Source organism: Ectothiorhodospira shaposhnikovii (genome assembly GCF_016584105.1).
Lineage (GTDB): Bacteria > Pseudomonadota > Gammaproteobacteria > Ectothiorhodospirales > Ectothiorhodospiraceae > Ectothiorhodospira > Ectothiorhodospira shaposhnikovii.
This window is the reverse complement of record NZ_NRSM01000006.1, coordinates 57,672-113,125: the sequence shown is the minus strand read 5'-3', so window position 1 is coordinate 113,125 and position 55,454 is coordinate 57,672. Positions and strand designations below refer to the sequence as shown.

Genomic DNA, 55,454 nt, shown 5'->3' with positions numbered 1-55,454 from the left:
GGCTGATGATGCCAGCCTCCTGAACCACCCGGGTGAAGGACGGGGCGTCAATGCAGACGGTCTGGTTGCTGCCCGGGTTGCCGGCACCGGCAGTGGCCCTGACGGTGATCAGTTCCCGCTCACCCTGAACCATCTGCAGCTGGCCGGGATTGGTGGTGAGGCTGGGGCCGACGAAGACGAAGCCGATGGATGTGCTCAGGTTGGTGTCCGGTATCCGGGCGGTGACCACGGCGTTGCCGGCGAGCAGGCTCTGACTGCTGCCCAGGCTGGCGGTGACAGTGCCGGTTTCCGCGGTGACGGCGCCCCTGACGACCAGGTTATAGCCCTGGTTGCCGGGGCGTGATCCGTCCGGGTCCACGGTCATGGTCACCGGCACGCCGCCGAGCAGGAGGTTGCCGGCGTTTTTCACCTGAACGGTGATTTCGGCGGAATCCGAACCGTCCGCGTTCACCTGAACCTTGTCGGCGAAGATCTGGATGCTGGCCGGGGACTGGGTCCCATCGCCGGGGCCATCGCCGGAGAATCCGCCGCCGCCGCCGCCCCCACCGCAGGCGGACAGCATCAATGCCGCCGCCAGGATGGCGCCATATTTCACACCTGGGATACCTGACACTCTGTTGATCATGTTCTACCCTTGCCCAAGGAGGACTTCCCCCCTTGAAACGACAATATTGAGACTGACGGGTGCCCGTGAACGGGCGGCCCGTCGCCTGATGGTGCGGTCCAGCCCGCGATCTTTCAGCGATTCAAGACGGATTCCTCCACCACCTTCGGCGTCACGAAGACCAGCAGTTCCGCCTTGGTTTCGCTCATGTTGCGCTGCCTGAACAGCTGACCGATGATCGGCAGGTCGCCCAGCAGCGGTGTCTTGCGCAACTGTTCCAGACTGCTGATCTCATAGATGCCGCCCAGGACCACCGTTTCGCCGTTGCGCACGAAGACCTGGGTGTTCACCTCGCGGGTCTCGATGGACGGGGTTCCCCTGACCTCGCGGGTGCCGGCATTGTCCTTGTTGACCCTGATGTTGAGGATGATGTTGCCGTTGGGGGTGATCTGGGGTGTCACCTCGGTGGACAGCACGGCGTCAATGAACTGAATGGCGGTGGCGCCGGAGGAGGTGGCTTCCTCGTAGGGGATGCGTTCCCCCTGCTTGATGACGGCGGTCTGGCCGTTGGCGGTGATCACCCTCGGGGTGGAGACGATTTCACCCCGTCCTTCCACCTGCAGGGCCGTCAGCTCCAGGTCCAGCAGCACGTCCGGGCGCAGGATGGACAAGCCGATGCTGCCCGCGGGAGAGGTGACGGGCATGTTGACGTTGAGACGGTCGTCCAGGCTGGGGATGCCCACCGGGAAGGGCGAGCCGGTGCTGTTGAGGTTGTCGACGGCGTCGCGGATGATGCCGTCGGCGGCGGCCAGTCCGCCGCCGGTGCCGACGATGGTGTCGCCATGCTGGCGGACGCCGGTGACGCCGAAGCGCACGCCCAGGTCGCGGGCAAAGTCGTCGGTGGCCACCACGATGCGGGTTTCGATCAGGACCTGCTGGACCGGAATGTCCAGGGTAGTGACCAGCCGGCGGATTTCCTGCAGCTTGTCGGCGGTGTCCTGTACCAGCAGGGTGTTGGTGCGGGAATCCACGGTGATGCTGCCCCGCTCCGACAGAAAGCGGTTGTCATCGCCACTGATGATGCCGGCCACGTCGGCCGCCCGGGCATAGTTCACCTGGATGAATTCGGCCCGTACCGGGGCCAGTTCGGCCGCCTGACGCTGGGATTCCAGATCCAGGCGTTCGCGGGCGGCGATTTCTTCCGAGGGGGCAACGAAGAGGACATTGCCATTCTGGCGCATGGCCAGACCCTTGGTCTTGAGGATGATGTCCAGGGCCTGATCCCAGGGCACGTTGCGCAGGCGCAGGGTGATGTTGCCGGTGACGGTGTCACTGACCACCACGTTGAGGTCGGTGAAGTCGGCGATCAACTGCAGGACGGAACGGACCTCGATGTCCTGGAAATTGAGGGAAAGACGTTCGCCGGTGTAGGTGAAGCGTTCCCGTTCCAGGGCCTGGCGCTCCTCCGGAGTGAGGGGTTTGACCTCCAGGGTGTAGGTGTCCTCTGCCTGGTAGGACAGGACATCGTACAGTCCCGTGGTGCCGATGCTGATGCGTACCCGTTCGGATTCCATGATGGCGTCGATGGTCTGCACCGGGGTGGCGAAATCGGTGACATCCAGCCGACGTTCAAGCGGGTCCGGCAGATGGGCGCGGTGGAAGGAGAGTTCGATGCGACCGTCCTGTTCCCTCAGGTCCACCGGGGTGCGGGGGTCGGTGAGGGAGATGATCAACCGGCCTTCGCCTTCCGGGCCGCGCCGGAAGTCCACATTGGAGATGCTTCGTGCCCGGGGCGCCGGCGCCGCTGGTTGCCGGGTTGTGCCGGGCAGGCCGCTGACGGCGGCGGGGGTGGTGGTCTGGATGCCGGGGGACAGGGTGAGCACCAGGTCATTGCCGTCCAGGCGGGTGTCGTAGCCCATCATGCGCACCAGATTGAACACCACCCGGGTGCGGCCCGATGCCTCCACGGTGTTCACGGACTGGGTGAGGCCCATGTTGATGGTCTGGTTGCGCTGGGGCAGGGCATTGCGGGTATCGGGGAAGTCCAGGGCGATCCGGGCCGGATTGTCGATGGTGAAGCTCATGGGGTCCGGCGGCGGTTCGGAGAAGCGCATGATGACCTGTAGCTGGTCGCCGGAGAGGGTGTTATAGATGATCTGGTCAAGGGTGCGGGCCTGGGCGGCGCTCTGCCAGCACAGGGCCAGCAGGCACAGGATCAGGAAGGGAAGGGTTTGCCGGGGGGCGCGCAGGCCGTGTGCCGTCCCGGGCAGGTTGGGTCGCAGGGTTGCCGATGTCATGCGTTTGTTCCTCGTTGCCTATTCTGTGAGCGCAATGGAGCCGCTGCGCTCCATATAGCCGCCGAATCCGTCCGGCACGATTTCTGTGATCTCGATGCCGCCGGAACTGATCCGGTCGATGCGACCATGGTTCTGCCCCAGATAATTGCCCTCGGTCACCCGCTGGATGGTGCGTTCGGGAGTGCGGACCAGTGCCCACTCCATGCCGGACTGTTCCAAGGTGCCCACCATGCGCAGGGTGTCCAAGGGGAATCGCTCCAGGTATTCCGGGGTGCGGTCCGGATCAATGGTTACGCCGCTGGGTGAGCGGGCCGCGGTTTCCGCCATCCGGATGACGATTGCGGCGCTGTCGAAGGGGTCGCGCTCGTGGCCTGGGTAGACAAAGACTTCGTGGGGCACGATCTCCGGGATGGGTTCGATGCGTCCTCCGGGGCGCTGCTTGGTCTGCTCCACGTATCGCTGGAGATCGGAGAGGTCGCTGCCGCAGCCGGTGAGTCCCAGGGCGGTGATGGCCATGAGTCCGGCAAACAGTGTGGCAATGGGACCTTGGGGGTGCTTGGGATCAGCCATCGGAACCTTCCAGGTAGCGATATGTCTTGGCGGTGGCCTCAATGGTCAGCCTGCTGGAGCCCTGTTCGGGCCGCAGGTTGATGTCGTGCAGGGTGACGATCCGGGGCAGGGCGGCGACACCGCTGGTGAAGGTGGCCACCTGTTCATAGTTGCCCTTCATGCGCAGGCGGATGGGCTTTTCGGCGTAGAATCCCCGGCGGATCTCGTTTTCCGGCCGGAACAGGTCGATTTCCAGGCCGGAGGCGAGTCCGGTCTGGGAGACGTCAACCAGCAGGTTGGGGATTTCCGTCTGGCTGGGCAGCTGGCGCAGCATGGTGCCGAAGCTGCGGCGCATTTCTTCAAGCTGTTCCTTGTAGGCATCCAGGTTGGCGGCCCGGCGCTGCCGGGTCTCGAACTGCTGGCGCAGCTGGGTTTCCCTGGCCTCCGCCTGCCTGAGCAGTTCGATCTGCCCCTTGGTGTCAAACCAGTAGCCCGCACCGAGCAGGGCGGCGGCCATGACCGCCAGTACCAGGATGCGCGCCGGCAGGGGGGCCGATCCGATGGTCTTGAGGTCGATGTTGTTGAGATCGTTGAGATCGAAGCTGCCCTTTTTCATCGGGAGGCCTCCTCCGTGTTCTCGGCGCCGGGGCTGGTCTGGCGCACGGTGAGACGGAAATCGCTCAGGCGTACCCCCCGGTCTTCCCTTGTCTCGATGACCAGCAGCACCGGTTCGGAGAACCAGGGCGAGTCTTCCAGGTTGCGCATGTAGGCGGACACCCGCGCGTTGGATTCGGCCATGCCGGCGATTTCAAGGTTGGCGCCCCGCTGCGTGACGCTGGTGAGATAGGTGCCGCCGGGCAGGGTGGTGACCAGTTCGTCGAACAGGCGAACCACCACCGGCCGGCTGGTCTGGAGTTCCTGGATGATGGTCATGCGGTCCACCAGGGCGCGGCGGGTGGCTTCCAGTTCCTGGATTTCCGCGATCTGCCGGTCCAGGATGCGGATCTCGTTCTGCAGGAAGTTGTTGCGCTGCTGCTGCTGCTGGATGAGGCCGTTGACCTGAATGTGCGCCAGGAATATCCCCACCAAGCATCCCACCGCCACCAGCACGGCGATGACGGTGAATTCCTTTCGCTGTTCCTTGCGCCGTTGTTCCCGCCAGGGGAGCAGGTTGATGCGGGACATCAGTCGAAACTCCTCATTGCCAGGCCACAGGCGATCATGAGCGCCGGAGCATCACTGCCCAGGCGCCTCGGGTTGACGCGGGGGTGAAGGCTCATCTTGCTGAAGGCGTTGCCTACCCGGGTGAGGGTGCCCACCCGGGATTCGATCTGTTCGTCCACGCCGGGAATGGCGGCGCAGCCGCCGGCCAGGATGATCTGGTCCACCTGGGTGTGGGTGCTGGCGGCATAGAAGAACTGCAGCAGGCGGGCAACCTGCTGGGCCATGACGTCCTTGAAGGGCTCAAGCACTTCGGGCACATAGCTGTCGGGCAGGCCGCCTTCCTTCTTGTTGCGTCCCGCTTCATCGTAGGACAGGCCGAAGCGGCGCATGATGTCCTCGGTGAGCTGCTTGCCGCCGAAGGTCTGCTCGCGGGTGTAGATGAGGTTCTGCTTGTGAAGGATGTTGATGGCCGTCATGGTGGCGCCGACGTCGATCACGGCCACCAGGGCGTCGCGGTCCAGTTCCGTGGCCTGGTCGGCGAGCAGGGGGTAGGCATGTTCGATGGCGTAGGCTTCAACATCCATCACCTTGGTGTTGAGGCCCGCCATTTCCGCCGCCGCCACGCGCATCTCCACGTTCTCGCTGCGGGAGGCGGAAAGCAGGACTTCCACCAGGTCGGGATTCTTGGGGGCGGGGCCGATGATCTCGAAGTCCAGGTTGACTTCTTCCAGGGCAAAGGGGATGTACTGGTCGGCTTCAAGCTGGACCTGCCCTTCCATTTCATCCGGCTTGAGTCCGGCGGGCATGGTGATGACTTTGGTGATCACCGCCGAGGAAGGAACGGCCAGGGCGCAGAGCTTGTTGCTGGTACCCAGACGTTTGTGGGCCGACTTGATCGCCTGGCCCACGGCATCCACATCCTGGATGGTTTTTTCCTGAACGGCACTGCCGGGCAGGGGTTCGACGCTGTATCCTTCCACCCGGTAGCCGGTGCCGGTACGCGAGAGTTCCACCATCTTTACCGATGTGGAGCTGATATCGATCCCGATCAGCGTGGGGCGTTTGCGGGCGAGTCCTATCACGATGACCCCTTGCGATTCATTGCAGCGCTTGAGTGGAGTAGCTTATAGTTTTTTCCTGGGGAAACACTGAACAAGCCCCCCCTCCCGTCACTCCCGCATAAAACGGTGGCAAGGGTTTCAGCCTGTGACGGGATTCCCGCTGTCGCGGGAATGACTTATTCAGAACACCCCCAGATACTAGACCCAAGTTTTCGGAATTACTACCGCCAAGTCCAGCCCTTCTCTGCCTGAGGCGGTGGTATTTCCGAAGAGCGGTTGCCTTCTCCCGAATTGCGGGTCATGTCGTCCACCCTGCAGGCATATTTCATGCGTTTCCTGATCAAAATCCTTGTGTTTGCCCTGTCGGCCCTTTTTGGTGTTTTCACCCTGGGGGTGATCACCGTTGCGGCCGCCTATGTCTATCTGTCGCCGGAGATGCCGGCGGTGGAAACCCTGCGGGAGGTGCGGTTCCAGGTTCCCTTGAGGGTCTATAGCCAGGACGGCCGGCTGATGGCGGAATATGGCGAGCAGCGACGGGAGCCGATCGCCATCGGGGAGGTGCCCGAACTGATGCGTCTCGCCTTTCTGGCGGCCGAGGATGACCGTTTCGAAACCCATCCCGGGGTGGATCATGTGGGTCTCATTCGCGCCGCGCTGAATCTGCTGGCCACCGGGGAGAAGTCGCAGGGGGGGAGCACCATCACGATGCAGGTGGCCAGGAACTTTTTCCTGGATCGGGAGAAAACCTACACCCGCAAGCTGACCGAGATATTCCTGGCCATTCACATCGAGCGGGAATTGAGCAAGGATGAGATCCTGGAGCTGTACCTGAACAAGATCTTCCTGGGACATCGGGCCTACGGGGTGCGGGCGGCTTCCCAGGTGTATTACGGGGTGGACGTGCATGAGCTGACCCTGCCCCAGATCGCCACCATCGCCGGTTTGCCGCAGGCGCCTTCCCGCGCCAATCCCGTGACCAATCCCGCCCGCGCGGTGGCGCGGCGGAATTATGTGCTGGGGCGGATGCATGAGCTGGGGTTCATTGATACCCCGGCGTTCGAGGCGGCGCGGCAGGCGCCGGAGACGGCCCGGCTGCATCATCCCGTGGTGCAGGTGGATGCGGCCCATGTGGCCGAAATGGCGCGGATGGAGATGCTGGCCCGGTTCGGGGAGTCGGCCTATACCGAGGGCTACCGGGTGTATACCACGGTGCGGCCGACCATGCAGGAAGCGGCGACCCGGGCCCTGCGGGCGGGGTTGATGGAATATGACCTGCGCCATGGCTATCGCGGCCCGGAGGCGGAAATCGATCTGCGCCGGCATGATTCCGACCAGGCCCTGGACCGGGTGCTGTCGGGCTATCCCCGCGTGGCGGGCCAGTTGTGGCCGGGTGTGGTGCTGCAGGCGGACGCCGGCCAGGCGACGGTTTACATGGGACGGGGGCAGCGGGTGACGCTTGATCGTGCCGCCGTGGAATGGGCGAGACCCTATGTGGACGAGTCCACCCGGGGGCCTGTGCCGCGCACGGTGTCCGAGGTGCTGAAGCCGGGGCATGTGGTGCGCCTGCGGCGTGGCGCCGAAGACCGCTGGGTGCTCGGTCAGGTGCCCGCGGTGGAAGGGGCCCTGGTGGCGCTGGATGCCCGCGACGGGGCGGTGCTAGCCCTGGTGGGTGGCTATGATTTCTACGCCAGCAATTTCAACCGGGCCGTGCGGGCGGAGCGTCAGCCCGGTTCGGCCTTCAAGCCTTTCATCTATTCGGCGGCCATGGATCATGGTTATTCACCGGCCAGCGTGATCAATGATGCGCCCATCGTCATCGAGGATGTGTCCCTGCAGGGGGAGTGGCGGCCCCGGAATTACAGTGGCCGGTTCTACGGGCCCACCCGTTTGCGGGAGGGGCTGGCCCATTCCCGCAATCTGGTTTCCATCCGTCTGCTGGATGAGGTGGGTGTGAATCGGGTGCATGGCTATCTGGAGCGGTTCGGGCTGGCGCCCGACCGCCATCCGAGGTCGCTGTCCATGGCCCTGGGCAGTGGTTCGGTCACGCCGCTGGAGCTGACCCGTGCCTACGGGGTGTTTGCCAACGGCGGTTATCTGGTGGAACCCTGGTTCATCACCCGGGTGGAGCATGCCTCGGGCGAGGTGGTGTTCCGCACGGTACCCCGGCGGGTCTGCGAGTCGCCCTGTGTTGCGCCCGAGTTGCCGGATGACCGGGTGGCGCAGCCTGGGGCGGGTGGCCTGGAATGGCCGTCCGGGGAAGGTCCCGATTTTCTGGCGGCCCGGCGCACCATTCCCGCATCCAATGCCTATCAGATGTACAGCATGATGCGCGATGTGGTGCAGAGTGGTACCGGTGGCCGCGCCCGGGCGCTGGGCAGGGAGGACGTGGCCGGCAAGACGGGGACCACCAACGAGTTGCGTGATGGCTGGTTTGCCGGATTCGCTGGCGACATTGTCAGCAGCGTATGGGTGGGATTTGACCAGTACACTTCTTTGGGGCGGCGGGAAACCGGCGGCAGCACGGCCCTGCCCATCTGGGTGGATTTCATGGGTGATGCCCTCAAGGGGCAACCCGAGCGTCGCTGGCGCCAGCCTTCCGGGATGGTCAGTCTGCGGATCGATGCGGATACCGGCGGGCGGGTGACCGGTTCCACCCGTCGGGCCATCTTTGAGGTGTTCACGCCCGAGCAGTTGCCGCCCGAGGTTCCCCGGGATGCCCCGGGGGCGGGGGTGGATGAACATACGCCGGAAAGCATCTTCTGATCCCATCGGGAGGGCCTGTCATGTCCAGCAATGATCTTCGGGTGCGCCAGATGATTGCCGAGGAGGCGGCGCGCATCATTTTGGATGAAGGGGTGGTGGACTTCCGTCTGGCCAAGCGCAAGGCGGCGGATCGGCTGGGGGCGGGACAGACCCGGAATCTGCCCAGGAACGCGGAGATCGAGGAGGCGGTGATGGAGCGTCAGCGTCTGTTCGAGGATGACGAGTCACGGCTTCAGCTTCGGCACCTGCGGCAGGTGGCGGTGAAGGCGATGCGCATGCTGGAGCCCTTCAATCCCCGCCTGGTGGGGCCGGTGCTGGCCGGGATCGTCAATGGCCGGGATGAGTTGACCCTGCATGTGTTTGCGGACAGTCCGGAGGAGGTCATCTTCTTTCTGCAGGACCGGGGTGTGACCTGGCGGGCGGACGAGCGCCGGTTGCGCAGCGGGCAGGGGCATGTGTTTTATCCCTGCATCGAGTTCGGCGCGGAAGGGGTGGACGTGGATGTGGTGGTGTTCCCGGTGGACGGGATCCGTCAACCGCCGCCGAGCCCGGTGGACGGGCGGCCGATGAAGCGGGCGGGGGTGAAGCTGGTGGAGCAGATGCTGGAGGGGGGCTGAGCCCCTCTCTCCAACCCCTCTCCCGCAAGGGGAGAGGGGCTTTTTCCCGCCTCGTCAGCCGGCGTGGTACTGCTTGCCTTCTTCGTGCACCGTTTCCACCAGGGCGGCAACGTTTTCCGGGTCGATCTTCGGATGGATGCCGTGGCCCAGGTTGAAGACGTGGCCGTTGCCGTGGCCGAAGCCGGCCAGGACCTTCCTGGCCTCTTCGCGGACCTTGTCGGGGGACGCATACAGCACGGCCGGGTCCAGGTTGCCCTGCAGGGCCACGCGGTCACCCACCCGCTTGCGGGCATCGCTGATGTTCACGGTCCAGTCCAGACCCAGGGCATCGCAGCCGGTGTCGGCCATGATTTCCAGCCACTGACCGCCGCCCTTGGTGAACAGCACCACCGGCACCTTGCGGCCTTCGGCTTCGCGGGTCACGCCTTCGACGATGCGCTGCATGTACTGCAGGGAGAACAGGCGGTAGTTCTCCGGGCTCAGGGAGCCGCCCCAGGTGTCGAAGACCATCACGGCCTGGGCGCCGGCGGCGATCTGGGCGTTCAGGTAGACCACGACGGTGTCGGCCAGTACGCCCAGCAGGTGGTGCAGGGTGGCCGGGTCGTCATACATCATGCCCTTGATGCGGGCGAATTCCTTGGAGGAGCCGCCTTCCACCATGTAGGTGGCCAGGGTCCAGGGGCTGCCGGAGAAGCCGATCAGGGGCACCCGGCCGTCCAGTTCCTTGCGGATCAGGCGCACGGCGTCCATCACATAGCGCAGTTCGCCTTCCGGGTCGGGCACGCCCAGGGCGCGGATGGCGGCGGCGTCCTGTACCGGGCGCTCGAAGCGGGGGCCTTCCCCTTCGGAGAAGTACAGGCCCAGGCCCATGGCGTCCGGGATGGTGAGGATGTCGGAGAACAGGATGGCGGCATCCAGGGGAAAGCGATCCAGCGGCTGCATGGTGACTTCGCAGGCCAGTTCCGGGTTTTCGCACAGGCCCATGAAGCTGCCGGCACGGGCCCGGGTGGCGCGGTATTCCGGCAGGTAGCGGCCGGCCTGGCGCATGATCCAGATGGGGGTCGTGTCCACGGGCTCGCGCAGCAGGGCCCGCAGGAGTCGGTCGTTTTTCAGTTGGCTCATGAGTTCTCGATGCACATGGGGTTAAACCCCCGATTATACGAAGGGTTGTCCGTGTGCGTATATGGATGGAGGGGCGTTTACCCGGGGCCAGGTCATGAAAACGGCCGATGTGGCGGCCCGTGCCGGGTCAGGACAGGCGGCTTTTGACCATTCCGCTGACCGCGGCCATGTCGGCGCGGCCCTGCATGCGGGGCTTGAGCAGGTTCATGACCTTGCCCATGTCCCGGACCGATTCGGCGCCGGACTCGGCCAGGGCGGCATCGATCATTTGCCGGATTTCATCGTCCGTCAGGGCCTGGGGCAGGTAGGCCTGGATCACTTCCAGTTCCGCCTGTTCCACCTGGGCCAGGTCGTCACGGCCGGCCTGCTGGTACTGGCTGATGGATTCGCGGCGTTGCTTCACCATCTTGTCCAGCACTGCCAGAATCTGGGCGTCGTCGAGTTCGGTGCGGCTGTCCACTTCCATCTGCTTGATGGCAGCCAGGATCAGACGCACCGTACCCAGACGGGACTTGTCGCCGCCGCGCATGGCGGCCTTCATGTCCTCGGTGATCCGGGACTTGAGCGAGGAGGTCGTCATGGCGCGTAGAGGACTTAGTACAGACGCTCGCGGCGGCTGATTTCCTTCGAGAGGCGCTTCATCTGACGCTTCACGGCAGCAGCAGCCTTGCGCTTGCGTACTTCCGTGGGCTTTTCATAGAACTCGCGGCGGCGCACTTCGGTCAGTACACCGGCCTTTTCGCAGGTGCGCTTGAAGCGGCGCAGGGCGACCTCGAAGGGTTCGTTCTCTTTTACTCGCACGTGGGGCATAAAATCGTCACCGTCCGTCAATTCAGTTCACAGGTTCAGGGGCACAGCTACTCCACCTCCGGCGGAGAATCACGCATTATAGGATGGTGCGGACCAAAAACCAAAGCCCCGTGAGTGAAATGAGCCTGAAAAAGTCTGTTGATGCCGAAAACGCCCTGTGTGTCCTGGGAATCGAGACCTCCTGCGACGAGACCGGGGTGGCGGTGTATGACACCCGCCGGGGGCTGCTGGCCCATGCCCTGCACAGTCAGGTGGCTTTGCATGCGGAGTATGGCGGGGTGGTGCCGGAACTGGCCTCCCGTGACCATGTGCGCCGGGTGTTGCCGCTGGTGCGTCAGGTGATGGGGGAGGCCGGGGTGAGTGGCGATGACTTGGACGGGGTGGCGTTCACCGCCGGGCCGGGGCTTCTGGGCGCACTGCTGGTGGGGGCGTCGGTGGCCCGTAGCATGGCCTGGGGCTGGGGCGTGCCGGCGGTGGCCGTGCATCACATGGAAGGGCATCTGCTGGCGCCCCTGCTGGAGGAACCGGCGCCGGCGTTTCCGTTCGTGGCCCTGCTGGTTTCCGGTGGTCACACGATGCTGGTGGATGTACAGGGGCTGGGCCGGTACCGGATTCTGGGGGAAAGTCTGGATGATGCGGCGGGAGAGGCCTTTGACAAGACGGCCAAGTTGCTGGGTCTGGGGTACCCGGGTGGTCCCGCGCTGGCGCGGCTGGCGGAGCAGGGGGACCCGGGGCGGTTTCGTTTCCCCCGGCCGATGACGGATCGGCCGGGGCTGGCGTTCAGTTTTTCCGGTCTGAAGACGCGGGCGCTGACCACGCTACGGGACGGTCCCCGGGATGCCCGGCTGGATGCGGATGTGGCGCGGGCATTCGAGGATGCGGTGGTGGATACCCTGGTGATCAAATGTCGGCGGGCGATGCAGGCGGTGGGGGCGCGGCGCCTGGTGGTGGCCGGTGGGGTGGGGGCCAATCGTCGTCTGCGGGCGGCACTGGCGGAGATGGTGGCCGAGGAGGGCGGGCAGGCGTTCTATCCGCGCATCGAGTTCTGTACCGACAACGGGGCGATGATCGCCCTGGCCGGAGCCTTGCGTCTGGCTGCCGGGGCCCATTGCGGGCTGGAGATCCCGGCCCGGGCCAGGTGGAGCATTGACGAGCTGGTGCCGGTGTAGCACCTTCGGTCGTCCCAGCGGGAGCGGCTCCCCCCCCCCGGCTCCCGCGGGCCGGGGATGTTTCGACGGGCCTATGGCTGTTTTTTCTGCCCGATTCTGGGTTCCGTCCTGTTCATGATGCGACGGATGTTGCTGGCGTGCCTTACATAGATGAAGGCCATCATGAAGCAGGCCGCGACGGTGACCCAGGCATCTCCCATGATCAGCGCCACCCAGATGGGGGCCGAGGTGGCCGCGGCCAGGGCGCCGATGGAGGAGGTGCGGGTGATGGCGGCGGCCAGCAGCCAGGTGACCAGGGTGCAGAGGCCCACGGCCCAGTGCAGGCCCAGCAGGACACCCAGGCCGGTGGCCACGCCCTTGCCGCCCTTGAACTGGTGGAACACCGGGAACAGGTGGCCGAGGAAGGCGGCCAGGGCCACCAGTGCCAGGGCAAGACCTTCCAGCCCCAGGGCCTGGGCGATCAATACCGGGATCAGGCCCTTGAGAAGATCTCCCGCCAGGGTGATGATGGCCGCTTTTTTGCCGCCGGAGCGCAGGACGTTGGTGGCGCCGGGGTTGCCGGAGCCCTGGGTGCGGGGGTCGGGCAGGCCCAGCAGCTTGCAGGTGATGATGGCGGTGGAGATGGAGCCGATCAGGTAGGCGGCGATGGTCAGTATGATGGGCAGCAGCATGGGGTGGCGTATCCTCGCCGGCCGGGTGGTCGGTCGGGCGGTTGGGTTTGCCGCGCATGATAACCGAGAACATGCCTTAAAGCCCCTCCCCTTTGTGGGAGAGAGGTTGGGGTGAGGGGAAGACCATCTGAATGCAGAAAGATACTGGGAATGCAGAAATATACTGGCCCGGAGGAGGGGTGTGAGTGACTGTTGCCTTGACAAGCCATTCCCAGGGTAACGGCCCGAGCCTGACCCTGATCCACGGCTGGGGTCTCAATGCCGGGGTATGGGAGGATCTGGCCCGCGCCCTGGCCGATGATTTTCAGGTCTGTTGCGTGGATCTGCCCGGCCATGGCGCCGCCGCCGATGAGACCCTGCTGGGGGATCTGGATACCCTGGCGGATCGCCTGGCCGCCACCCTGCCGATTTCCGGGTCCACCCTGGTGGGCTGGTCCCTGGGTGCCCTGGTGGCCCTGCAGGCTGCAGCACGCCATCCGCGGCGGGTTCACCGGGTCATTCTGGTGGCCGGCACGCCGCGCTTCGTGCAGGCCCCGGACTGGCCCCATGCCATGCGCCTGCCGGTGCTGGATGCCTTCGCCCAGGGCCTGGCCGCCCAGTACCGGGTGACACTGAACCGCTTCTTGTCCCTGCAGTTCCACGGCCTGCCCGATGCCCAGGCGGCATTGAAGACCCTGCGTGGCCGTCTGCTGGACAGCCCGCCCACGCCCGAGGCCCTGACCGAGGGGCTGGGATTGTTGCGGGACATGGATCTGCGCCCCACCCTGGCTGCGTTGCCATGTCCGGTGCATGCCGTGTTCGGGGAGTACGACACCCTGGTGCCCGCCGCCGCCGAGACGTCGTTCAAGGCGCTGCGGCCGGCCATGGGCACCGCCGTGATCGAGGGTGCCGGCCATGCCCCGTTCCTGTCCCGACCGGCCGAATTCGAGGCCGTTCTCCGGAGTTTCCTGCATGACTGATCTCTCCCGATACCGCGTGGACAAGCAGCGGGTACGCGCCACCTTCGACCGGGCCGCCCCGTCCTATGACGAGGCGGCGGTGTTGCAGAAGGAGGTCTGCAGCCGGTTGCTGGAGCGGTTGGCGTGGATCCGGCTGCAGCCGTCGCGGGTGCTGGATGCGGGTACGGGCACGGGGCAGGGGCTGCGCGGGCTGCGCCGACGGTATCGCGGCGCGCGGGCGGTGGGGCTGGATCTGTCGCCGTCCATGTTGCGGCAAGCGGGCAAGGGGGGCGGCTGGTGGCGCAAGCCGGGGCTGGTGTGTGCGGATGTGGAGGCGCTGCCGTTTGCCGATGCCGGTTTTGATCTGATTTTTTCCAGTCTGACCATCCAGTGGTGCAATGACCTGGACCGGACGTTTGCCGGATTCCGGCGGGTGCTGGCTCCCGGTGGGCTGCTGATGTTCACGACCTTGGGGCCGGATACCCTGCATGAGTTGCGTTCGGCCTGGGAGGCGGTGGATGGTCATGCCCATGTGAATGCCTTTCTGGACATGCATGACGTGGGAGATGCCCTGGTGCGGGCCGGATTTGCGGACCCGGTGATGGATGTGGACCGGATCACGGTGACCTATCCAGGGATGCGGCGCCTGATGCGGGATCTGCAGGCGATCGGGGCCACCAATGCCCTGCTGGGGCGGGGGCGGGGGCTGACCACGCCGTCACGGTTGCGGGCGGCGGAGGCGGCCTATGAGTCGTTCCGGAATGCCGAGGGTGTGTTGCCGGCGACCTATGAGGTGATTTACGGGCATGCCTGGGTGACGGCGGTACCGGCGCCCAGTCCGATGCCGGAGCGGGGGGTGATCCCGATTGCCCGGGGCTGATCAATCTTCCTGTTGCCCCTATCAATTCCGTTGACTCGAACCCTTCAATTCCTTGGGTTATAGTCGGATATTAAGAGCGTGCGACCGACGATTGCCGGGTTCGCAAAATTCCAGGGAACGGGCTATACCCTTAAGTAAAAAAGGGAAGACCCAGAGATCTCGCCATGGCACAGACCCCCTCCGCCGACGTCGACCGCAGTCGTACCCAGGTCGCGCCCTCCGAGCAGTACAACTACGACATCGTCAAGAAATTCGCCATCATGTCCATCGTCTGGGGCGTGCTTGGCATGGGGGTGGGGGTCTGGATCGCCTCGCAGCTCGCCTTTCCCTTCCTGAACTTCGACATCCCGCAGATCACCTTCGGCCGCTTCCGGCCGGTGCATACCACCCTGGTGATCTTCGGCTTCGGCGGCAACGCCCTTTTCGCCACGTCCTACTACATCGTGCAGCGAACCTGCCAGGCCCGCCTGTTCGGGCCGAAACTGGCGGAATTCACCTTCTGGGGCTGGAATCTGGCGGTGGCGCTGGGGGTGATCACCTACATGTTGGGTTACACCCAGGGACGGGAATACGCCGAGTTCACCTGGCAGATCGACCTGCTCATCACCGTGGTCTGGGTGGCCTATTTCCTGGTCTACCTGATGACCCTGCTGCGCCGGTCCCAACCCCACATCTATGTGGCCAACTGGTTCTTCATGGCCTTCATCCTGGCCACCGCCATCCTGCATATCTTCAATAACCTGGCGATTCCGGTGAGCCTGTTCAGCCTGGAGTCCTACTCCCTGTTCTCCGGGGTGCAGGATGCCATGACCCAGTGGTGGTACGGCCATAACGCGGTGGGTTTCTTCCTCACGGCCGCCTTCCTGGGGATGATGTACTACTTCGTGCCCAAGCAGGCGGGCAGGCCCATCTATTCCTATCGACTGTCCATCGTCCACTTCTGGGCCCTGGTGTTCCTGTACATGTGGGTGGGGGCGCACCACCTGCACTGGACGGCCCTGCCGGACTGGGTTTCCACCCTGGCGGCCACCTTCTCCATCCTGCTGCTGCTGCCCTCCTGGGGCGGGATGATCAACGGCGTCATGACCCTCTCCGGGGCCTGGCACAAACTGCGCACCGATCCCATCATGCTGTTCATGATCACCTCCCTGTCGTTCTACGGCATGGCCACCTTCGAGGGGCCGATGATGTCCCTCAAGAGCGTGAATGCCCTGTCCCATTACACCGACTGGACCGTGGGCCATGTGCATTCCGGGGCACTGGGCTGGGTGGCGATGATCACCTTCGGCTCCCTGTATCACCTGATCCCGCGGCTGTGGGATACCAAGCTCTACAGCATCCGGCTGGTCTACGTGCACTTCTTCCTGGCCACCATCGGCATCGTGCTCTACATCACCGCCATGTGGGTGGCGGGGATCGGGCAGGGCCTGATGCTGCGGGCCTTCGATGAGTACGGCAATCTCTCCTACACCTTCATCGAGACGGTGGTGTTCCTCCATCAGCCCTATGTGGTCCGTGCCCTGGGTGGCGGGCTCTTCCTGGCCGGGATGCTGCTGATGGCATACAACATCTACAAGACCGTCGAGCCGGTCAGGCGGGAGGCGGCCCGGCAGGTCGCGTCCGGCCGTACCGAAACGACGGCATCCGCCTCGCGGGCCTGACGGGGGAGCCGCACAGTCATGAAACATGAAATCATAGAAACCAATGCCGGCCTGCTGATCGCGTTGACCCTGGTGGTGATCAGCATCGGGGGACTGGTGGAGATCGTGCCCCTGTTCTACATCGACGATACCGTGGAGGAGGTGGAAGGGGTGCGCCCCTACACGCCGCTGGAACTGCGGGGCCGGGATCTCTATGTGCGTGAAGGCTGTTACACCTGTCACTCCCAGATGATCCGTCCGTTCCGGGACGAGATGCTGCGTTACGGGCATTACTCCCTGGCGGCGGAGTCCATGTATGACCATCCCTTCCAGTGGGGTTCCAAGCGCACCGGCCCGGACCTGGCCCGGGTGGGGGGCAAGTATTCCAACGACTGGCATGTGCGCCATCTGATCGACCCCCGTGCCGTGGTGCCCGAATCCATCATGCCCGGGTATCCGTGGCTGGCGCGCCGGGATCTGCGCTATGACGACATCGAACGGCGCATGCGTGCCCTGCGCATCGCCGGGGTGCCTTATTCCCTGACCGAGGAGGAGTTCGCCGCCAACGTGGAGCGCTTCGGCGAGGAAACGGCCCGGCAACTGGACATTGCCCGCGCCCGGGAGAATCTGGAGGCCCAGGCCCGTCGCGGCAACTATGACGGGGACCCTTCCCGGATCACGGAGATGGATGCCATGGTGGCCTATCTGCAGATGCTGGGGACCCTGGTGGACTTCACCCGGTATGACGAAGGGTACTTCGTGGAATTCAGGTAGTTTTCGGGAGTTCTTATGGATCTCTGGTATTGGATCACGGATCTCAATAACAGCAAGATGGTGGCCCTGCTGCTGTTCTTCAGCACCTTCGTCGGCATCCTGATTTATCTGTTTTCCAGCCGCAAGCGGTCGGAGCGGCTGGAGTCCTACCGGTTCATTCCCTTTGACGACGATGAACCGGATCAAAAGCACCAAGACGGGAAACACCCATGAACGAGCCCGGACACGAGCAGCAGTCGGCCCCCGGCAAGCCGGGGGAAGTGGAGACCACCGGCCATGTCTGGGACGGTGACCTGCGCGAGTACAACAATCCCTTGCCCCGCTGGTGGCTGTGGAGCTTCTATGCCACGGTGGTGTTTTCCCTGATCTACTGGCTGCTGTATCCCGCCTGGCCCATCGCTGGCACGTATACCAAGGGGATTGCCTGGATCAACTACGAGGTGGAGGGCGAGTCCCAGCGCAGTCACTGGAACAGTCGGGCCCTGCTGGTGCGGGATATGCAGACCGGTGACGCAGCGGTGCGCCAGCGGGAGTTCCTGCAGGTGATCGCCGAGGCCGACCATGACACGGTGCTGTCCGATACGGATATGCTGGCGTTCGTGAATTCCTATGCCCGGGGGATCTTCGGTGACTTCTGTGCCGCCTGCCATCAGACCGGCGGGGCGGGCATCATCGGTCTGTATCCGAACCTGGCCGATGACAACTGGCACTGGGGCGGGACCATCCAGGCCATCGAACAGACCATCACCCGGGGGCGGATGGGCTACATGCCTCCTTATCGTGAAACCTTCGATGACCAGCAGGCCGACGCGGTGGCCGCCTATGTGCTGAGCCTGGCCGGTCACGAGGGCGGGGACCCGGAGCAGGTATCCCTGGGCGGGTCCATCTTCCAGGGTTACGAGGGCGGCTGTTATGCCTGTCATGGCCGCGAGGGGTTGGGTCTCAAGTCTCAGGGGGCGCCGAATCTGACCAACGACATCTGGCAGAACATCGATGTGACGGGCGCGCAAAGCCATGCCGAGCGTCAGGCCCTGGTCCGGGATCTGATCCTGCGCGGGGTACAGCGGGAGATGCCCGCTTTTGGTGATCGCCTGTCCCCGGCGGAGATCCGGGTGCTGGCCACCTATGTGCATCAGTTGGGCGGGGGGCTTTAAACGCGGTATGGAGATGCAATGTCCGAGCAATACCAGGCCCGTATTCCCATCTATCCCCGCAGTGTCAAGGGTCGTTTTCGCAACCTGAAATGGGCCGTTCTGGCCCTGGCCTACGGGGTGTTCTTCCTGTTGCCCTGGCTCCGCTGGGAACGGGCATTCGGGCCTGACCAGGCGGTGCTGTTCGACATCCCCGGCAGACGTTTCTATCTCTTCAATCTGCTGGTGCATCCCCAGGACATCTTCTGGCTGGCGGCGGTGCTCATCATCCTGGCCCTGTTGCTGTTCATGGTCACCGGGCTGGCGGGACGGGTGTTCTGCGGCTATTTCTGCTTCCAGACCCTGTGGACCGACGTGTTCATGGCCATCGAGCGGGCCATCCAGGGTGACCGGGGGGCGCGGATGCGTCTGGACCGGTCGGGCTGGACGGCGGGGCGACTCCTGAAAAAGGGGGCAACCCATGCGGTCTGGCTGGGGGTGGCCTTCCTCACCGGGCTGACCTTCACCCTGTATTGGGCCGATGCACCCGCCCTGACGGCGGCCTTTTTCACCGGGCAGGCCCCCTTTGCCGCCTATGCGACCACCGGGTTGCTCACCCTGACCACCTGGCTGCTGGCCGGGGTGCTCCGGGAGCAGGTGTGTACTTACATGTGTCCCTATGCCCGGTTCCAGAGCGTGATGTTCGACCGGGACACCCTCATCATTTCCTATGACCGGGATCGGGGAGAGGGCACCGCGGGTCGGGCCACGTTGCGGGACGGTGGCCGCGACCTTGCCGCGCGCAGGGAGGGCGGGGTGGGTGACTGCATCGACTGTGATTACTGTGTGCAGGTGTGTCCGGTGGGCATCGATATCCGTGACGGTCTACAGTATCAGTGCATCCACTGCGCCCTGTGCGTGGATGCCTGTGACGCGGTGATGGATCGTCTCAAATGGCCCCGGGGGCTGGTGCGTTACACCTCCGAACATGCCCTGGCGGGACAGCGGACCCGTCTGCTCAAGCCCAAGACCCTGGGTTACGGGGTGCCGCTGTTGCTGATCACCCTGCTGCTGGCGTGGGGGGTGGCCCATCAGGCCCCGCTGGATGCCTCGGTGAGTCAGGTCCGTCAGCCGCTGTTCGTGCGTCTGTCGGACGGCTCGATCCAGAACAGTTACGAGATCAAGGTGAACAACAAGACCCAGTATCCCATGACCCTGGAGGTACGGGTGTCGGGGCTGGACGGGGCGGTGCTGGACATGGGCCGGATCGAACAGGTGACGCTGATGCCGGAGCATCGGACCACGTTGCTGGCCCGGGTGCGTTATCAGGCCCCGCCGGGGGCGGCTCGCCAGCAGGCGCTGGTGTTCGAACTGGTGCCGGTGATGCCGGAGGGTCTGGACCCGGTGCTGGTGGGGTCGCAGTTCATACTGAGATAGGTTTTAACCGGAGACACGATCATGGATTCACTCGTCCTCAGCCTGGGTCTTGGCGTCGGCGCCGCCATGGTGCTGTTCTTCATCCTCTACCGCTTCACCCGGCTGCGGGCCTATCAGGTGTCCCTCACGGTGTTGGCGGCGGTGCTGCTGGTGTTCATCCCCGTTTCCATCGTGTTCTGGCCCGGCGCCGATGTCTTCGCCATCCATCTGGCCCTCTACGTGATCACACCCTATGGCCTGGGCATCATCATGTCCCAGCTGGAAAACCAGAAGGTCCGCGACAGCCGGCAGACCGGTCGGCCGCGCATCCACTGGGCACCCGCCACCATCGTCGGCTTCTTCCTGGTCATCGCCACCGTCAACGGCATCCTCGTGACCCTGGCTCACCAGGGCATGCCCAGCGGCATGGTGGGACGGCTTCTGCCCGAACCCCGCGGCGGCGCCGAGCAGGTGACGTCGTTCTTTCCCGGCACCGCCGCCCACATCTCCCACAAGAACCAGGCCCTGGCCCAGAAATACATGGAACAGGCCCGGATCCAGGCCGAGCGGGGGTGGCAGGTGCGTCAGGGCTGGCTGGAGGCTCCGCGTCTGGACAAGGACAGCATCTTTCAGGTGAAGGTCACGGACCGTACCGGCGCCCCGATCAGCCGGGCCCAGGTGATGGGGGAGTTCATGCGCCCCTCCGATGAGCGCCTGGATCAGCCGTTTCAGATGACCGAGATCGGTCCTGGCCTGTATCAGGCCCAGTTGCGCTTTCCCGCTCCCGGCCGCTGGGATCTGCTTTTGCAGGTCCGCCAGGGGGAAAACCTGCACGAACAGCGCGCCGTGACCTCGGTGCGTGAAGGGTGAACGCGGTCCTGCAATCCACCCTGGAACCCGACGCCCCGGGGGAGGACCGGGCCTGCTTTCATTGCGGTCTGCCGGTGCCCGCCGGCAGCGATTTCAGCCTGACCGTGGACGGCGAGATCCGGGGTTTCTGCTGCCCCGGCTGCCGGGCGGTGGCGGCGGCCATCATCGATGCCGGTCTGGGGGATTATTACCGCCATCGCACGGAAAAGGCCGGCGCCCCGCCGGATCCCGCCGCGGCCCTGGATGCCCTGGCCCTCTACGACAGCGAGCAGGTACAGCGCGGTTTTGTGCATGTGACGCCGGGGAATTTGCGGGAGGCCTCGCTGATGCTGGAGGGCATTGTCTGTGCCGCCTGCGTCTGGCTGAGCGAACGCCATGTGCAGGCCTTGCCGGGGGTGGTGTCCTTTGCCGTGAACTATTCCACCCATCGCGCCCGGGTGCGATGGGATCAGAGCCGGATCAGCCTCAGCGCCATCCTTCGGGCCATCACGGAGATCGGTTATCGGGCCCATCCGTTTGATCCCGGACGCCAGGAGGCGGTCTTTCGCAAGGAGCGGGACCGGGCCTTGCGGCGTCTGGCGGTGGCGGGCCTGGGGATGATGCAGGTGATGATGATCGCCGTGGCCCTGTGGCTGGGCCATGGGGTGCCCGGCCAGGAAGACATGATGCAGTTCCTGCGCTGGGTGGCCATGCTGGTGGCGGCACCGGTGGTGTTCTATGCCGGTGCCGGCTTCTTTGTGTCCGCCTGGCGGGACCTGCGCCGGCGACGCCCGGGAATGGACGTGCCGGTGGCCCTGGCCATCGGGTCCACCTTCGTTGCCAGTGCCTGGGCCACGGTGACCGGGCATCCGGAGCATGTGTATTTCGAGTCGGTGACCATGTTCGTGTTCTTCCTGCTCACCGGCCGCTATCTGGAGATGGCGGCCCGCCAGCGGGCGGGTCAGGTCACCGAATCCCTGGGGCGGCTGTTGCCGGCGGTGGCCACGCGCGTCGGGGACGACGGGGACGAGGAGGTGCCGGTGACCGACCTGCTGCCCGGAGACCGGGTGCGGATCCGGCCCGGGGCACCGGTGCCGGCGGACGGGATGGTGCTCTCGGGAACCTCCAGCGTGGACGAGTCCCTGCTCACCGGCGAGAGCCTGCCCCGGCGCCGGGCGACGGGGGATGCCCTGGTGGGCGGCACGGTGAATGTGGAAAGCCCGCTGGTGATGCGGGTGGATCAGGTGGGTCAGGATACAGTGCTCTCGTCCATCCAGCGCCTGCTGGAGCGGGCGCAGACGGAAAAGCCCCCCATGGCCCTGCTGGCGGAACGGGGTACGGGTGGGTTTGTGGCGGCGGTCCTGTTGCTGACCCTGGTGACGGGGCTGGTGTGGTGGCTGTGGGTGGATCCGGCCCGTGCCTTCTGGGTGATGGTGACCATGCTGGTGGTGAGTTGTCCCTGTGCCCTGGCCCTGGCCACCCCGGCGGCGATCACGGCGGCCACCGGGGCGCTGACCGGCCGCGGCCTGCTGACGGCCCGCGGACAGGCCCTGGAACACCTGGCCGGGATCACGGATGTGGTGTTCGACAAGACCGGGACCCTGACCGAGGGGCGCCTGAGCCTGCGGAAGGTGGCGATGCTGGGGGATGTGGATGAAGCCGGTTGCCTGGAATATGCCCGCATCCTGGAGGCCGGTTCCGAGCATCCGGTGGGACGGGTGTTTCAGCGGGTCGGATCAAGCGGCGGTCCATCTTCGGCGGAGGCCGCGGCCTCCGGGGAGGTCCGTGCCCATCCCGGCCGGGGCATGGAAGGGGTGATCCGGGGCCGTCGGCTGCGCATCGGCGCGCCGGATTTTGTCCGTGAACTCGGCCCCGATACCCAGGCCGACCCGCGTCTGGCGCATCTGGCCGAACAATGGCCCCATGGGGGGCATGTGGTGCTGGGCGACGATCAGGGCCTGCTGGCGGCCTTCGTGCTGGAGGACCGCACCCGCCCGGACGCCCTGGAAGCCGTGGCGGGACTCAAGGCACGGGGCATCACCGTACACCTGTTCTCCGGGGATGCCCCGGCGGCGGTGTCCTTTCTTGCCCGGCAACTGGGGATCGAGGATGCCCGGGGCGGGCTGTCCCCGGCGGACAAGCTGGCGGCCCTGGAGGCGTTGCAGTCGGCGGGTCGGACGGTGGCCATGGTGGGGGACGGCGTCAATGATGCCCCGGTGCTGTCAAAGGCCCATGTATCGGTGGCCATGGCGGGCGGGACCCAACTGGCCCAGTCGGGGGCGGACATGATCCTGTATCGGGATCAGCCCGGGGTACTGCCGGCCGGTCTGGACAAGGCCCGGGAGACGGTGGCCGTGATCCGTCAGAACATCCGTTGGGCCATCGGCTACAACGCCCTGGCGCTGCCGGTGGCGGCGGCGGGACTGCTCACTCCCTGGCTGGCGGCCCTGGGGATGTCCCTGAGTTCGCTGCTGGTGGTGGTGAATGCACTACGGTTACGGGATTCGCGCTGATGGAGATGCTCTACATTCTGATCCCCTTGGGGATGATTTTTCTCGGCCTGGCCCTGGTGGCGTTCCTGTGGACGGTGCGGTCCGGGCAATACGACGACATGGAGGGTCCGGCACACCGGATCCTCATGGATGACGATGATCCGCGGATTCCGCGCCGTCGTCGGGATGACAGACCCGATTCCGGGGAGGGTGAGTGATGAACAAGTTGACGATGCACAAACTGGCTGATTGGGGGCGGGCGCTGCGGCGCCTGCCGGTGCTGAATCACCCCATGTTCAGTTTTGACAATGCGGCCATGACGTTCATTGTGGCGCTGGTGGTGGTGTCCTGGCTGAGTTTTCTGTCCGTGATTCTGTTTGGGCGTTGAGCCGGGGTTGGGGTGAGGGGGGCGGGAACTCTCCGACACGGTTAGCACTCCAACCTCGCGAGTGCTAAACTCGCAGCATTCCGCTTGGAATTGGGGAGGACCGCAATCCATGACAACCGCATTGACTCCGGCAGCCAACCACCTTGCTGTCCCGGTCGGGGATCTGGACAGCTACATTTCGGCCGTCAACCGGTTGCCGGTACTGGAGGCCGAGGAAGAACAGGCCCTGGCCCGTCGCCTGCGGGACGAACAGGACCTTGAAGCCGCCCGCCAGCTGGTGATGCATAACCTGCGTTTCGTGGTGCACATCGCCCGCGGCTATTCCGGTTACGGCCTGAACCTGGGGGATCTGATCCAGGAGGGCAACATCGGCCTGATGAAGGCGGTCAAGCGCTTTGACCCGGACATGAACGTGCGCCTGATTTCCTTTGCCGTGCACTGGATCCGGGCCGAGATTCATGAATTCGTGCTGCGCAACTGGCGCATCGTCAAGGTGGCCACCACCAAGGCCCAGCGCAAGCTGTTTTTCAACCTGCGCGGCGCCAAGCAGCGTCTGGGCTGGTTCAGTCAGGACGAGGTGGAAACCGTGGCCAATGATCTGGGTGTCTCTGCCCGGGAGGTGGTGGAGATGGAGTCCCGCCTGGCCGGTCATGACGTGAGTTTCGATCCGGAGCCGGAAGACGAAGGCACCTATACCGCCGCCCCTGCCGATGTGCTGATGGACCAGGAGGGCGACCCGGCCATGCTGATGGAGCGTTCCGACTGGGACAGCTATCACCAGAGTCGTCTGCAGGCGGCCCTGGCGGCCCTGGACGAGCGCAGCCGGGCCATCCTGGCGCGCCGCTGGCTGGCGGAGGAGAAGGCCACCCTCCATGAACTGGCGGCGGAGTACGGAGTCTCGGCGGAGCGGATCCGGCAGCTGGAGAACAATTCCATCCGCAAGCTGCGGCAGGCGATGGCGGCGTAGCACCCGCTTGGGTTCAGGGCATACTTAGCGGGGTTCGATGTGACGCAGGTGCTGGTTCACCGTGATCCATGACCCCGCCAGTCCCAGCAGGGCACCCAGGCCAAGCAGGATCAGGGTGTTACGGAAACCCAGGCCATGGATGCGCCATTCCCCTCCGTAGAGCTGCGACAGGGTCTGCAACGGCCCGGACAGCAGCAGGGTGGTGATCGTCACGATCAACGCCGCCATCATGGCCCCACCCAGCCCCAGCCACAGCCCTCCATAAAGGAAGGGGCGACGGATGAAGGCGTCCGTGGCCCCCACCAGCTTGGCCACTTCGATCTCTTCCCGCCGATTCTGCACGTCCAGCCGGATGGTGTTGCCCACCACCACCAGCACCCCCAGACTCAGCAGCAGGGACAATATCAACGTGGAGCGTTGCAGCATTTCCATGATGGAGAACAGGCGCTGGACCCATTGCAGGTCCAGAAGCGCACGGGAAACCTCCGGGATGTTGTTCAGGGCATTGACCAGGCCTTCCATGGCCGCAGTGGAACGGTGATCCAGGGCCGGCGTCACCAGGATCAGGGGCGGCAGGGGGTTTTCTCCCAGGGTGTCCAGGGCTTCGGCAAAGCCGGAATGGGCACGGAATTCTTCCAGGGCCTGCACCCGGGTGACGGGCAGGGCTTCGGCCACGTCGGGACGCTGGGCCAGTCGGGTGGCCAGGGCCGGGAGCTGTTCGTCCGCCACGGAGTCCTGAAGAAATACGGATATCTGGGCCGTCTGCGACCATTGGGGGCTGACCTGTTGCAGATTGTCCAGCACCACATGGAACAGGGTCGGCAGGGTCAGGGCGACGGCGATCACCAGCAGGGTCAGGGCACTGGAAAAGGGGGCGCGGTAGAGCTTGCCCAGACTGAACACCAGTGCCCGCAGGTGGTTGATGGCGTAGGCCTGGAACCGGGCATGGACCGGCGGCAGGGTCAGGGCGCGGCGACGTCTCATGCCTCCGCCTCCCGGCGCTGCAGTCGTCCTTCGTGGAGATGCACCATGGGCTTGCCCAGGGACGAGATCAGATTCAGGTCGTGGCTGGCGATCATGACCGTGGTCCCCACCTGGTTGAAGCGCAAGAACAGCTGCATGATCTCCCGGGACAGGTGGGGGTCCAAGTTGCCGGTGGGTTCATCCGCCAGCAGGATGGCGGGCTTGTGGACCACTGCTCGGGCGATGCCCACCCGTTGCTGTTCGCCGGTGGACAGGGTGACGGGTTCTGCATTTTCCTTGTGCAGCAGCCCCACCTTGTCCAGGGCGGCTCGTACGCGGCGGGCGATTTCCTGTTGGCGGTAGCCCTGGATCACCAGGGGCAGGGCCACGTTGTCGAAGACGCTGCGGTCGTGGAGCAGGTGGTGATCCTGGAAGATGATGCCGATCTGGCGCCGGAAGTAGGGCACCTGACGGGCGGAGAGGGATTCCAGGTTCTGGCCGTTGACGACGATCTGGCCCCGGCTGGGGCGCTCGATCAGCGAGATGAGTTTGAGCAGGGTGCTCTTGCCGGCCCCGGAGTGGCCGGTGAGGAAGGCCATGGCGCCCCGGTCCAGGCTCAGGTTGATCCGGGACAGGGCTTCATGGCCGTTGGGATAGCGCTTGGTGACGTTGCGCAGCAGGATCATGGAAGCGCGGACCTAGTCCCGATCCGACAGCAAGGCCCTGGCAAAGTCTTCGGCATCGAACTCCCGCAGGTCCTCGATCTTTTCCCCCACGCCGATGAAACGCACCGGCACACCCAACCGCTCGGCGATGGCGAACAGGATGCCGCCCTTGGCGGTACCGTCCAGCTTGGTGACGGCGATGCCGGTGAGATCCATGGCCTGATGGAATTCCCGGGCCTGGTTGAGGGCGTTCTGGCCGGTGCCCGCGTCCACCACCAGCAGCACCTCGTGGGGTGCGTCGGGGGCCTGGCGCTGGATCACCCGCTTCACCTTCTTCAACTCATCCATCAGGTTGGACTGGGTGTGCAGACGGCCGGCGGTATCGGCGATGAGCACGTCCATGCCCCGGGCCTTGGCGGCCTGCCAGGCATCGAAGATCACCGACGCAGAATCCGCACCCTGGCCCTGGGAGATCACCGTGGCCTGGTTGCGCTCGCCCCAGGTCTGCAGCTGCTCCACCGCGGCGGCCCGGAAGGTGTCACCGGCCGCCAGCATGACCGACTTGCCCTGCCGGCGCAGATGATGGGTGAGCTTGCCGATGGTGGTGGTCTTGCCGGCACCGTTGATGCCCAGCACCAGGATCACATAAGGCTTTTTCCCGGCGTCGATCACCAGAGGCTTCTGCACCGGCTTGAGCACGTCCACCATGGCCCCTTCCAGGGCCTTGACCAGGGCCTCGGCATCCTTGAGTTCCTTGCGGGCGACGCGCCGGGTGAGACCTTCCAGGATGGTTTCCGTGGCTTCGATGCCCACGTCGGCCATGAGCAGCCGGGTCTCCAGTTCTTCCAGCAGCTCGTCGTCGATGATCTTCTTGCCCAGGACCAGACCCGCCATGCCCTCGGTGAGGGTGGAGGAGGTCTTGGACAGTCCCTTGCGCAGGCGGGAGAACAGGCCTGATTTCGAGGTTTCCTCCCCCGTATCGGCCTTTTCGCCCTTTTCAGCCTCCGCCCGCTTGTGGGTCTCCATGCCGGGGGATGCCGGGTCCGGGGTTTTCGGCAGGCCGGTCGGCATTACCGGGGGGCTGGGTTCGGGCTTGATCCCCGGCACAGTTTTCAGGGCCACCGGGGGCGCTGTCGTAGCCGGTGCCGTCGTCGGCCTGGGTGTTTGTGTTTCCACTCCGGGAACGGCCGGCTCGATCACCGGTGTCCTGGCGGGTTCCTGCTGCCTGGCGGCCGGCTCTATCGCCGGTGCCTTGGCGGGTTCCTGCTGCCTGGCGACCGGCTCGATCACCGGTGCTGCCGGCGGCGTCACCACCGGCGCGGGCGTTTCGGCGGCGGGAGCCTTCGGCGGGGCTTCGGCAGGTGTCGATGGTGCCGTTTCGGGCCGAGGCACGGCCTTGCCCCGGTCCCTGGTGGACCTGATACCCTCGGGGGGCCTGATGATCTCAAGCCCCTCGATGATTTCCAGGGACTCCACGGGCTCGACAGCCTGCTTGGGCTGATCTACGGGCTTTTTCTTCTTGCGGAAACCGAACATGCGCTGAGGAGGTCTACGGTGTTCAAGAACGCACATCCTACCACTGAGGGACGTCTGCCGAAATGAAACATAAGATACCGCGCATAGGTCTGTTGCTGCTCCTGCTGGTGCCGCTCTGGCTCCAGGCCGATGAGAGGAGTCATGTCCATGAGTTCATGCTGGATAACGGCATGAAAGTGCTGGTGCTGCCGGATGCGCGGGCGCCGGTGATCACCTCCATGGTCTGGTACCGGGTGGGTTCCAGCCATGAACATGGGGGCATCACCGGGATCTCCCATGCCCTGGAGCACATGATGTTCAAGGGTACCGAGGCCCATCCCGCCGGGGAGTTTTCCCGCATCATCGCCGCCCTGGGCGGCCGGGAGAATGCCTTTACCAGCCGGGACTACACGGCCTATTTCCAGCAACTGGCCGCCGAACATCTGGAAACGGCCCTGAAGCTGGAAGCCGACCGGATGCAGCATCTGGCCCTGCCGGAAGATGAGTTCATCCAGGAGATGCGGGTGGTGCGGGAGGAGCGGCGCCTGCGCACCGAGGACAATCCCAATGCCCTGACCTTCGAGCACTTCAATGCCGTCGCCTGGCTGAGCAGCCCCTACGGGATTCCGGTCATCGGCTGGATGGTGGACATCGACGAATACACGGTGGCCGATCTGCGGGACTGGTATGACCGCTGGTATGCCCCCAACAACGCCATCCTGGTGGTGGTGGGCGACGTGGAGCCTGAGGCCGTGCACGACCTGGCCAGGAACCATTTCGGCTCCATCCCGGCGCGGGATCTGCCGGCGGTGAAATCCCGCACCGAGACCCCGCAACTGGGTGAACGTCGGATCACTGTGCGGGCGCCGGCACGGGTGCCCTATCTTTTGATGGGTTACAAGGTGCCCGTGATCATGACCGCCGAGGAGGACTGGGTGCCCTACGCCCTGCAGGTGGCCGCCGGGGTGCTGGATGGGGGCGAGAGTGCCCGTTTTGCCCGGGAGCTGGTGCGTGAACGGGAACTGGTGGCCGCGGCCGGGGCCGGTTACAGCCCTCTGTCACGGTTGGATACCCTGTTCATGCTCAGTGCCACGCCATCCGCCGGGGTGGACCAGGCCGATGTGGAGGCCGCCCTCACCGAAGCCCTGGAACGCCTGAAGGACGAGCCGGTCAGCGCCGCCGAACTGGAGCGGGTGAAGGCCCAGGTGGTGGCCAGGGAGGTCTATCGCCGGGATTCCATCCAGGGGCAGGCCATGAGTCTGGGAATGCTGGAGAGCGTGGGGTTGCCGTGGCAGCTGGGGGACGAGTTTGCCGAACGCATCCGGGCGGTGACGCCGGAACAGGTACAGGCGGTGGCCCGGCGCTATTTCGATGTGGATCGGCGCACGGTGGCCTGGCTGGACCCACTGCCCATTGATCCCGAGGATCCGCCGGGGTATTTCGAAGGCCATCTGCGTTGATTTCCGATTCGCAAGTGCGCGCTACGCGCGATTTTCACGATAAAGGAACCCTGACATGACGATATTTTCCCGCCTGTCACGTCCCGGCTGGACGGGTCTGCTCCTGCTGGTGCTGCTCGTGCCCATGACGGCCCCGGCCGCCTCCACGGTCCAGCACTGGGAGACGGAGAACGGTCTCAAGGTCTATTTCGTGCCTTCTCCGGCCCTGCCCATGGTGGATGCCCGGCTGGTGTTCAATGCCGGCAGTGCCCGGGACGGTGATCACCCCGGCCTGGCCCGCCTGACCAACACCCTGCTGCGGGACGGCGCCGGTGACTGGGATGCCGACACCATTGCCGAGCGCTTCGAAGGGGTGGGCGCCCAGTTCGGGTCCAGCTCCGAGCGGGACATGGCCATCCTCAATCTGCGCAGCCTGACCGAGCCCGACTGGCTGGAGACGGCGGTGGAGACCTTCGTCACCGTGGTGGGCGATCCCGTGTTTTCCCAGCGGGGTCTGGACCGGGCCCGGCGCCAGGCCCTGGTCTCCCTGCAGGCCCAGCAGCAGAACCCGGGGGCCATTGCCGGTCGCACCTTCTTCGAGACGGTCTATGCCGGGCATCCCTATGCCCATTCCCCCCTGGGCACCGAGGACGGGCTGGCCGGCATCACCCCGGCACAGCTGAAGACCTTCCATCAGACCTACTATGTGGCCCGTAACGGCATCCTGGCCCTGGTGGGCGGGCTGGACCGGTCCCAGGCCGAGGCCCTGGCCGAACGCATCGCCGCCGCCCTGCCGGCGGGGGAGGCGGCCCCGGCCCTGCCCGAGGTGGCCATGCCCGAGGAAGGGCGGACCATCCGGGTGAGCTTTCCTTCCGAGCAGGTCCATGTCTTCATGGGCCATCCCGGGATGGCCCGGGGGGATGCGGACCATTTCCCCCTGTATGTGGGCAATCATCGCCTGGGTGGGGGCGGTTTCACCTCCCGGCTGATGGAGGAGGTCCGCACCCAGCGGGGCCTGGCCTACAGCGTCTACAGCTATTTCTCGCCCATGGCGGCGGCGGGGCCGTTCCTGATGGGGGTGCAGACCCAGGCTTCTCAGGCGGATGAGGCGGTGGCGGTGATGCGCCGGACCCTGGAGGACTTTGTGGCCTCGGGGCTGGACGAGGATGAACTCAAGGCCGCCCAGTCCAATATCGTCGGCGGTTTCCCCCTGCGCACCGCCAGCAATTCGGGCATTCTGGATCATGTGGCGATGATGGGCTTTTACGGCCTGCCGCTGGATTATCTGGACACCTTCACCGATCAGGTGGAGGCCCTGGATCCGGCTACGGTGAACGAGGCCTTCGGGCGCCGGGTGGATCCGGGCCGTCTGGTGACGGTCATCGTCGGTGGGGAGGGTTGATGCAGGCCCGTGTATCGAAGCCGCCCCGGCGCGGTGCGCCGGGGCGATTGCGCATCATCGGCGGCGACTGGCGCAGTCGGCGACTGTCGGTGCCCGATGGTCCCGGCCTGCGCCCCACCCCGGACCGGGTACGGGAAACCCTGTTCAACTGGCTGCAGCCGGTGGTCCAGGGCGCCCGCTGTCTGGACCTGTTTGCCGGCAGTGGGGCACTGGGGTTCGAGGCCGCCTCCCGGGGGGCATCGCGGGTGGTGATGGTGGAACGGGATGCCCGGGTGGCCGCCCACCTCAGGACCCAGGTGGAAATCCTGGAGACGGACCGGGTCCAGGTCATGGCGCGGGATGGGCTGGCCTATCTGGCCGCCTGTGACGAATCCTTCGACCTGGTGTTTCTGGACCCGCCCTACGGCAAGGGGCTGTTGCCCGATTGTCTGGCGCATCTGGGCCGTCCCGGTCTGCTGCGGCCCGGGGCGCGCCTGTATCTGGAGCAGGCCCTGTCGGAGCCGGAGACGGAACTGCCGGCAGGGTGGACGGTGTTGCGGGAGACCCGTGCCGGAGAGGTGTTCGGCAGGCTGGTGGCCCCGTGACCCTGTTGCCCGCCCTGTGCGACGAGATCAGCCGGGCCTCCGGCAGCCCCTTTGTGCTCCGGGACCGGCGCGGCGCGGCCGGGGGATGCATCAACGAAACCGCCGTGCTGCAGGGGCAGGACGGTCGTGGCTTTTTCGTCAAGCTCAATCGCCCCGATCTGGCCCACATGTTCGCCGCCGAGGCGGAAGGCCTGCTGGCCCTGCGGACGCCGGGGGCGATCCGGGTGCCCGAGCCCCTGTGCCACGGGGTGGTGGAGGGGCGCAGCTTCCTGGTGATGGAGCATGTGCCCCTGGGGGGGCCGTCGCGCCCGGCCCTGTTCGGGGAGCAGTTGGCGGCGTTGCACCGGCATGTGGCCCCCCGCTTCGGGTGGCACCGGGACAACACCATCGGCAGTACCCCCCAGATCAACACCTGGTGTGACGACTGGGTGATGTTTTATCGGGAGCATCGGCTGGGTTTCCAGATCCGTCGGGCCGCGAAGGCCGGGGGCGGGGCGGGCCTGATCGACGCCGTGGAGCGGTTGATGGAGGGATTGCCGGCCCTGTTTCCGGGCTACCGTCCCGTGGCTTCAGTGCTGCACGGGGATCTGTGGAGCGGCAACCACGACACCGACCGGGAGGGCCGGCCGGTGATCTTCGATCCGGCGGTGTATCACGGCGACCGGGAGGCCGACGTGGCCATGACCGAGCTGTTCGGCGGTTGCGGCCCCGAGTTCTATGCCGCCTACGAGTCCGTCTGGCCCCTGGACCCGGGTTACCGGGTGCGGCGGGATCTGTACAACCTTTATCACCTGCTCAATCACTTCAACCTGTTCGGCGGGGGGTATGCCGGACAGTCGGAGCGGGTGGCCCGACGGTTGCTGGCGGAGGTGGGGTGACGGTGGTTTTCCGGGCAGGCGAAATGGCTCACAGGCAGGGCGTGTCCGTATAGCCCGGGGCATCACAGTAGGTATTCACCGCCGGGCGGCCGCCGTTGGCGCCACTCCAGCGGACCTGATGCCTCACCTGAGACTGGCTCAGACGGGCGGCCGGCGTCACCGGAGGCAGGATGCTGCTCAGGGTGGTGGGGTTCATGCCCAGGCGCACTTCGTACAGGATCTTGTAGGCCAGCACCCGCTTGACGTAATCCCGGGTCTCGGAGAACGGGATCAGTTCGGCCCAGACATCGGCCGGGACTTCCTCGTCCTGGGGCAGCCATGAGCGCACGCGACCAGCACCGGCATTATAGGCCGCCGTGGAAAGCATGGGATGGCCGCCGAAGTTGTCCAGGTTGCGGCGCAGATAGTAGGTGCCGATGCTCACGTTCAGGCCGGGGTCCAGCAGCTGCATGGGGTTGCTGACCGTGGCGCCCACGTGGGGGGCCATGGCACGACCGGTATCCGGCATGATCTGCATCAGCCCCAGGGCGCCGGCATGGGAACGGGCGTCCTGCATGAAGGCGCTTTCCTGGCGGGCCACCGCCATGGCCCAGGCCGGATTGATGCCCTGGACCGTGGCCTTTTCCATGATCAGGGGGGCATGGGCCAGGGGGAAACGCAGGTCGATGTCGTCAAAACGCTGGGCGCGGGCGGCGGCGAAGATGGCCCGGTCATGCCAGCCGATCTGTCCGGCGATCAGGGCCAGTGCCTCCAGGTCTTCCCGGTCCCGCTGCTGCAGGCGATTCTGCAGGTGTATCCATTCCCGCCGGGCGTCGATGAGGCGGCCCAGGGCGAGCATTTCCAGGGAGCGGGCCAGCCCCGGGTCCTCACTCACCCGCGCCATGCGGTCGGGGGTGACGTCCAGCGGACGGTGGCCGATGCGGTAGGGGCGTTCCAGGCGGTCGGCGGCGAGGAAGCCGTAGAAATTGCGTTCCTCGCTGACGCCGTTGTAGAGGGCCCGTGCGCCCTTGCGATCTCCCATCTGTTCCAGGGCTCGGGCATGCCAGTAACGCCAGGCGGCTTCCTGCCGGGCCTCGCCGCTCATGCGGGTGACGGCCTTGGCCACGGTCTCCCAGTCGCCCTTGGCCAGGGCGGCCCGGAGCTGCCATTGTCGCAGCAGGTCATCGAACACCGCATCGGGCAGGGTGGCCAGATAGGGCAGGGCGTCCTGTTTTTCCCTCAGGGTCAGGCGCAGGGCGATGAAGCGCTGGGTCTCGTAGGCGTCTTCCCGGGCCATGCCCCAGTTGCGCCGGTCGGACTCCCACAGGGTCAGGGCCTCGCGGGGGTCGCGCCGGGCCAGCCGGTTGAAGCTCTGGGCAATGGCATCGCGGGCACCCGGGTGGGCATCTGCCCGCCACTGGATGCGGGCAAGGCCGGCGGGGTCTTCGTAAAGACTGAGCCAGCGGTCGGCCCACACCCGGTCACTTTCGGGCATGTAGCGGCGCAGGTAGCGGGCCAGGCCGGGCTGGCCGGCCTCCATCGCCAGCCGGAAGCGCTCCCAGGCGAGCTGGGGTGTCAGACGGCCTGCCTCCCGCCAGGCGTTGAACACCGGATCGCACTCGCTGACCTGGGAGCGCCCCACCAGCCAGAGGGTTTCCACGCCGTCCAGGGCCTGGTCACGGCGACCGGTCCTGAGCAGGGCGTTGTGGTACTGGCAGGCGTAGGTGGCGCCGAGGCCGTCCTGGTAATGGCGCAGGTAGTCTTCCCAGCGACCCTGCCCGGCCAGATGGCCGAGCCAGCGGGTGCGCAGGCGCTGACCCAGGGGACTGTCTCCCCAGCGTTCCAGGAACCGGTCCATCTCGTCCGTCTGGATCTGGGGGAAGCGGGCGTTCAGGTCGGCGTGGATCAGGTAGGGCAGCAGGGCGTAGTCCTGCAGCTCCCGCACGCCCTGCTGGAAGGCGGCGCGATTGCCCTGCTGCAGGGCACGTTCCGTTTGCACGAAACGTTCGCGCTGGGCGTCGGTGCCGGTGGTGAGGGCCGTGGCCGGGCCGGACAGGAGGATCAGCAGCGGGAGCAGGTAGCCCGTCAGACGGCGCGATGACATGGATGGAACCCCTTCCGGGTGGACCGGCGTAGGCGTGGGGGAATGGCGTGCTTTGGATCTTCTCGGCGTATTCCGAACCCTTCTCAAGATGCGACTTTAAAGTGGCAATCCCGGGTCGTGCAAGGGGTGGCTTGCCGTTGCTGGATCTTCAGGCCTCCCGCCACTGTCCCGGCGCCAGTCCGTCCAGGGTCCAGGTGCCGATCCGGTGGCGGATCAGGCGCAGGGTGGGGTGGCCCACCGCGGCGGTCATGCGCCGTACCTGCCGGTTGCGGCCTTCATGGATGGTCAGTTCCAGCCAGGTGACCGGGATGTGGCGGCGTTCACGGATGGGCGGGTCCCGCGGCCAGAGTCCCGCCGGTTCATCCATGATCCGTACCTCGGCCGGTCGGGTCGGGCCGTCCTTGAGCAGCACCCCCATTGCCAGGGTGTGGAGGGCCTTTGGGTCCGGCACCCCTTCCACCTGCACCCAGTAGGTCTTGCCCATGTGATGGGCCGGATCGGTGATGCGGGCCTGCAGGCGACCATTGTTGGTCAGCACCACCAGACCCTCGCTGTCCCGGTCCAGTCGGCCGGCGGCGTAGACGCCGGGGACGGGAACGAAGTCGCCCAGGGTGCGACGCCCCTGACCGTCGGTGAACTGGGTGAGGACGTCGTAGGGCTTGTTCAGCAGAATGACGCGGGTTGCGGGGTTGCGTGACGGCCGGACGACGGGTCGCCGGGGAGGTGGTCCGGTTCTAGAGGCCAAGGGGATGGCTCCCCGCGCTGCCCAGGCTGCCGGCGAGCAGCATCAGGCCCAGGCCCAGGATCAGCAGTCCGCCCATGAGGGTGATGGTCTGGCCCGCCCAGGCCATGGCCCGGTATTCGCCGCCGCCCGCCAGTCGGACTGCCAGATGGCGGGCCTTGACGGCCAGGATGGCCAGGGCGGACACGGTGATGGCCGTGCCCAGGGACATGGCCAGGACAGCGAAGATGCCCGCCAGCCACAAGCCCAGCAGATGGGCGGCCGCCAGCACCAGGATGGCGCCGGTGCAGGGCCGGATGCCCACTGCCACGATGGTGGCGATCATGGCGGACAGGCTGCCCGCCTCGGCGGCCTGCCGGGGGGGCGATGGTGAGGGGTTGCAGCCGGATTGGCGCCGGTGCCGGCGCCCGGTACAGGCGCAGATAACCACGCATTGCCCGCAGGCTGAGCCAGGCCCCCAGCAAGGCCACCAGGGCAAAGCTGATTTGCTCCAGCAGGTAGGCCCGGCCCATGGCTTCACGGGCGGCCATGCCGGCGATGAGCAGGACGCCGGATACCAGCGCAATGGCGGTGATTCCCTGCAGCATGGCCGAGGCAAAGGACAGGCTCAGGGCGCGTCGCAGGTGCTGGCGGTGGGTGAGCAGGTAGGTGGTGATCACGGCCTTGCCGTGGCCGGGGCCGGCGGCATGGAAGATGCCGTAGAGAAAGCTCACCAGAATCAGCGCCCCCGCACTGGCGGGGCCGGGGTTTTCCCTTACCTGCTGCATGCCATCGGCCAGCCGGCGGTGCAGCTGGCGCTGCTGGGTGATGACCCAGGCCACCATGCGATCCCGCAGGCCGGCTTGTGACGGAGCTTCGTCCTCGAACAGCATCAACGGCTGAGCGGGCGCGCTGGGCGGCGGTCCGCCCCCGGTCAGCGCCGAGGCGTGGACGTGCAGGGGCAGCAGCAGGGCCGCCAGACAGAGGATGATCAGTCGGTGCATCGGATTTCAGCCCGTTCGGCAAAGTGCTTGCCCAGATCCGCGTCGCCGGTCTGGTCGTAATCCAGGGCCATGGCCCTGGCCACCATGACCGGGTCGGGTCGGGGCTGACGGATGCGGATCTCGCAGCGCTCCGAGCCGCCCTCCAGATGGGGCACGGTGTTTTCGGCGTGCAGGATTTCAATGAAATAGGTGGGATCGAAGACGGCATAGCGCAATGGTGCCCGGACCGGGTCCACGGGCTGGTGGAAATGCAAGCTGAAGCTCAGTGCCAGGCGCCCGTTGATCTCCTTCAAGGTCGGGTTTTCGGCGCGCACGTCGCGGATGACCTGTTCACCGTGATGGATTTCGGTGAAGAAGTGGTAGTCGGTGAGGTTCTCGATCACCTGCCGGGCGATGTCGGCCAGTTTTTCTTCCCGGGTATCGCCGGCGGCGTTGTGGGCCATCTCGTCCAGCAGGAAGACGCTGTAGAAGGGGTCCATCAGCCAGGTCTGGTGCAGCCGGGTGACGTGCCCGGACCCATCGAACACGGCGGTGACCTCCAGGTCGATCCAGGCATGGGGATGGGCACCGGCCGGGCCGGCGGGCAAGGCCAGCCCGGCCAGGAGCAGCAGGCAGCAGAGGCAGTGCAGGGGGCGTGTGAGGCCTGGGTGTGACATGGTTGCAAACTTGCCTGAAATGCGTCGGGTTATAGGGACAGCGGCCGGGCGGTCGGGGTTCCCGCCAGGCCGAGTTCTCCGTGCAGGGAGTGCCATCGGTCCTCGTCGCCGGGGCCGGGCCGCAGGTCCAGGCCGTCGGGCAGCGGTATCCCGCAATGGATGCCCGTCAGCCGCCGGGCCAGGCGCACCGTGTCCTGGTGGGTTTCGATCAGCGCCATCAGCCGCCTGGCGCCGCGGATGGGCATGTGGCCCACGGCCGGGATGTCCGTCAGCAGGGCCTCCAGGGTGTCGGTGCGCCGGAGCAGACGGGCCGCGGTACTCATGCCCACGCCGGGGATGCCGGGGATGTTGTCCACCTTGTCGCCGGCCAGGGCCAGCTGGTCCGCCACCTGGTCCGGACGGACGCCGAGCAGCTTGCGGATGCCGTCGGGGTCCAGGCGCCGGTTTCGGCGCGGGTCCCACCACAGGTCGCCGTCATGCACCAGCTGGGCCAGATCCTTGTCGCCGGTGGCCAGGATGACCGCGCGTCCCGCACGGCGTTCACGGTCGGCCAGGGTGCCGATGAGGTCGTCCGCCTCGAACTCCCGGCTGGACAGGGTGGTCAGGCCGCAGGCATCCAGCAGTTCACGGCAAAGCAGGAACTGGCGTTTCAGGGCCTCCGGCGCCGGCGGCCGGTGGGCCTTGTAGGGGGGGTAGATGGACTGGCGGTAGTGCCTGCCCAGGCTTTCGTCGAAGGCGAAGGCAATCCGCTCGGGACGTTCTTCCCGCATCAGGGTGCGGACGAAATTCATGAAGCCCACCACCGCGTTCACCGGTTGACCCCGTGGGCAGGTGAGGGTGTCGGGCAGGGCGAACCAGGCGCGGAAGATGAAGATGCTGGTGTCGACAAGGTAGGTGGGCGTGTTCACGGCTCGATTGTATCAGGACGGACAGCGGGGTATGGCTTCAAGTAAGGGCGATATCTGTTACCTTGCAGTAACCCCAAAAACCGCCGTCTGTCCGGCGAAGGAGTTGTCATGAAGGTGACCGTAGAGCTGGATGCCACCCCGGAAGAACTGCGTGCCTTTCTCGGGCTGCCCGATGTGGCGCCGCTGCAGAAGGAGATGATGGACGACCTGTCCCGGCGCATCCGCGAGGGCCAGCAGGGTTACGAGGCCCTGGCCCTGATGCAGCCCATGTTGCAGAGCGGCATCGCCAACATGGACGCCATGCAGAAGATGTTCTGGCAGGCGTTTACCCAGAGTGCCGGTGATGCCGACAAGAAGAAATGACCTACCGGTGCGCGGGGTTGCTTTCTGCTAGAATTCCGCCCTTGTTCATCCCATCCCATCGAGTACTCTGGAGGTAGTTTCATGAAGAACCCCGTGCGCGTTGCCGTCACCGGCGCGGCTGGCCAGATCTCCTACAGCCTCTTGTTCCGCATCGCCTCCGGCGACATGCTCGGCAAGGATCAGCCCGTCATTCTGCAGCTGCTGGAAATCACCCCGGCCATGGACGCCCTGCGCGGCGTGGTAATGGAGCTGGAAGACTGCGCCTTCCCGCTGCTGGCCGGTACCGTGATCTCCGACAAGCCGGAAGAGGCCTTTGCCGATGCGGATTACGCCCTGCTGGTGGGTGCCCGTCCCCGTGGTCCGGGCATGGAGCGCAAGGACCTGCTGGAAGCCAATGCGGCCATCTTCTCCGTGCAGGGCAAGGCCCTGAACGCGGTGGCCAGCCGTCAGGTGAAGGTGCTGGTGGTGGGCAATCCCGCCAATACCAATGCCCTGATCGCCCAGCGCAATGCGCCGGATCTGGATCCGCGCAACTTCACCGCCATGACCCGTCTGGATCACAACCGTGCCCTGGCCCAGCTGGCCGGCAAGACCGGTGCCGCCACCACGGACATCCGTCAGATGATCATCTGGGGCAACCACTCCGCCACCCAGTATCCGGACATCAGCCAGGCCTCCGTGAAGGGTGACGCCGCTGCCGGTCTGGTGCCCCGTGACTGGTATGAAACCGACTTCATTCCCACCGTGCAGCAGCGCGGTGCCGCGATCATCAAGGCCCGTGGTGCTTCTTCCGCCGCTTCCGCCGCCAGTTCCGCCATTGATCACATCCGTGACTGGGCCCTGGGTACGCCGGATGGCGACTGGGTGAGCATGGCCGTGCCTTCCGACGGCAGTTACGGCATCGAGGAAGGTCTGATCTACTCCTTCCCCGTCACCTGCAGGAATGGTGATTACAGCATCGTGCAGGGGCTGGAGATCGATGCATTCAGCCGCGAGCGCATGACCGTGACCGAGCAGGAGCTGCGGGAAGAGCGCGACGGCGTGGCGCATCTGCTGCCCTGACGGTGTGTCGCCCCCCTTGTCTCCTTGGGGGAGAAGGGGGGCGTTCGGGATTTTTCAATGTCCGTGACTGGATTCCCGCGTTCGCGGGAATGACGATGTGCAAGGGAGTGACGGGTCTTTAATTTGCCGGACCGGCACTCCCCTCTGTTTGCCGGGCAAACAGGTCATGTTCCGAGGCGTCGATGATCTCCACGTCGGCCCAGTCTCCGGGACGCAATGCTTCCCCGTCTTCCACGAAGACAAGACCGTCGATCTCCGGGGCGTCCGCGCTGGAGCGGGCAATGGCGGTGCCGTCCTCATCCAGATCGTCCACCAGAACCCGCATCCGCCGCCCCACCTTCTCCGCCAGCCGGGTCTCGCTGATCCCGGCCTGAACCTCCATGAATCGGGCCATGCGCGCCTCCTTGACCGCCTCGGGTACCGTGCCGGGCAGGTCGTTGGCGGGGGCGCCGTCCACCGGCGAATAGGTGAAGCAGCCCACCCGGTCCAGCCGGGCCTCGCGGATGAAGTCCAGCAGGGTCTCGAAGTCTTCGTCCGTTTCTCCCGGAAAACCGACGATGAAGGTGCTGCGCAGGGTGATGTCCGGGCAGACCTCCCGCCATTGCCGGATTCGCTCCAGTACCCGTTCCGCGGCCGCCGGTCGGCGCATGGCCTTGAGGACGCGGGGACTGCCGTGCTGCAGGGGGATGTCCAAGTAGGGCAGGATACGCCCATCCGCCATCAGCGGGATCAGGTCATCCACGTGGGGGTAGGGGTAGACATAGTGCATTCGCACCCAGACCCCCAGGCTGCCCAGGGCCTCGGCCAGGCTCTGGATGTGGGTGCGCAGGGGCTTGCCGCCCCAGAACCCGGTGCGGTATTTCACGTCCACCCCGTAGGCACCGGAGTCCTGGGAGATGACCAGCAACTCCTTGACGCCGGCGGCCACCAGATTCTCGGCTTCCTGCATCACCTCGCCCACGGGGCGGCTGACCAGATCGCCGCGAAAGCGGGGGATGATGCAGAAGCTGCAGTGGTGATTGCAGCCCTCGGAGATCTTCAGGTAGGCAAAATGCCGGGGCGTGAGGCGCACGCCCTGGGGCGGCACCAGGCTCTCGAAGGGGGCATGGGGGGCGGGCAGATGGGCGTGCACCGCCGTCATGACCTGTTCGTAGGCATGGGGGCCGGAGACGGACAGCACGTTCGGGAAGCGGTCGCGGATCCTGTCGGCGTCCGCGCCCAGGCAGCCGGTGACGATCACCCGGCCGTTTTCCGCCAGGGCCTCGCCGATGGCGTCCAGGGATTCGGTGACGGCGGCGTCGATGAAGCCGCAGGTGTTGACCACCACCAGGTCGGCATCGGCATAGCTGGGAGAGACGCCGTAACCTTCGGCGCGGAGCTGGGTGAGGATGCGCTCGGAGTCGGACAGGGCCTTGGGGCAACCCAGGCTGATGAAACCGACGCGGGGAGGGATGGCAGTGGAAAGCTGGTTCACGGATGACTCGCAAAAGGGGCGGCGGGGTGGCCAAAAGGGCAGTCCATCCTCGCGCGCCTTGTATCTGATGGGAGCATGCAGTATATTGCCGCTCTTTTCTTGGCGCTATACAGGCTTTCGAGGGTGCTTTCATGAAGGCGGATATCCATCCCGATTATCACGATGTCACCGTGAGCTGCAGCTGCGGTAACACGTTCACCACCCGTTCCACCCAGGCCGGTGACAGCCTGCAGGTGGAAGTATGCTCCGCCTGCCATCCGTTCTATACCGGCAAGCAGAAGATCGTCGATACGGCCGGCCAGGTGGACAAGTTCCGTCGTCGCTACGGAATGTAAGATCGGGCCGGATTCATGGCTCGATTGCACGGTTTGAAGACAAGGGCGCTGCTGGTCGGCGCCCTTGTTGCGTCCATGGCGGGCATGGCCCAGGCCGTGACCCTGCCGGAATCCTGCGGTGGACCGGCGGGCCGGGTGGAGCAGGCGCGGGTCAACCACGTCCATGACGGGGATACCGTGCGTCTCTCCGACGGCACCCGGGTGCGCATGATCGGTCTGGACACCCCGGAGATCTTCTGGCGGGAGAACAGCGCCGAACCCTTCGGCCACGAGGCCAGGGATGCCCTGATCGAGATCCTGGAGGCCCACGACCACCAGGTATTGCTGGTGCATGACCGGGAGCGGCAGGACCGCTACCAGCGGCGTCTGGCCCATCTGTTCACCCCGGACGGCAGATCCATCCATGCCGAACTACTGGCCCGTGGGCTGGCGGTGGCGCTGACCATCCCTCCCAATGACTGGAATCTGCAGTGCTACCGGGATGCGGAGGCCCAGGCCCGTGATGCCGGGCTGGAGATCTGGGAGCAGGAACACCTGCGGGTGTTTGCCGCCCGGGAGCTGCCTCCGGGCAGCGAGGGGTTTCGTCTGGTGGAGGGACGGGTGGTGCGTCTGGGGGAGAGCCAGCGTTCCCACTGGATCAATCTGGAGGGCAATGTGGCCTTCCGGATCGACCATGAGGACATGATCCATTTCCCGGGGCTTGATCTGGCGACGTTGCAAGGCCGTCAGGTGATGGGGCGGGGAATCGTCTACAACCACCAGGGGCAGCCGCGCATCCGCATCCGGCATCCTGCCGATCTGCAGATCCTGGACTGAAGCCCGCTCCCGTTTCCCCCCGAGGCCGGTTACGGTCCCGTGGTGGGCGCGGACCCTGGTGGCGAAGGGGGCGTTGATTCGCCCCCGCATTCGCCGGCGGGCCGGCTCCCACGGCGTGGCCGGGCGGCTTTCCCGTCAGTGGCTGGTGGGGTGGAGGCCGCCGGGCAGGTAACGCCCCAGACCCAGGTGGCTGAGCATCTTCACGGCCTTGGCGCCGGCCCGTTTTCCCAGTACCGCGTGGATGTGGCTTTCCCAGTCCGGTTCCGCGGTGTCCAGCAGGTTCTTGAGGTACAGGCCTGCCTCGGTTTCCCCTTCCAGATCCAGCCGGCGACTGAAGAACAGGGTGTCCGGGTCTTCGCTGCGCGTGGCCAGGCGCCAGAAATCTTCCAGACGACCCCGGATGCGCACATCCCAGTCATTCGGGCTCTTGCAGTCCCAATGGGTGACGCCACCGTCCTTGACCCGGAAACAGATGCTGCCGGCGTGATCGGTCACCGCCAGGCAGATGCGCTTGCCTTCCAGCGGACCCAGTTCATCCGCGGCGGGCTGGCCCTTGAGAACGTGGTTCATCAGGGCGGAGAATACCCGGGTGTGGACGGCATCCGGCAGCAGACGAAGGCCGACGCCCAGGGGCAGCAGGATGGGAGGCTTGGGAAGGTGCATGGCGATACCTGTGACTGTCTCGGTATGACGGAATATTCCTGGTAGCCCGAAATTCTAGCCCGTATCGAGGCCGGGCGGCCAGCCCCGTCACGGCCTGCCGGGCAGGGCATTCAGGGCCCGCAGTCGCTCCACCGTGCCCACATCCTGCCAGACCCCGGTGTGATGCCGACCGCTGACCCGGCCCAGGGCCATGGCCGTGCGCAGCAGGGGCGCCAGTGGAAAACGCCCGGGCCGGCAGCCTGAGAACAGTGCGTGACGATACCAGCCGATGCCCGCGAAGGTGAGGCGGGGAAGGCCTTCCGCCAGCACCCTGTCGTCCATGAGCCGGAAGTCTCCAGCTCCGTGATGGGGAGGATTGTCCACCAGGATCAGATGGGCCAGATCGTCCCCCGCCATGGTTGGCGGGTTCAGGGGATGATCCGTCCAGATATCGCCGTTGATCACCAGGAAAGGGTCTGATTCCAGCAGGGGCAGTGCCTGAAGGATGCCGCCGCCGGTTTCCAGGGCCACATCCTCCCGTGAATAGTGGATACGCAGCCCCCAGGCGCTACCGTCTCCCAGGTGGGCGCGGATCTGTTCGCCCAGATGGGCCAGATTGATCACGATATCCTGATAGCCCGCGGTCCGGAGCCGCGACAGATGGTGCTCAATCAGGGGGCGTCCGGCCACCGTGAGCAGGGGTTTGGGGGTGTGGTCGGTGAGGGGGCGCATCCGTTCGCCCCGGCCCGCCGCCAGGATCATGGCATGCATCAGGGGCCTCTCCGTGTCGGGGGCATTGAGGCCGGGGGCAGCAGGATTGCGGCCTGCCCCGACTTGCGCGAGGGTTCCCAGGGCTGGTGCATGCCGTTGCGGGACAGTGCCAGCCGGTGGTCGTGGGGCAGGTGGGTGTCATACCAGGCCCGGACGGGTGCCAGGGCCGGGTGGGCCAGTTCCTGTTCCAGCAGGCGCCACAGTCGCGGCAGGTGACGCAGATAGGCCGGCTTGGCATCCCGCCGCCACAGCCGGGTGAAGATGCCGATGATCTTGGTGGTGCGCTGGGCTCCCAGAATCCAGAAACTGTCGTCCAGGGCGGTGGCATCCAGGCCGGGGAAGGCGTCCCGGTAGCGCGCCATCATGGCCTCGGCCACGCCGGGGTCCACGTCCCGCCGGGCATCCCGCAGCAGGGATACCAGGTCATAGGCGGGCGAGCCGATGAGCGCGTCCTGGAAGTCCAGCAGGCCGCAGGCGGCCACCCCCTGACGACCGGGCAGGACCATCAGGTTGTCCACATGGTAGTCCCTCATGACCAGGGTATGGGGCAGGGCGGTGGTCTGGGGCAGGATGTCTTTCCAGGCCGTGATGAAGTCCCGGCGGATTGCCTCGGGACAGCGCTCGCCCATCGCCTCGGGCCAGTACCAGTCCAGCAGCAACAGGGCCTCGTTGAGCAGTACGGCTTCACTGTAGGCTTCGATCCGGTGGCCGTGGTGATGGCTCCAGCCGCGGTGCAGGGCGATCAGGGCGTCCGTGGCCAGGCGGTAGAGCCCGTGCTCGTCGGCGCCGTCGGCGAGGGCGCGGCTGAAGGTGTGATCACCGAAATCTTCCAGCAGCATAAAGCCCTGTTCGGCATCAAGGCCATGGATGCGCGGGGCGCTCAGGCCCAGTTCAAGGAGGAGTCTTGCGACGCGCGCAAAGTCGTCGGCGGATTCCCGGTCCGGGGGGGCATCCATGATCACCCAGCTGCGGTTGTATTCCCACAGCCGGTAATAGCGCCGGAAGCTGGCGTCGGCGGACAGTAGCCGGGGCATGGGGGTGTCTTCCCCGATCATTCCCCGCAGCCAGGCATGCAGATTGGCGCGTCGGGTATTGGGGGTGGCACTGGTTTTCATCAGTATGCAGGGCGGGTTCCGGTGGGGGAGCCTCATTATTGCATGCCTGCCGGCTTCGCCAAGGGCTGGTTCGCGATTGCGGAGGGTTTCCACCGGACCCTATACTGCAGGGCAATATCCGGTACGTTTCAAGCACGCATCGCTTACGATGCGGAAGGTATGCTGCATGCCCCCATCCAACTGGGCGATCTGGCCCGGGAGTCCTTATCCGCTCGGGGCCACCTGGGACGGTGAAGGGGTGAATTTTGCCCTGTTTTCAGAACATGCCGAAAAGGTGGAGCTCTGCCTGTTCGATCCCAACGGTCGGCGGGAGCTGGAGCGCATCGAGATGCGCTGGCAGACGGATCTGGTCTTCCATTGCTATCTGCCCGAGGCCCGTCCGGGGATGCTCTACGGGTATCGCGTCCATGGCCCCTATGAGCCGGAAGCCGGTCATCGCTTCAATCCCAACAAGCTGTTGCTGGACCCCTATGCCAAGGCGCTGCACGGTCAGGTGCGATGGAGCGATGCCCTGTTCGGTTACCGAATCGGTTCCAGCCGCGAAGACCTGTTCATGGACCGTCGCGACTCGGCCACCGGCATGCCCAAGTGTCAGGTCATCGATACCGCCTTCACCTGGGGGGATGACAAGCCGCCTCGCACCCCCTGGCACGAGACGGTGATCTATGAACTGCATGTAAAGGGATTTACCGCCCTGAATCCCCATGTCCATACCGCCCTGCGGGGGACTTATGCGGGGCTGGCCACGGCGCCGGTGATCTCCTATCTGCAGCGTCTGGGAGTGACGGCGGTGGAGATCATGCCGGTGCAGGCCTTCCTGGATGACCGGCATCTGGTGGAAAAGGGGCTGCGCAACTATTGGGGCTATAACACCATGGGCTTCTTTGCGCCGGACATGCGCTACTGCGCCTCCGGCCATGTGAACGAATTCAAGACCATGGTGAAGACCCTGCACACGGCGGGCATCGAGGTGATCCTGGACGTGGTCTACAACCACACCGCCGAGGGCAGCCACCTGGGGCCGACCCTCTCCTTCCGGGGCATCGACAACAGCGCCTACTACCGCCTGGTCCCGGAAGACCGTCGCTACTACATGGATTACACCGGCTGCGGCAATACCCTCAACATGCGCCATCCCCGGGTGTTGCAGCTCATCATGGATTCCCTGCGCTACTGGGTGCAGGAGATGCATGTGGACGGTTTCCGCTTCGATCTGGCATCCGCCCTGGCCCGGGAGCTGCATGAGGTGGACCGGCTGGGGGCCTTCTTCGACATCATCCACCAGGATCCGGTGCTGTCCCAGGTGAAGCTGATCGCCGAGCCCTGGGATCTGGGGGAGGGTGGGTATCAGGTGGGCAACTTCCCGGTGGGCTGGACCGAGTGGAACGGTCGTTACCGGGATAGCGTGCGGGCCTTCTGGAAGGGGGAGCACGGGTTGATCGGTGACATGGCCTACCGGCTTACCGGTTCATCGGACCTCTATGAGTCCAATGGACGCCGTCCCTATGCCAGCGTCAACTTCGTCACCTGCCACGACGGCTTCACCCTGGAAGACCTGGTGAGCTACAACCACAAGCACAACGAGGCCAACGGCGAGGACAACCGGGACGGGGAAAACCACAACCTGTCCTGGAACTGCGGGGCCGAGGGGGCCACCGATGACAAGGAAGTCCTGGACCTGCGCGCCCGGCAGAAGCGCAACATGCTGGCCACCCTGTTCCTGTCCCAGGGCATTCCCATGCTGCTGGCGGGGGATGAGCGCGGGCGTACCCAGCGGGGCAACAACAATGCCTACTGCCAGGATGCACCGTTGTCCTGGGTGGACTGGGAGCTGGATGAGCATGCCCGGGACCTGATGCCTTTCGTGCAATACCTGATCAGGCTGCGCAAGAATCATCCCGCCCTGCGTCGGCGGCACTTCTTCCAGGGGCGGCCCATCATGGGGGCCGGGGTGAAGGATCTGGCCTGGTTGCGCCCGGACGGCGAGGAGATGAAGGAGGAGGACTGGCTGCAGGGCTTTGCCCGCAGCCTGGGCATGTTCATTGCCGGAGACCTGTTCGAGGAGTACGACGAGCGCGGCCGCCGGGTCAGGGACGCGGACATGATCCTGCTGATCAATGCCGGGCATGAGCCGATCTCGTTCCGGTTGCCGCCGGAGCCAGCCCGCACCCGCTGGGAGGTGCTGCTGGACACGGTCTATCCCCGGGGGCCGCGACCGGACCACCGCATGTTCCATAGCCACGAGGTGTATCCCCTGCAGGCACGTTCGGTGGTGCTGATGCTCAATGCCAGCCGCCCGGTACGGCGGCAGAACGGGAGCGATTAGGAAGGCAGTGTCAGGCCAGGCTGACCCGATGCGCGGTTGATTCCATGAGGGACGTCGGCTGGGGCTCGCTGTCGGTGTCGGCTTCCCGGAAGGCAAAGGTCACGTCCGTGTCGATACGTCCGTCTGCGTGAAGCTGCAGCCGGCGGTAAGCCGGGGGCAGGGTGTCGAGCTGGAAATGACGGGTGCGGGGGGCAAACTGCACGCAGGTGGAGGGGGTCCCCATGAGCCGCACGCCGTTGCGAACCTGATCCACCTGCTGGTGCACATGGCCGAACAGGACGCCGCGCACCTGCGGATGCCGGTCCAGTACCTGGAAGAAGTCCTCGGTATTGTGCAGGTTGATGGCATCCATCCACGTACTGCCCACGAACACCACCGGGTGGTGGAGCGAAATCAGGGCATTGCGGGCCGGGTGGCGGGTGAGCACTTCGTCCAGAAAGGCCAGCTCACCCTCGTCCAGCAGGCCGTGGGCGGCGCCTTCCACCACGCTGCAGAGGCTGACGAACAGCCACTCGCCCCGGGACACGGCCTTGCGGCAGCTGAGGTTGTCCTTGCACAGCACGTCTTCCATGAGCTGGGGGTCATCATGGTTGCCGGCCAGGCACTGAATGGGCCAGGGCAGGGGATTGAGCAGGGTGCGCAGGCGGCGATAGGCGCCGTGAACCGGGTCATTGACCAGGTCTCCGGTGATCAGCATGAGGTCCGGGGCCTTTTCCCGGCGACGGATCTGATCCAGAACCTGCCGAAGGCTCTGATCCGTGTCGACGCCGGAACCCATGATGTCTCCGGGCGAATCGCACAGATGCAGATCGGTGATCTGAATGATGCGCTGCGGTCTGGCAAAGGGTCCATTCAGGCTCATTAACGACGACTCCTTGACCCAAACGGGTTCCATCGATACTCAGGCGGTTTGATGCGTGTACGGCAGGTTTGTTTCCGAGTATAACGAAACAGTTTGACGCTGCCTTGACAGGCTGCATGAAACCGGGCTTTCTGGAGACAATCAGTATGTCCAACATCACCACGGACCTGGATCAGCGCCTGCAGGCCTACCTGTGGTCGGTTTCCCTGCGGGAGCCCCCGCTGTACCAGCGTCTGCGTGAAGAAACGGCCCATCTGCCGGAACACAACTATCAGGTGGCGCCCGAGCAGGGGCAGTTCCTGGCCCTGCTGGTGGAATTGACCGGGGCCCGGCGGATTCTGGAGATCGGCACCTTCACCGGTTACAGCGCCCTCTGGATGGCGGGGGCGATGCCGGAAGACGGCCGCATGCTCTGCTGCGACATCAACGGGCACTGGACCGGGATCGCCCGCCGTTACTGGGATGAGGCCGGCCTGGGAGATCGCATCGAACTGCGCCTGGCACCGGCCATGGATACCCTGGACGGTCTGCTGGCGGATGGCGCCGCCGGTTCCTTTGATCTGGCCTTCATTGATGCCGACAAGCTCAACTACGTCCATTATTACCGTCGCTGCCTGCGGCTGATCCGGTCGGGGGGAGTGATCTGCCTGGACAATACCCTGTGGTCGGGCCGGGTGGCGGATCCGGATGACCATGCCCCGGAGACGGAAGCCATCCGGGCCTTCAATGCCCTGATCCATGAAGATCCGGCGGTGAGCCTGAGCCTGATTCCCATTGGTGACGGGCTGACCCTGGCCAGGAAGCGCCAGGTCCTCCCCCGGGGATGAAGAAGGGAGGTATACTTGTGCACTTCAACTTCTCCGGTCTTTTCGGCAGTGAGGATCCGTGATGAACGTCGATCTGCCCGAAGGGTATCGTCCCGATGGGGATGAACCCTACATGTGCCCCAGACACCTGACCTATTTCCGCCGCCAGTTGCTGCAATGGCGTGAAGAGTTGCTGGAGGAATCGGAACAGACCATCCGCAACCTGCAGGAGGAGCAGTGGCGGGAGCCGGATCCCAACGACCGGGCCAGCCGCGAAAGCGATGCCAGCCTGGAGTTGCGCACCCGGGATCGCTACCGCAAGCTGCTGGGCAAGATCGATTCCGCCCTGCGGCGCATCGATGACGGCAGCTACGGCTATTGCGAGGAGACCGGGGAGCCCATCGGCCTGCGCCGGCTGGAGGCCCGCCCCATCGCCACCCTGTGCATCGAGGCACAGGAGCGGCACGAGCGCGAGGAACGGTTCTCCTGATCAGGCCGGCATGCGCCGGGTGGCAGGCAGCGGCTTGATGAAGATCTTGGAATTGCGCTGATAGTTATACATCTGCTGCCGGCTGATGGGCAGCGCCTTGAGTTCACCCGGCTCAAATCCCCGTTCCCGGAACCAGTGGGCGGTTCGTGTGGTGAGGACGAACAGGCGGGTGATGCCCATGGCCCGTGCCCGGGTCTCCAGGTACTCGGCCAGCATCTCGGCACGCCCCCCTCCCCGATAATTCGCGTGGACCGCCACGCAGGCCAGTTCACCCACCTGCTCTTCCGGGAACGGATACAGGGCCGCGCAGGCCAGGATCATGCCGTCCTGTTCGATCACGGCGAACCGTTCGATCTCCAGCTCCAGCTGTTCCCGGGAACGGCGCACCAGGATGCCTTCGGCCTCCAGCGGCTGGATGAGTTCCAGGATGCCGCCCACATCCTCGATCCGGGCCGGGCGCAGCCGCTCGTAGCGCTCGCCGGTGACCAGGGTGCCGGCCCCTTCCCGGGTATACAGCTCCATCAGCAGGGCACCGTCCTGGCGCCGGTCGACGATGTGCACCCGTTCCACCGCCTGACGACAGGCCGTGATGGCGCTGCGCAGGTGGGCGGCCAGCTCATCGGGAATGGTGCGCGGCCCCTGGAGCAGGGTTTCGGCCTGATCCGCCGTGAGGTGGGTGATGGGGGTCTGGTCCTCGTCCCGCAGCTCCTGGGTGTCGCTGAAGAAGATCAGTTTGTCCGCCTTGAGCGCAATCGCGGCGGCGATGGCCACATCCTCGGCGCTGAGGTTGAAGATCTCGCCGGTGGGGGAGTAGCCCATGGGTGGCAGCAGGACCATTTCGCCGCACTGCAGGTGGCGCCGCAGGCCCTCCGTATCCACCCGGCGTACCTCGCCGGTGTGCTGGTAGTCCACCCCGTCGCGTACCCCCAGGGGGCGTGCGGTGACGAAATTGCCGGAGGAAACCCGTACCCGGACCCCGGACATGGGGGTATTGGCCAGCCCCATGGACAGCAGGGCCTCGATCTCCACCCGCAGGGAACCGGCGGCATCCTTCACCGCCCGCAGGGCCTGTTCATCGGTGATCCGCAGGCCGTTGACGTAGCGGATTTCCGCCCCCCGGGCCCGCAGGCGTTCCTCGATCTGAGGGCGGGCGCCATGCACCAGCACCAGCCGGACCCCCAGGGTCTGCAGGATGGCGATGTCATGGAGCAGGGCGGCGAACCCCGGCTGCAGCGCCGCCTCGCCGCCGAAGGCGATCACGAAGGTGCGATCCCGATGGGCGTTGATATAGGGGGCGGCGTCGCGGAACCAGGCGACATGGGGGGCGATGGGGGCGTGTTTCAATACCTTGACGTCCTGAAAAGCGAAGTGGAAAGGGTCATATCCTAATGGAAGCCCCTTTGGCCCGACATCCCCGGCGCGACGAAACCGGGTTGATCCTGCGTTTTGCGCTCAACGGGTGTAGAATTCACACCGTCCCTCCCTGCCTGTTTCGGCGTCCTTTCGCCCTGGTCCTCGCTCCCGTGATCCGCCCCGCCCGGCTTTCCGACATCCCCGCCCTGCTGGCGATCGAGCAACGCTGCTTTGCCAGTGACCGGCTCTCCCGCCGCCAGTTTCGCTACCTGCTGACCAAGGGCAAGGCCCACACCCTGGTGTTTGACGAAGGCGAGGGAATTCTGGGGTATGTGCTGCTGCTGTTCAGTCGCGGCACGTCCATGGCTCGCCTGTATTCCATTGCCGTGGATGATGAGGCCCGCGGACGGCGCGTCGGCCGGCAACTGGTGGAGGCCGCCGAGGCGGAGGCCCGGGAACGGGACTGCGCCTATCTGCGCCTGGAGATCCGCAAGGACAATCAGGCCTCCATCCGTCTGTTCGAATCCCTGGAGTATCGCCGTTTCGGCGAGTACGGGGATTATTACGAAGACCACATGGATGCCTGGCGCTATGAAAAATCCCTGGCGCCTCACCTGCGGCCGGACATGGTGCGGGTGCCTTTCTACGAACAGACCCTGGATTTCACCTGCGGGCCATCCTCCCTGATGATGGCCATGAAGGCCCAGGATGCGTCCATGGCCATGGACCGGCGTCTGGAGCTGCGCCTGTGGCGTGAGGCCACCACCATTTTCATGACTGCGGGACACGGCGGCTGCGGCCCGTTCGGACTGGCGCTTTCCGCCGCCCATCGCGGCTTCGGCGTGGAACTGACCCTGAGCGATGAGCGCATGCCCCTGCTGGACTCCGTGCGCAGCGAGGAAAAGAAGGAGGTCATGCGACTGGTGCAGGAAGACATGCTTGACGAGCTGAGAGAGCGATGCGTGCCGCTCCGCTACGGCACCCTGAGCGCGGCGGACCTGCGGGCCCGTTTCGAGGCCGGCGGCATTCCCGTGGTGCTGATCAGTTCCTACCAGATCTACGGCGAGAAGTTTCCCCACTGGGTGGTGGTGACCGGGTTTGATGATCACTTCATCTATGTGCACGATCCCTTCGTGGATTACGACAACGGTGAAACCCCCACGGATTCCATCAACATGCCCATCCTGCAGCGGGATTTCGAGCGCATGGCCCGCTACGGCAAGGCCGGGCTCAAGGCCGTGCTGGTGGTCTATCCTCGTTCCTGATCTTCCCCCTCGTCCAAAGGAGAACATCATTCATGTCGGATCACGTCCTGCTCATCGAGCAGCCGGGGGACTGGAAGCCCCATTTCCCCGAATATCCCGTGGTGGTGGCCGAGGACTACCTCACCAATCCCAGGTATTCCAGCCATACCCGTTTGCGGGTCATCAACCTGTGCCGCAGTCACCGCTATCTGAGCGAGGGGTATTACTGCTCCCTGCTGGCGGAGGCCCGCCAGCACAAGGTGGTGCCCACGGTGCGCACCCTGCAGGATCTGTCCAGGAAATCCATCTACAGCCTGGATACCGAGGACATCGACCGCAAGGTGGCCCGGGTGCTGGGACGCAAGCGCGCCGGCCTGCAGCCCACCGCCTTCGAGATCACGGTCTTCTTCGGCCAGTGCGCCCCCAAGGAAATGCACGAGATCGGCCAGCAGCTGTTCTCCATCTTTCGGGCGCCCCTGTTCAAGGTGGAATTCAGGCTGGTGGGTCAGTGGCGCATCGATGCCATCAAGCCCCTGGCCCTGAACAGCCTGACCCCGGAGCAGGAAACGGCCTTTTTCGAGGCCCTGGACAATTACCTCAAACGCCCCTGGCGCAAGCCCCGGGGGCCGCGCAACTTCAAGTATGATCTGGCCATCCTGCAGAACCCGGACGAGGATCTGCCGCCGTCGAACCGGGCGGCCCTGAACCAGTTCGTTCGCCAGGGCAAGGCCCTGGGTCTGGAAGTGGATCTGATCGACCGCAAGGATTTCGGCCGGCTGGCCGAGTACGACGCCCTGTTCATCCGCGAGACCACCCGGATCGACCACTACACCTACCGTTTTGCCCGCAAGGCGGACAGCGAGGGGATGGTGGTGATCGATGATCCGGATTCCATCCTCAAGTGCACCAACAAGGTCTACCTGGCGGAACTGCTGGCGGGGCAGAAGGTGCCGACCCCCAAGACCCTGATCCTGCGCAAGGAAAATATCCTGGCGGCCGAGGAGGTGATCGGCTATCCGGTGGTGCTGAAGATTCCCGACGGGTCCTTTTCCCGTGGGGTGTTCAAGGCGGAGGACCGGGTGGAGCTGGAAGAGATCAGCAAGCGCCTGTTCAAGGAGTCGGACCTGATCCTGGCCCAGGAATTCGTCTACACGGAATTTGACTGGCGTGTGGGGATTCTGAACAAGCAGCCCCTGTACGCGTGCCAGTACCTGATGTCCAAGAAACACTGGCAGATCGTCAATCACCAGGCCAAGGGCAATCTGCGCCAGGGGGGCTTTCGTACCCTGCCGGTGGAGCAGGCGCCTCCCGTGGTGGTGAAGACGGCCCTCAAGGCCGCCAACCTGATCGGTGACGGCCTGTACGGGGTGGATATCAAGCAGACCGATCGGGGTGTCATGGTGATCGAGGTGAACGACAACCCCAGCCTGGATGCGGGCGTGGAGGATGAGGTACTCAAGGAGGGGTTGTATCAGGCCATCATGAAGGACTTCGTGCGGCGTCTGGACCTGATGCGGCGGCGGTGATGTATCACGTTTGAAACAGGTGAAAAAAACAGGCTCCGAGTCACGTCACGGCTGTGTCTGGGTGGGTTGCAGGGAAATTTGATCGTGAGCGGTGTAACGGAAATGGAGCAGAATCAGTCTGGCAAAACGGTACTGTTCGACACTTCTGGTAATGTGACGTATTTCAACTTCATGTTCTGAATGGATTTTCCTGGAATGGCACGGCCATTGCTAATTCTCGGGGGCGGAAGTCGTCAGGTCATGGTGGCCTGCCTGTTCACCGCGATTCCAGTCAGGAGGAATAATTCATGAACATGTTCAAGAAGACCGCGATCACTGCTGCCATCGCACTGACTTTTGGCATTTCGGGGGCCGCCTGGGCTGATGCCTCGAACACCGGTGGCGAAGGAGAAACCGGTGTTCAGAACGCCTGGAGCGCTTCCGATTCGTTCAACAAGTCAGCCACGGACTCCGGTAACGTGTCCTACGCCGATTCCAATAATGACAGCTCGGACAACAGCAAGAGCACGGCCGATTCGTTCAACAACAGCTCGGACAACAGCAAGAGCACCGCTGACTCGTTCAACAACAGCTCGGACAACAGCCAGAACTACAGTGCTGCCGACTCCTTCAACGACAGCTCCGACAACAGCAAGAATTTCAGTACCGCCGACTCCCATAACGACAGCTCGGACAACAGCAACAACATGTCAATTGCGGATTCCGGCAACAAGACCATGACGGATTCCAACAACGACAATTCCGACAACAGCATCAATGTTGCGGCCGAGATCAATGTTTCGGATTCCGGTAATGACAATTCCGACAACAGCAAGGTCATTACCAATACCAATACCGAAACCACGAATCACACGCTGAGCAATACCTGGAGCAACGCGGAAGACAACAGCGAGAACACGTCGATTGCGGATTCCAACAACGATTTCTCCGATCATTCGGATAACTCGGATAACAGCAAGCATTCCTCAATCGCGGACTCGTTCAACGACTTCTCCGATCACTCCGATAATTCGGATCACAGCGTCGCCAATAACATTGATAACAGCGTGAACGGCTCGTTCAACAAGACGACGAGCGATTCCTTCAACACCCACATTGCCTCCATGGTGGTGTCTGAAAACGACCTGAGCGGTTCGGTGGCCAACACCTACCTGATCGTCGAAGGTGAGTCCAGCTATACCTCGATGAATTCCCTGGACGGTGGCTTCACCAACTCTGCGGGCATCACCCAGGTGGCCCAGAACAGTGGTGCCAACAGCCTGGTGCAGCAGCAGGTGTCCGTGCAGGCACATCTGGGCCTGCCGGGTAACGGCGGCAACGGCGGAACCGCAACCCAGTGATCCTTTAGTCTCGTGCATGGGGGGCGGTGGGCCGTCTGCTCCACCGTCTCCCGCTTCATCGGGGCCACAGTGACTGGGAGGTAACGGGTCATGTCAGGGTATTTTGAGGGTCATCGCGTTCTCTCCGGCATAACGCTGATCCTGCTGTCGGGGGTGTTGTGCAGCGCATCGGTTCATGCCCAGGAGTTGTCTCTCCCCGGAGCAGTGGACATGGACACACTGGAATCCCTGCGGGCCAGGCAGAACATTTCCTCGGTCCAGCTGAGCGAGATCACCTCCAGCGCAGGCCTGTCCAACACCTACATGGAGGGGGTGATTGCCACGGGTGACAACATCCTGGGTCCGGGGGCGCTGGAGCATTTCCATGGGATCGGCAGCGTGATTCAGAACACCGGCAACAATGTGCTGATTCAGGAATCGTTGATTCTCAATGTCAACCTCAGCCCATAGGTTTTTCGTCCGGGGCCTGATTCCGGCCCTGGGCGGTCTTGCCCTGCTGGTGAGTGCCCAGGTCGGTGTGGCCGGTAGCGTCCACGTTCCCGGTGTGATCGGTAGCCACGATGTGGCTGTCACCAGCCTTCAGGGCATGCGTTTCAGGACGGTAATACCTCAGCGCTACGACTTCAGCTGTGGTTCGGCCGCCCTTGCCACGCTGCTGACATACCATTACGGACGCCCGACCGCGGAGCGGGATGCCTTCGATGCCATGTATCAGATGGGAGACCAGGAACGCATCCGTGCGGAGGGTTTTTCCATGCTGGACATGAAACGGTATTTGCAGACCCGGGAGGGGCTGGCATCGGACGGGTTCCGTTTGCCTCTGGAAACGCTCACGGAGTTGGGGGTGCCGGCAATCGCCCTGGTGACCATCGACGGTTATCGTCACTTCGTCGTGATCAAGGGGATTCAGGATGGGCGAGTGCTGGTCGGCGATCCGGCGCTGGGCATGAGGGATTACACCAAGGCCGGATTTCAGGAGATATGGAGTAATGACATCCTGTTCCTGATCCGGGACCAGGTGACCCAGGGACGGCAGCATTTCAACTCGCCGGTGGGTTGGGAAGCCCTGACCAAGCCACCCTATGGTACCGCCCTGGCAAGGGACGGATTGTCCAGCTTCCTGCTGGCGCTGCCCAGGCCATCTGACTGGTAAACATCGAGGTATCCGCCCATGCCGCTGTCATGGTTACGCAAGCTGCCCTGGATGCCCACCCTCTGGTTGGCGCTGTGTCTGCCCTCGGTTGTCCAGGGAGCCGATCTGCTGGATCGGTTCAACTGGGCGCGGGTGCCGGACGCGGAGCTGGCGGAGCAGCGTGGTGGCCTGATGCATCGGGGCGGTTTTGAACTGACACTGGGACTGGAACGGATGACCGCCGTCAATGGAGAGGTGGTGGCACATACCGTGTTGCGTGATTCGGCGGGGAGCCGGGCCGCACTGGATGTCCTGGGCGGCATCCATATCACCACCGGTCTGAACGGGCTGAGCGTGGAACAGTTGACGGGCAGCGGCTGGGCAACCGTGATTCAGAACACCCTGAATGAGCAACTCATCGTCAACCATACCATCATGAACATCGGTCTGGCCGGCCTGGACCTCTCCCGGCTGGAATTGCAGCGTGTCCTGGACGCGGGGCTGATCCAGGGGCTGCGCAGCTACTGAAGCCGGCGAATCCGGTGATGTCCTAGAATCTGATCGGCACCCGCAGGGCCACCTGTGCGTCGGGTGCCGCCGAGGTTGCGCCGATACCGACGGAAAAGTTTACGCTGGTCCGATCGGAGATGCGGTGGGACAGGCCCCAGAGGAAGGTGC

57 protein-coding genes and 1 pseudogene (2 of these 58 cut by a window edge) are annotated in these 55,454 nt (G+C 65.0%); 32 read left to right on the top strand and 26 right to left on the bottom strand.

Annotation, left to right across the window (positions count from 1 at the left end; translation table 11 throughout):
• The 6 genes from CKO35_RS05215 to CKO35_RS05190 form a co-directional block, all read right to left on the bottom strand.
• Positions 1-595, bottom strand: the start of a protein-coding gene (locus tag CKO35_RS05215) for an Ig-like domain-containing protein (RefSeq protein WP_200173318.1). The gene continues 1,394 nt to the left of window position 1, outside the view; 595 of the gene's 1,989 nt are visible here — the first part of the coding sequence; it begins with the start codon at positions 593-595; its stop codon lies beyond the left edge, outside the window.
• 143 nt (positions 596-738) lie between these two features.
• Entirely contained in the window at positions 739-2,901 is a 2,163-nt protein-coding gene (locus CKO35_RS05210) for a type IV pilus secretin PilQ (RefSeq protein WP_200173316.1), read from the bottom strand.
• 18 nt (positions 2,902-2,919) lie between these two features.
• Positions 2,920-3,471, bottom strand: coding sequence for a pilus assembly protein PilP (locus tag CKO35_RS05205; RefSeq protein ID WP_200173314.1), 552 nt, complete (start codon positions 3,469-3,471; stop codon positions 2,920-2,922).
• Positions 3,464-4,066 (bottom strand): type IV pilus inner membrane component PilO, encoded by a 603-nt coding sequence (locus CKO35_RS05200; RefSeq protein WP_200173312.1) that lies wholly within the window; start codon positions 4,064-4,066, stop codon positions 3,464-3,466. The genes CKO35_RS05205 and CKO35_RS05200 overlap by 8 nt, the downstream gene beginning before the upstream one ends.
• The gene (locus tag CKO35_RS05195) at positions 4,063-4,635 is read right to left on the bottom strand and encodes a PilN domain-containing protein (protein ID WP_200173310.1); all 573 of its coding nucleotides are present in this window, start codon (positions 4,633-4,635) and stop codon (positions 4,063-4,065) included. Before CKO35_RS05195 ends, CKO35_RS05200 begins: the two co-directional genes overlap by 4 nt.
• Positions 4,635-5,696: a type IV pilus assembly protein PilM gene (locus tag CKO35_RS05190; RefSeq protein WP_200173308.1), complete on the bottom strand. Its 1,062-nt coding sequence runs from the start codon at positions 5,694-5,696 to the stop codon at positions 4,635-4,637. Before CKO35_RS05190 ends, CKO35_RS05195 begins: the two co-directional genes overlap by 1 nt.
• 279 nt (positions 5,697-5,975) lie before the next feature.
• Here CKO35_RS05190 and CKO35_RS05185 point away from each other — a divergent pair, with 279 nt between their 5' ends.
• Positions 5,976-8,438, top strand: a complete 2,463-nt coding sequence (locus CKO35_RS05185; RefSeq protein WP_242467026.1) for a penicillin-binding protein 1A — start codon at positions 5,976-5,978, stop codon at positions 8,436-8,438.
• Positions 8,439-8,458: 20 nt separating this feature from the next.
• Positions 8,459-9,055 carry a hypothetical protein gene (locus tag CKO35_RS05180; RefSeq protein WP_200173306.1) on the top strand — a complete coding sequence of 199 codons (597 nt, stop codon included), beginning with the start codon at positions 8,459-8,461 and terminating at the stop codon, positions 9,053-9,055.
• Positions 9,056-9,109: 54 nt separating this feature from the next.
• On the opposite strand, the gene hemE is transcribed toward CKO35_RS05180, so the two are convergent.
• From hemE to rpsU, 3 genes are all read right to left on the bottom strand, one after another.
• Positions 9,110-10,177 (bottom strand): uroporphyrinogen decarboxylase, encoded by a 1,068-nt coding sequence (hemE, locus tag CKO35_RS05175; protein WP_200173305.1) that lies wholly within the window; start codon positions 10,175-10,177, stop codon positions 9,110-9,112.
• A 127-nt stretch (positions 10,178-10,304) separates the two neighbouring features.
• Entirely contained in the window at positions 10,305-10,757 is a 453-nt protein-coding gene (locus CKO35_RS05170) for a GatB/YqeY domain-containing protein (RefSeq protein ID WP_200173303.1), read from the bottom strand.
• Between the two features lie 14 nt (positions 10,758-10,771).
• Positions 10,772-10,987 carry a 30S ribosomal protein S21 gene (gene rpsU / locus CKO35_RS05165; RefSeq protein ID WP_008931893.1) on the bottom strand — a complete coding sequence of 72 codons (216 nt, stop codon included), beginning with the start codon at positions 10,985-10,987 and terminating at the stop codon, positions 10,772-10,774.
• Between the two features lie 155 nt (positions 10,988-11,142).
• Between rpsU and tsaD the strand changes: the two genes are divergently transcribed.
• Positions 11,143-12,156 (top strand): tRNA (adenosine(37)-N6)-threonylcarbamoyltransferase complex transferase subunit TsaD, encoded by a 1,014-nt coding sequence (gene tsaD, locus CKO35_RS05160; RefSeq protein WP_200173390.1) that lies wholly within the window; start codon positions 11,143-11,145, stop codon positions 12,154-12,156.
• A 71-nt stretch (positions 12,157-12,227) separates the two neighbouring features.
• Here the strand turns inward: tsaD and plsY are convergent, their stop codons facing one another.
• A complete protein-coding gene (gene plsY / locus CKO35_RS05155; RefSeq protein ID WP_200173301.1) occupies positions 12,228-12,827 on the bottom strand; it encodes a glycerol-3-phosphate 1-O-acyltransferase PlsY in 600 nt (199 codons plus the stop codon).
• A gap of 185 nt (positions 12,828-13,012) precedes the next feature.
• On the opposite strand from plsY, the gene bioH reads away from it, so the two are divergent.
• From bioH to rpoH, 12 genes are all read left to right on the top strand, one after another.
• Positions 13,013-13,786: a pimeloyl-ACP methyl ester esterase BioH gene (gene bioH, locus CKO35_RS05150; protein WP_338031749.1), complete on the top strand. Its 774-nt coding sequence runs from the start codon at positions 13,013-13,015 to the stop codon at positions 13,784-13,786.
• A complete protein-coding gene (gene bioC, locus CKO35_RS05145; RefSeq protein WP_200173299.1) occupies positions 13,779-14,645 on the top strand; it encodes a malonyl-ACP O-methyltransferase BioC in 867 nt (288 codons plus the stop codon). Before bioH ends, bioC begins: the two co-directional genes overlap by 8 nt.
• A 164-nt stretch (positions 14,646-14,809) precedes the next feature.
• Complete coding sequence (gene ccoN, locus CKO35_RS05140; protein ID WP_200173297.1) at positions 14,810-16,306, top strand: cytochrome-c oxidase, cbb3-type subunit I; 1,497 nt, start codon at positions 14,810-14,812, stop codon at positions 16,304-16,306.
• A gap of 18 nt (positions 16,307-16,324) precedes the next feature.
• Positions 16,325-17,059 carry a cytochrome-c oxidase, cbb3-type subunit II gene (gene ccoO / locus CKO35_RS05135; protein ID WP_200173295.1) on the top strand — a complete coding sequence of 245 codons (735 nt, stop codon included), beginning with the start codon at positions 16,325-16,327 and terminating at the stop codon, positions 17,057-17,059.
• A 15-nt stretch (positions 17,060-17,074) separates the two neighbouring features.
• On the top strand, positions 17,075-17,272 hold the full coding sequence (locus CKO35_RS05130; protein WP_200173293.1) for a cbb3-type cytochrome oxidase subunit 3: 198 nt from the start codon (positions 17,075-17,077) through the stop codon (positions 17,270-17,272).
• Positions 17,269-18,213 (top strand): cytochrome-c oxidase, cbb3-type subunit III, encoded by a 945-nt coding sequence (ccoP, locus tag CKO35_RS05125; RefSeq protein WP_200173291.1) that lies wholly within the window; start codon positions 17,269-17,271, stop codon positions 18,211-18,213. Before CKO35_RS05130 ends, ccoP begins: the two co-directional genes overlap by 4 nt.
• A gap of 18 nt (positions 18,214-18,231) precedes the next feature.
• Complete coding sequence (ccoG, locus tag CKO35_RS05120; protein WP_200173289.1) at positions 18,232-19,626, top strand: cytochrome c oxidase accessory protein CcoG; 1,395 nt, start codon at positions 18,232-18,234, stop codon at positions 19,624-19,626.
• Positions 19,627-19,647: 21 nt separating this feature from the next.
• On the top strand, positions 19,648-20,475 hold the full coding sequence (locus tag CKO35_RS05115; protein WP_200173287.1) for a FixH family protein: 828 nt from the start codon (positions 19,648-19,650) through the stop codon (positions 20,473-20,475).
• A complete protein-coding gene (locus CKO35_RS05110; protein WP_200173285.1) occupies positions 20,472-22,967 on the top strand; it encodes a heavy metal translocating P-type ATPase metal-binding domain-containing protein in 2,496 nt (831 codons plus the stop codon). The genes CKO35_RS05115 and CKO35_RS05110 overlap by 4 nt, the downstream gene beginning before the upstream one ends.
• Positions 22,967-23,164, top strand: coding sequence for a cbb3-type cytochrome oxidase assembly protein CcoS (gene ccoS / locus CKO35_RS05105; RefSeq protein ID WP_200173283.1), 198 nt, complete (start codon positions 22,967-22,969; stop codon positions 23,162-23,164). Before CKO35_RS05110 ends, ccoS begins: the two co-directional genes overlap by 1 nt.
• Complete coding sequence (locus tag CKO35_RS05100) at positions 23,164-23,334, top strand: hypothetical protein (protein WP_200173398.1); 171 nt, start codon at positions 23,164-23,166, stop codon at positions 23,332-23,334. Before ccoS ends, CKO35_RS05100 begins: the two co-directional genes overlap by 1 nt.
• Positions 23,335-23,443: 109 nt before the next feature.
• A complete protein-coding gene (rpoH, locus tag CKO35_RS05095; protein ID WP_200173281.1) occupies positions 23,444-24,301 on the top strand; it encodes an RNA polymerase sigma factor RpoH in 858 nt (285 codons plus the stop codon).
• A 24-nt stretch (positions 24,302-24,325) separates the two neighbouring features.
• Here rpoH and ftsX read toward each other — a convergent pair whose 3' ends face one another.
• Genes ftsX through ftsY form a run of 3 tightly spaced genes read right to left on the bottom strand, consistent with a single transcriptional unit; the run spans position 24,326 to position 26,955 of the window.
• On the bottom strand, positions 24,326-25,285 hold the full coding sequence (ftsX, locus tag CKO35_RS05090) for a permease-like cell division protein FtsX (protein WP_200173280.1): 960 nt from the start codon (positions 25,283-25,285) through the stop codon (positions 24,326-24,328).
• Positions 25,282-25,950, bottom strand: a complete 669-nt coding sequence (ftsE, locus tag CKO35_RS05085; RefSeq protein ID WP_200173278.1) for a cell division ATP-binding protein FtsE — start codon at positions 25,948-25,950, stop codon at positions 25,282-25,284. The genes ftsX and ftsE overlap by 4 nt, the downstream gene beginning before the upstream one ends.
• 12 nt (positions 25,951-25,962) lie before the next feature.
• Positions 25,963-26,955: a signal recognition particle-docking protein FtsY gene (gene ftsY, locus CKO35_RS05080; protein ID WP_242467036.1), complete on the bottom strand. Its 993-nt coding sequence runs from the start codon at positions 26,953-26,955 to the stop codon at positions 25,963-25,965.
• A gap of 572 nt (positions 26,956-27,527) precedes the next feature.
• On the opposite strand from ftsY, the gene CKO35_RS05075 reads away from it, so the two are divergent.
• The 4 genes from CKO35_RS05075 to CKO35_RS05060 are packed head-to-tail and all read left to right on the top strand — an operon-like array spanning position 27,528 to position 31,747.
• Positions 27,528-28,904: a M16 family metallopeptidase gene (locus CKO35_RS05075; RefSeq protein ID WP_200173276.1), complete on the top strand. Its 1,377-nt coding sequence runs from the start codon at positions 27,528-27,530 to the stop codon at positions 28,902-28,904.
• Between the two features lie 55 nt (positions 28,905-28,959).
• Complete coding sequence (locus tag CKO35_RS05070) at positions 28,960-30,285, top strand: M16 family metallopeptidase (RefSeq protein WP_200173274.1); 1,326 nt, start codon at positions 28,960-28,962, stop codon at positions 30,283-30,285.
• A complete protein-coding gene (rsmD, locus tag CKO35_RS05065) occupies positions 30,285-30,869 on the top strand; it encodes a 16S rRNA (guanine(966)-N(2))-methyltransferase RsmD (protein WP_200173272.1) in 585 nt (194 codons plus the stop codon). Before CKO35_RS05070 ends, rsmD begins: the two co-directional genes overlap by 1 nt.
• The gene (locus tag CKO35_RS05060) at positions 30,866-31,747 is read left to right on the top strand and encodes a fructosamine kinase family protein (protein WP_200173270.1); all 882 of its coding nucleotides are present in this window, start codon (positions 30,866-30,868) and stop codon (positions 31,745-31,747) included. Before rsmD ends, CKO35_RS05060 begins: the two co-directional genes overlap by 4 nt.
• Before the next feature lie 28 nt (positions 31,748-31,775).
• On the opposite strand, the gene CKO35_RS05055 is transcribed toward CKO35_RS05060, so the two are convergent.
• The 6 genes and pseudogenes from CKO35_RS05055 to CKO35_RS18330 all read right to left on the bottom strand — a co-directional run bounded on the left by CKO35_RS05055 (position 31,776) and on the right by CKO35_RS18330 (position 37,119).
• A complete protein-coding gene (locus tag CKO35_RS05055; RefSeq protein ID WP_200173269.1) occupies positions 31,776-33,830 on the bottom strand; it encodes a transglycosylase SLT domain-containing protein in 2,055 nt (684 codons plus the stop codon).
• 148 nt (positions 33,831-33,978) lie between these two features.
• Positions 33,979-34,503, bottom strand: a complete 525-nt coding sequence (locus tag CKO35_RS05050; RefSeq protein ID WP_200173385.1) for a pseudouridine synthase — start codon at positions 34,501-34,503, stop codon at positions 33,979-33,981.
• Positions 34,504-34,564: 61 nt separating this feature from the next.
• Positions 34,565-34,897 carry a HoxN/HupN/NixA family nickel/cobalt transporter gene (locus tag CKO35_RS17890; RefSeq protein WP_242467025.1) on the bottom strand — a complete coding sequence of 111 codons (333 nt, stop codon included), beginning with the start codon at positions 34,895-34,897 and terminating at the stop codon, positions 34,565-34,567.
• Positions 34,898-35,048: 151 nt separating this feature from the next.
• Positions 35,049-35,339 (bottom strand): annotated as a pseudogene (locus tag CKO35_RS17885) (HoxN/HupN/NixA family nickel/cobalt transporter); the annotation flags it as partial.
• Positions 35,340-35,542: 203 nt separating this feature from the next.
• Complete coding sequence (locus CKO35_RS05040) at positions 35,543-36,211, bottom strand: DUF1007 family protein (protein ID WP_200173267.1); 669 nt, start codon at positions 36,209-36,211, stop codon at positions 35,543-35,545.
• Between the two features lie 29 nt (positions 36,212-36,240).
• Positions 36,241-37,119, bottom strand: coding sequence for a 5'-3' exonuclease H3TH domain-containing protein (locus CKO35_RS18330; RefSeq protein ID WP_200173265.1), 879 nt, complete (start codon positions 37,117-37,119; stop codon positions 36,241-36,243).
• Between the two features lie 108 nt (positions 37,120-37,227).
• Between CKO35_RS18330 and CKO35_RS05030 the strand changes: the two genes are divergently transcribed.
• Positions 37,228-37,482, top strand: coding sequence for a DUF6489 family protein (locus CKO35_RS05030; protein ID WP_200173263.1), 255 nt, complete (start codon positions 37,228-37,230; stop codon positions 37,480-37,482).
• Between the two features lie 81 nt (positions 37,483-37,563).
• Complete coding sequence (locus CKO35_RS05025) at positions 37,564-38,544, top strand: malate dehydrogenase (protein ID WP_200173261.1); 981 nt, start codon at positions 37,564-37,566, stop codon at positions 38,542-38,544.
• A 118-nt stretch (positions 38,545-38,662) separates the two neighbouring features.
• Here the strand turns inward: CKO35_RS05025 and rimO are convergent, their stop codons facing one another.
• Positions 38,663-40,018, bottom strand: a complete 1,356-nt coding sequence (gene rimO, locus CKO35_RS05020) for a 30S ribosomal protein S12 methylthiotransferase RimO (RefSeq protein ID WP_200173259.1) — start codon at positions 40,016-40,018, stop codon at positions 38,663-38,665.
• A 131-nt stretch (positions 40,019-40,149) separates the two neighbouring features.
• Between rimO and rpmE the strand changes: the two genes are divergently transcribed.
• Together rpmE and CKO35_RS05010 are read left to right on the top strand one after the other, a co-directional pair.
• On the top strand, positions 40,150-40,353 hold the full coding sequence (gene rpmE, locus CKO35_RS05015; protein ID WP_008931923.1) for a 50S ribosomal protein L31: 204 nt from the start codon (positions 40,150-40,152) through the stop codon (positions 40,351-40,353).
• A gap of 15 nt (positions 40,354-40,368) precedes the next feature.
• A complete protein-coding gene (locus CKO35_RS05010; RefSeq protein WP_242467024.1) occupies positions 40,369-41,169 on the top strand; it encodes a thermonuclease family protein in 801 nt (266 codons plus the stop codon).
• A gap of 135 nt (positions 41,170-41,304) precedes the next feature.
• Here the strand turns inward: CKO35_RS05010 and ubiT are convergent, their stop codons facing one another.
• From ubiT to CKO35_RS04995, 3 genes are all read right to left on the bottom strand, one after another.
• Positions 41,305-41,832, bottom strand: coding sequence for a ubiquinone anaerobic biosynthesis accessory factor UbiT (gene ubiT / locus CKO35_RS05005; RefSeq protein ID WP_200173257.1), 528 nt, complete (start codon positions 41,830-41,832; stop codon positions 41,305-41,307).
• A gap of 87 nt (positions 41,833-41,919) precedes the next feature.
• Positions 41,920-42,582, bottom strand: a complete 663-nt coding sequence (murU, locus tag CKO35_RS05000; RefSeq protein WP_200173255.1) for an N-acetylmuramate alpha-1-phosphate uridylyltransferase MurU — start codon at positions 42,580-42,582, stop codon at positions 41,920-41,922.
• Positions 42,582-43,697 (bottom strand): aminoglycoside phosphotransferase family protein, encoded by a 1,116-nt coding sequence (locus tag CKO35_RS04995; protein ID WP_200173253.1) that lies wholly within the window; start codon positions 43,695-43,697, stop codon positions 42,582-42,584. Before CKO35_RS04995 ends, murU begins: the two co-directional genes overlap by 1 nt.
• Before the next feature lie 166 nt (positions 43,698-43,863).
• Here CKO35_RS04995 and glgX point away from each other — a divergent pair, with 166 nt between their 5' ends.
• A complete protein-coding gene (gene glgX, locus CKO35_RS04990; protein WP_200173251.1) occupies positions 43,864-46,023 on the top strand; it encodes a glycogen debranching protein GlgX in 2,160 nt (719 codons plus the stop codon).
• 10 nt (positions 46,024-46,033) lie between these two features.
• On the opposite strand, the gene cpdA is transcribed toward glgX, so the two are convergent.
• Complete coding sequence (cpdA, locus tag CKO35_RS04985; protein WP_200173249.1) at positions 46,034-46,885, bottom strand: 3',5'-cyclic-AMP phosphodiesterase; 852 nt, start codon at positions 46,883-46,885, stop codon at positions 46,034-46,036.
• A gap of 146 nt (positions 46,886-47,031) precedes the next feature.
• On the opposite strand from cpdA, the gene CKO35_RS04980 reads away from it, so the two are divergent.
• The gene (locus CKO35_RS04980; protein WP_200173247.1) at positions 47,032-47,712 is read left to right on the top strand and encodes an O-methyltransferase; all 681 of its coding nucleotides are present in this window, start codon (positions 47,032-47,034) and stop codon (positions 47,710-47,712) included.
• A gap of 61 nt (positions 47,713-47,773) precedes the next feature.
• Positions 47,774-48,181, top strand: coding sequence for an RNA polymerase-binding protein DksA (gene dksA, locus CKO35_RS04975; protein ID WP_200173245.1), 408 nt, complete (start codon positions 47,774-47,776; stop codon positions 48,179-48,181).
• On the opposite strand, the gene argA is transcribed toward dksA, so the two are convergent.
• A complete protein-coding gene (argA, locus tag CKO35_RS04970; protein WP_200173243.1) occupies positions 48,182-49,525 on the bottom strand; it encodes an amino-acid N-acetyltransferase in 1,344 nt (447 codons plus the stop codon).
• A gap of 179 nt (positions 49,526-49,704) precedes the next feature.
• Between argA and CKO35_RS04965 the strand changes: the two genes are divergently transcribed.
• From CKO35_RS04965 to CKO35_RS04940, 6 genes are all read left to right on the top strand, one after another.
• Positions 49,705-50,799, top strand: coding sequence for a peptidase C39 family protein (locus CKO35_RS04965; protein ID WP_200173382.1), 1,095 nt, complete (start codon positions 49,705-49,707; stop codon positions 50,797-50,799).
• Between the two features lie 32 nt (positions 50,800-50,831).
• The gene (locus CKO35_RS04960) at positions 50,832-52,304 is read left to right on the top strand and encodes a RimK family protein (RefSeq protein WP_200173241.1); all 1,473 of its coding nucleotides are present in this window, start codon (positions 50,832-50,834) and stop codon (positions 52,302-52,304) included.
• Between the two features lie 287 nt (positions 52,305-52,591).
• A complete protein-coding gene (locus CKO35_RS04955) occupies positions 52,592-53,644 on the top strand; it encodes a hypothetical protein (protein ID WP_200173239.1) in 1,053 nt (350 codons plus the stop codon).
• Between the two features lie 90 nt (positions 53,645-53,734).
• Positions 53,735-54,094, top strand: coding sequence for a hypothetical protein (locus CKO35_RS04950; RefSeq protein WP_200173237.1), 360 nt, complete (start codon positions 53,735-53,737; stop codon positions 54,092-54,094).
• Entirely contained in the window at positions 54,075-54,797 is a 723-nt protein-coding gene (locus CKO35_RS04945; RefSeq protein WP_200173235.1) for a C39 family peptidase, read from the top strand. The genes CKO35_RS04950 and CKO35_RS04945 overlap by 20 nt, the downstream gene beginning before the upstream one ends.
• A gap of 18 nt (positions 54,798-54,815) precedes the next feature.
• The gene (locus CKO35_RS04940) at positions 54,816-55,304 is read left to right on the top strand and encodes a hypothetical protein (RefSeq protein WP_200173234.1); all 489 of its coding nucleotides are present in this window, start codon (positions 54,816-54,818) and stop codon (positions 55,302-55,304) included.
• Between the two features lie 22 nt (positions 55,305-55,326).
• Here the strand turns inward: CKO35_RS04940 and CKO35_RS04935 are convergent, their stop codons facing one another.
• Positions 55,327-55,454 carry the 3' portion of a transporter gene (locus CKO35_RS04935; RefSeq protein ID WP_200173232.1) on the bottom strand. It continues 925 nt past the right edge of the window, so only the last 128 of its 1,053 coding nucleotides appear in the window; its start codon lies off the right edge, out of view; its stop codon occupies positions 55,327-55,329.

Excerpts from the sequence above, each read along its gene's own strand:
- CKO35_RS05130 (WP_200173293.1), top strand. The coding sequence starts at position 17,075 with ATGGATCTCTGGTATTGGATCACGGATCTCAATAACAGCAAGATGGTG.
- glgX (WP_200173251.1), top strand. The coding sequence starts at position 43,864 with ATGCCCCCATCCAACTGGGCGATCTGGCCCGGGAGTCCTTATCCGCTC.
- ftsY (WP_242467036.1), bottom strand. The coding sequence starts at position 26,955 with ATGGAGACCCACAAGCGGGCGGAGGCTGAAAAGGGCGAAAAGGCCGAT.
- CKO35_RS05010 (WP_242467024.1), top strand. The coding sequence starts at position 40,369 with ATGGCTCGATTGCACGGTTTGAAGACAAGGGCGCTGCTGGTCGGCGCC.
- CKO35_RS05210 (WP_200173316.1), bottom strand. The coding sequence starts at position 2,901 with ATGACATCGGCAACCCTGCGACCCAACCTGCCCGGGACGGCACACGGC.
- dksA (WP_200173245.1), top strand. The coding sequence starts at position 47,774 with ATGAACGTCGATCTGCCCGAAGGGTATCGTCCCGATGGGGATGAACCC.
- rpmE (WP_008931923.1), top strand. The coding sequence starts at position 40,150 with ATGAAGGCGGATATCCATCCCGATTATCACGATGTCACCGTGAGCTGC.
- CKO35_RS05115 (WP_200173287.1), top strand. The coding sequence starts at position 19,648 with ATGGATTCACTCGTCCTCAGCCTGGGTCTTGGCGTCGGCGCCGCCATG.
- rpsU (WP_008931893.1), bottom strand. The coding sequence starts at position 10,987 with ATGCCCCACGTGCGAGTAAAAGAGAACGAACCCTTCGAGGTCGCCCTG.
- CKO35_RS05030 (WP_200173263.1), top strand. The coding sequence starts at position 37,228 with ATGAAGGTGACCGTAGAGCTGGATGCCACCCCGGAAGAACTGCGTGCC.
- CKO35_RS04940 (WP_200173234.1), top strand. The coding sequence starts at position 54,816 with ATGCCGCTGTCATGGTTACGCAAGCTGCCCTGGATGCCCACCCTCTGG.
- ftsX (WP_200173280.1), bottom strand. The coding sequence starts at position 25,285 with ATGAGACGTCGCCGCGCCCTGACCCTGCCGCCGGTCCATGCCCGGTTC.
- CKO35_RS05100 (WP_200173398.1), top strand. The coding sequence starts at position 23,164 with ATGAACAAGTTGACGATGCACAAACTGGCTGATTGGGGGCGGGCGCTG.
- ubiT (WP_200173257.1), bottom strand. The coding sequence starts at position 41,832 with ATGCACCTTCCCAAGCCTCCCATCCTGCTGCCCCTGGGCGTCGGCCTT.
- CKO35_RS05170 (WP_200173303.1), bottom strand. The coding sequence starts at position 10,757 with ATGACGACCTCCTCGCTCAAGTCCCGGATCACCGAGGACATGAAGGCC.
- CKO35_RS05025 (WP_200173261.1), top strand. The coding sequence starts at position 37,564 with ATGAAGAACCCCGTGCGCGTTGCCGTCACCGGCGCGGCTGGCCAGATC.
- CKO35_RS05205 (WP_200173314.1), bottom strand. The coding sequence starts at position 3,471 with ATGGCTGATCCCAAGCACCCCCAAGGTCCCATTGCCACACTGTTTGCC.
- CKO35_RS05055 (WP_200173269.1), bottom strand. The coding sequence starts at position 33,830 with ATGTCATCGCGCCGTCTGACGGGCTACCTGCTCCCGCTGCTGATCCTC.
- CKO35_RS04980 (WP_200173247.1), top strand. The coding sequence starts at position 47,032 with ATGTCCAACATCACCACGGACCTGGATCAGCGCCTGCAGGCCTACCTG.
- plsY (WP_200173301.1), bottom strand. The coding sequence starts at position 12,827 with ATGCTGCTGCCCATCATACTGACCATCGCCGCCTACCTGATCGGCTCC.
- CKO35_RS05195 (WP_200173310.1), bottom strand. The coding sequence starts at position 4,635 with ATGTCCCGCATCAACCTGCTCCCCTGGCGGGAACAACGGCGCAAGGAA.
- ccoS (WP_200173283.1), top strand. The coding sequence starts at position 22,967 with ATGGAGATGCTCTACATTCTGATCCCCTTGGGGATGATTTTTCTCGGC.
- CKO35_RS05200 (WP_200173312.1), bottom strand. The coding sequence starts at position 4,066 with ATGAAAAAGGGCAGCTTCGATCTCAACGATCTCAACAACATCGACCTC.
- CKO35_RS04950 (WP_200173237.1), top strand. The coding sequence starts at position 53,735 with ATGTCAGGGTATTTTGAGGGTCATCGCGTTCTCTCCGGCATAACGCTG.
- ftsE (WP_200173278.1), bottom strand. The coding sequence starts at position 25,950 with ATGATCCTGCTGCGCAACGTCACCAAGCGCTATCCCAACGGCCATGAA.
- cpdA (WP_200173249.1), bottom strand. The coding sequence starts at position 46,885 with ATGAGCCTGAATGGACCCTTTGCCAGACCGCAGCGCATCATTCAGATC.
- CKO35_RS17890 (WP_242467025.1), bottom strand. The coding sequence starts at position 34,897 with ATGATCGCCACCATCGTGGCAGTGGGCATCCGGCCCTGCACCGGCGCC.
- CKO35_RS04945 (WP_200173235.1), top strand. The coding sequence starts at position 54,075 with ATGTCAACCTCAGCCCATAGGTTTTTCGTCCGGGGCCTGATTCCGGCC.
- ccoG (WP_200173289.1), top strand. The coding sequence starts at position 18,232 with ATGTCCGAGCAATACCAGGCCCGTATTCCCATCTATCCCCGCAGTGTC.
- CKO35_RS05180 (WP_200173306.1), top strand. The coding sequence starts at position 8,459 with ATGTCCAGCAATGATCTTCGGGTGCGCCAGATGATTGCCGAGGAGGCG.
- rsmD (WP_200173272.1), top strand. The coding sequence starts at position 30,285 with ATGCAGGCCCGTGTATCGAAGCCGCCCCGGCGCGGTGCGCCGGGGCGA.
- CKO35_RS04955 (WP_200173239.1), top strand. The coding sequence starts at position 52,592 with ATGAACATGTTCAAGAAGACCGCGATCACTGCTGCCATCGCACTGACT.
- ccoO (WP_200173295.1), top strand. The coding sequence starts at position 16,325 with ATGAAACATGAAATCATAGAAACCAATGCCGGCCTGCTGATCGCGTTG.
- CKO35_RS05185 (WP_242467026.1), top strand. The coding sequence starts at position 5,976 with ATGTCGTCCACCCTGCAGGCATATTTCATGCGTTTCCTGATCAAAATC.
- hemE (WP_200173305.1), bottom strand. The coding sequence starts at position 10,177 with ATGAGCCAACTGAAAAACGACCGACTCCTGCGGGCCCTGCTGCGCGAG.
- rpoH (WP_200173281.1), top strand. The coding sequence starts at position 23,444 with ATGACAACCGCATTGACTCCGGCAGCCAACCACCTTGCTGTCCCGGTC.
- ccoN (WP_200173297.1), top strand. The coding sequence starts at position 14,810 with ATGGCACAGACCCCCTCCGCCGACGTCGACCGCAGTCGTACCCAGGTC.
- murU (WP_200173255.1), bottom strand. The coding sequence starts at position 42,582 with ATGCATGCCATGATCCTGGCGGCGGGCCGGGGCGAACGGATGCGCCCC.
- CKO35_RS04995 (WP_200173253.1), bottom strand. The coding sequence starts at position 43,697 with ATGAAAACCAGTGCCACCCCCAATACCCGACGCGCCAATCTGCATGCC.
- CKO35_RS05070 (WP_200173274.1), top strand. The coding sequence starts at position 28,960 with ATGACGATATTTTCCCGCCTGTCACGTCCCGGCTGGACGGGTCTGCTC.
- ccoP (WP_200173291.1), top strand. The coding sequence starts at position 17,269 with ATGAACGAGCCCGGACACGAGCAGCAGTCGGCCCCCGGCAAGCCGGGG.
- CKO35_RS05075 (WP_200173276.1), top strand. The coding sequence starts at position 27,528 with ATGAAACATAAGATACCGCGCATAGGTCTGTTGCTGCTCCTGCTGGTG.
- bioC (WP_200173299.1), top strand. The coding sequence starts at position 13,779 with ATGACTGATCTCTCCCGATACCGCGTGGACAAGCAGCGGGTACGCGCC.
- CKO35_RS05040 (WP_200173267.1), bottom strand. The coding sequence starts at position 36,211 with ATGTCACACCCAGGCCTCACACGCCCCCTGCACTGCCTCTGCTGCCTG.
- CKO35_RS04960 (WP_200173241.1), top strand. The coding sequence starts at position 50,832 with ATGTCGGATCACGTCCTGCTCATCGAGCAGCCGGGGGACTGGAAGCCC.